At 62.8% G+C, this 56,743-nt stretch carries 54 protein-coding genes and 1 tRNA gene (1 of these 55 only partly in view); 24 read left to right on the forward strand and 31 right to left on the reverse strand.

Annotated elements, in window-relative coordinates; translation table 11 throughout:
• Positions 1-112: 112 nt before the first annotated feature.
• The 10 genes from SB772_RS16280 to SB772_RS16325 all read left to right on the forward strand — a co-directional run bounded on the left by SB772_RS16280 (position 113) and on the right by SB772_RS16325 (position 8,335).
• Positions 113-769, forward strand: a complete 657-nt coding sequence (locus SB772_RS16280) for a UDP-N-acetylmuramate--alanine ligase (protein WP_410834258.1) — start codon at positions 113-115, stop codon at positions 767-769.
• A gap of 11 nt (positions 770-780) precedes the next feature.
• Positions 781-1,329: a TlpA family protein disulfide reductase gene (locus tag SB772_RS16285; RefSeq protein WP_410834259.1), complete on the forward strand. Its 549-nt coding sequence runs from the start codon at positions 781-783 to the stop codon at positions 1,327-1,329.
• A gap of 194 nt (positions 1,330-1,523) precedes the next feature.
• Positions 1,524-1,979: a type II 3-dehydroquinate dehydratase gene (aroQ, locus tag SB772_RS16290; RefSeq protein WP_410834260.1), complete on the forward strand. Its 456-nt coding sequence runs from the start codon at positions 1,524-1,526 to the stop codon at positions 1,977-1,979.
• Between the two features lie 71 nt (positions 1,980-2,050).
• Positions 2,051-2,521 carry an acetyl-CoA carboxylase biotin carboxyl carrier protein gene (gene accB / locus SB772_RS16295; RefSeq protein ID WP_410834261.1) on the forward strand — a complete coding sequence of 157 codons (471 nt, stop codon included), beginning with the start codon at positions 2,051-2,053 and terminating at the stop codon, positions 2,519-2,521.
• Between the two features lie 118 nt (positions 2,522-2,639).
• Entirely contained in the window at positions 2,640-4,007 is a 1,368-nt protein-coding gene (gene accC / locus SB772_RS16300) for an acetyl-CoA carboxylase biotin carboxylase subunit (protein WP_410834262.1), read from the forward strand.
• 3 nt (positions 4,008-4,010) lie between these two features.
• Positions 4,011-4,913 (forward strand): 50S ribosomal protein L11 methyltransferase, encoded by a 903-nt coding sequence (prmA, locus tag SB772_RS16305; protein WP_410834263.1) that lies wholly within the window; start codon positions 4,011-4,013, stop codon positions 4,911-4,913.
• A gap of 48 nt (positions 4,914-4,961) precedes the next feature.
• Entirely contained in the window at positions 4,962-6,224 is a 1,263-nt protein-coding gene (locus SB772_RS16310) for a zinc-ribbon and DUF3426 domain-containing protein (RefSeq protein WP_410834264.1), read from the forward strand.
• Positions 6,225-6,297: 73 nt separating this feature from the next.
• Positions 6,298-6,798: a thiol peroxidase gene (tpx, locus tag SB772_RS16315; RefSeq protein WP_410834265.1), complete on the forward strand. Its 501-nt coding sequence runs from the start codon at positions 6,298-6,300 to the stop codon at positions 6,796-6,798.
• 96 nt (positions 6,799-6,894) lie between these two features.
• The gene (locus SB772_RS16320; protein ID WP_410834266.1) at positions 6,895-7,833 is read left to right on the forward strand and encodes a carbohydrate kinase family protein; all 939 of its coding nucleotides are present in this window, start codon (positions 6,895-6,897) and stop codon (positions 7,831-7,833) included.
• Positions 7,834-7,858: 25 nt separating this feature from the next.
• Entirely contained in the window at positions 7,859-8,335 is a 477-nt protein-coding gene (locus tag SB772_RS16325) for a glycine zipper 2TM domain-containing protein (protein ID WP_410834267.1), read from the forward strand.
• A 253-nt stretch (positions 8,336-8,588) separates the two neighbouring features.
• On the opposite strand, the gene SB772_RS16330 is transcribed toward SB772_RS16325, so the two are convergent.
• From SB772_RS16330 to SB772_RS16365, 8 genes are all read right to left on the reverse strand, one after another.
• The gene (locus SB772_RS16330; RefSeq protein WP_410834326.1) at positions 8,589-9,227 is read right to left on the reverse strand and encodes a histone H1-like DNA-binding protein; all 639 of its coding nucleotides are present in this window, start codon (positions 9,225-9,227) and stop codon (positions 8,589-8,591) included.
• Positions 9,228-9,257: 30 nt separating this feature from the next.
• A complete protein-coding gene (locus SB772_RS16335; protein ID WP_410834268.1) occupies positions 9,258-9,584 on the reverse strand; it encodes a hypothetical protein in 327 nt (108 codons plus the stop codon).
• An 86-nt stretch (positions 9,585-9,670) separates the two neighbouring features.
• Complete coding sequence (locus tag SB772_RS16340; protein ID WP_410834269.1) at positions 9,671-10,906, reverse strand: ribonucleotide-diphosphate reductase subunit beta; 1,236 nt, start codon at positions 10,904-10,906, stop codon at positions 9,671-9,673.
• Positions 10,907-11,530: 624 nt separating this feature from the next.
• A complete protein-coding gene (locus tag SB772_RS16345; RefSeq protein WP_410834270.1) occupies positions 11,531-14,527 on the reverse strand; it encodes a ribonucleoside-diphosphate reductase subunit alpha in 2,997 nt (998 codons plus the stop codon).
• Between the two features lie 45 nt (positions 14,528-14,572).
• Positions 14,573-14,896 (reverse strand): hypothetical protein, encoded by a 324-nt coding sequence (locus SB772_RS16350; RefSeq protein WP_410834271.1) that lies wholly within the window; start codon positions 14,894-14,896, stop codon positions 14,573-14,575.
• Positions 14,897-15,024: 128 nt separating this feature from the next.
• A complete protein-coding gene (gene ampD, locus SB772_RS16355) occupies positions 15,025-15,621 on the reverse strand; it encodes a 1,6-anhydro-N-acetylmuramyl-L-alanine amidase AmpD (protein WP_410834272.1) in 597 nt (198 codons plus the stop codon).
• Positions 15,618-15,941: a PP0621 family protein gene (locus SB772_RS16360; RefSeq protein ID WP_410834273.1), complete on the reverse strand. Its 324-nt coding sequence runs from the start codon at positions 15,939-15,941 to the stop codon at positions 15,618-15,620. Before SB772_RS16360 ends, ampD begins: the two co-directional genes overlap by 4 nt.
• 9 nt (positions 15,942-15,950) lie before the next feature.
• On the reverse strand, positions 15,951-16,886 hold the full coding sequence (locus tag SB772_RS16365) for an inner membrane protein YpjD (RefSeq protein WP_410834274.1): 936 nt from the start codon (positions 16,884-16,886) through the stop codon (positions 15,951-15,953).
• Between the two features lie 81 nt (positions 16,887-16,967).
• Here SB772_RS16365 and ffh point away from each other — a divergent pair, with 81 nt between their 5' ends.
• The gene (gene ffh / locus SB772_RS16370; protein ID WP_410834275.1) at positions 16,968-18,335 is read left to right on the forward strand and encodes a signal recognition particle protein; all 1,368 of its coding nucleotides are present in this window, start codon (positions 16,968-16,970) and stop codon (positions 18,333-18,335) included.
• A gap of 166 nt (positions 18,336-18,501) precedes the next feature.
• Positions 18,502-19,053: a hypoxanthine-guanine phosphoribosyltransferase gene (locus SB772_RS16375; RefSeq protein WP_410834276.1), complete on the forward strand. Its 552-nt coding sequence runs from the start codon at positions 18,502-18,504 to the stop codon at positions 19,051-19,053.
• Positions 19,054-19,147: 94 nt separating this feature from the next.
• Here SB772_RS16375 and SB772_RS16380 read toward each other — a convergent pair whose 3' ends face one another.
• Complete coding sequence (locus SB772_RS16380; protein WP_410834277.1) at positions 19,148-19,747, reverse strand: MarC family protein; 600 nt, start codon at positions 19,745-19,747, stop codon at positions 19,148-19,150.
• A 12-nt stretch (positions 19,748-19,759) separates the two neighbouring features.
• Positions 19,760-21,496, reverse strand: a complete 1,737-nt coding sequence (locus SB772_RS16385; protein WP_410834278.1) for a proline--tRNA ligase — start codon at positions 21,494-21,496, stop codon at positions 19,760-19,762.
• 283 nt (positions 21,497-21,779) lie between these two features.
• Between SB772_RS16385 and SB772_RS16390 the strand changes: the two genes are divergently transcribed.
• Both SB772_RS16390 and SB772_RS16395 read left to right on the forward strand, forming a co-directional pair.
• A complete protein-coding gene (locus SB772_RS16390; protein ID WP_410834327.1) occupies positions 21,780-22,505 on the forward strand; it encodes an RNA pyrophosphohydrolase in 726 nt (241 codons plus the stop codon).
• A 73-nt stretch (positions 22,506-22,578) separates the two neighbouring features.
• On the forward strand, positions 22,579-23,136 hold the full coding sequence (locus tag SB772_RS16395) for a CNP1-like family protein (protein ID WP_410834279.1): 558 nt from the start codon (positions 22,579-22,581) through the stop codon (positions 23,134-23,136).
• Between the two features lie 110 nt (positions 23,137-23,246).
• Here the strand turns inward: SB772_RS16395 and proB are convergent, their stop codons facing one another.
• The 4 genes from proB to rplU all read right to left on the reverse strand — a co-directional run bounded on the left by proB (position 23,247) and on the right by rplU (position 26,380).
• The gene (gene proB, locus SB772_RS16400; protein WP_410834280.1) at positions 23,247-24,365 is read right to left on the reverse strand and encodes a glutamate 5-kinase; all 1,119 of its coding nucleotides are present in this window, start codon (positions 24,363-24,365) and stop codon (positions 23,247-23,249) included.
• A gap of 70 nt (positions 24,366-24,435) precedes the next feature.
• Positions 24,436-25,557 carry an Obg family GTPase CgtA gene (gene cgtA / locus SB772_RS16405; RefSeq protein WP_410834281.1) on the reverse strand — a complete coding sequence of 374 codons (1,122 nt, stop codon included), beginning with the start codon at positions 25,555-25,557 and terminating at the stop codon, positions 24,436-24,438.
• Between the two features lie 222 nt (positions 25,558-25,779).
• Positions 25,780-26,043 (reverse strand): 50S ribosomal protein L27, encoded by a 264-nt coding sequence (gene rpmA / locus SB772_RS16410; RefSeq protein ID WP_007180330.1) that lies wholly within the window; start codon positions 26,041-26,043, stop codon positions 25,780-25,782.
• A gap of 25 nt (positions 26,044-26,068) precedes the next feature.
• The gene (gene rplU / locus SB772_RS16415) at positions 26,069-26,380 is read right to left on the reverse strand and encodes a 50S ribosomal protein L21 (RefSeq protein WP_007180329.1); all 312 of its coding nucleotides are present in this window, start codon (positions 26,378-26,380) and stop codon (positions 26,069-26,071) included.
• Between the two features lie 238 nt (positions 26,381-26,618).
• Between rplU and SB772_RS16420 the strand changes: the two genes are divergently transcribed.
• The 9 genes from SB772_RS16420 to yacG all read left to right on the forward strand — a co-directional run bounded on the left by SB772_RS16420 (position 26,619) and on the right by yacG (position 34,773).
• The gene (locus tag SB772_RS16420; RefSeq protein WP_410834282.1) at positions 26,619-27,611 is read left to right on the forward strand and encodes a polyprenyl synthetase family protein; all 993 of its coding nucleotides are present in this window, start codon (positions 26,619-26,621) and stop codon (positions 27,609-27,611) included.
• 38 nt (positions 27,612-27,649) lie between these two features.
• Positions 27,650-27,726: transfer RNA gene (locus SB772_RS16425), tRNA-Pro, on the forward strand.
• Between the two features lie 232 nt (positions 27,727-27,958).
• Entirely contained in the window at positions 27,959-29,263 is a 1,305-nt protein-coding gene (locus tag SB772_RS16430) for an HlyC/CorC family transporter (RefSeq protein ID WP_410834283.1), read from the forward strand.
• Between the two features lie 130 nt (positions 29,264-29,393).
• Complete coding sequence (locus SB772_RS16435) at positions 29,394-30,686, forward strand: GspE/PulE family protein (protein WP_410834284.1); 1,293 nt, start codon at positions 29,394-29,396, stop codon at positions 30,684-30,686.
• Positions 30,683-31,912, forward strand: a complete 1,230-nt coding sequence (locus tag SB772_RS16440; protein ID WP_410834285.1) for a type II secretion system F family protein — start codon at positions 30,683-30,685, stop codon at positions 31,910-31,912. Before SB772_RS16435 ends, SB772_RS16440 begins: the two co-directional genes overlap by 4 nt.
• A 28-nt stretch (positions 31,913-31,940) precedes the next feature.
• Positions 31,941-32,882 (forward strand): prepilin peptidase, encoded by a 942-nt coding sequence (locus tag SB772_RS16445; RefSeq protein ID WP_410834286.1) that lies wholly within the window; start codon positions 31,941-31,943, stop codon positions 32,880-32,882.
• Positions 32,883-32,885: 3 nt separating this feature from the next.
• The gene (coaE, locus tag SB772_RS16450) at positions 32,886-33,488 is read left to right on the forward strand and encodes a dephospho-CoA kinase (protein WP_410834287.1); all 603 of its coding nucleotides are present in this window, start codon (positions 32,886-32,888) and stop codon (positions 33,486-33,488) included.
• A 229-nt stretch (positions 33,489-33,717) separates the two neighbouring features.
• Positions 33,718-34,473 (forward strand): cell division protein ZapD, encoded by a 756-nt coding sequence (gene zapD / locus SB772_RS16455; RefSeq protein WP_091798841.1) that lies wholly within the window; start codon positions 33,718-33,720, stop codon positions 34,471-34,473.
• Positions 34,474-34,575: 102 nt separating this feature from the next.
• The gene (gene yacG / locus SB772_RS16460) at positions 34,576-34,773 is read left to right on the forward strand and encodes a DNA gyrase inhibitor YacG (RefSeq protein WP_410834288.1); all 198 of its coding nucleotides are present in this window, start codon (positions 34,576-34,578) and stop codon (positions 34,771-34,773) included.
• A gap of 73 nt (positions 34,774-34,846) precedes the next feature.
• Here yacG and SB772_RS16465 read toward each other — a convergent pair whose 3' ends face one another.
• The 4 genes from SB772_RS16465 to secA all read right to left on the reverse strand — a co-directional run bounded on the left by SB772_RS16465 (position 34,847) and on the right by secA (position 40,379).
• On the reverse strand, positions 34,847-35,269 hold the full coding sequence (locus tag SB772_RS16465) for an NUDIX domain-containing protein (protein WP_410834289.1): 423 nt from the start codon (positions 35,267-35,269) through the stop codon (positions 34,847-34,849).
• Positions 35,266-36,135, reverse strand: coding sequence for an ATP-binding protein (locus tag SB772_RS16470; protein ID WP_410834290.1), 870 nt, complete (start codon positions 36,133-36,135; stop codon positions 35,266-35,268). Before SB772_RS16470 ends, SB772_RS16465 begins: the two co-directional genes overlap by 4 nt.
• A 40-nt stretch (positions 36,136-36,175) precedes the next feature.
• A complete protein-coding gene (argJ, locus tag SB772_RS16475) occupies positions 36,176-37,417 on the reverse strand; it encodes a bifunctional glutamate N-acetyltransferase/amino-acid acetyltransferase ArgJ (RefSeq protein ID WP_410834291.1) in 1,242 nt (413 codons plus the stop codon).
• A 151-nt stretch (positions 37,418-37,568) separates the two neighbouring features.
• The gene (secA, locus tag SB772_RS16480; RefSeq protein ID WP_410834292.1) at positions 37,569-40,379 is read right to left on the reverse strand and encodes a preprotein translocase subunit SecA; all 2,811 of its coding nucleotides are present in this window, start codon (positions 40,377-40,379) and stop codon (positions 37,569-37,571) included.
• Positions 40,380-40,669: 290 nt separating this feature from the next.
• Here secA and SB772_RS16485 point away from each other — a divergent pair, with 290 nt between their 5' ends.
• On the forward strand, positions 40,670-41,155 hold the full coding sequence (locus SB772_RS16485; protein WP_410834293.1) for a DciA family protein: 486 nt from the start codon (positions 40,670-40,672) through the stop codon (positions 41,153-41,155).
• An 80-nt stretch (positions 41,156-41,235) separates the two neighbouring features.
• Here SB772_RS16485 and lpxC read toward each other — a convergent pair whose 3' ends face one another.
• The 13 genes from lpxC to SB772_RS16550 all read right to left on the reverse strand — a co-directional run.
• Positions 41,236-42,153 (reverse strand): UDP-3-O-acyl-N-acetylglucosamine deacetylase, encoded by a 918-nt coding sequence (gene lpxC / locus SB772_RS16490; RefSeq protein WP_085487919.1) that lies wholly within the window; start codon positions 42,151-42,153, stop codon positions 41,236-41,238.
• 289 nt (positions 42,154-42,442) lie between these two features.
• Positions 42,443-42,946: a peroxiredoxin gene (locus tag SB772_RS16495; RefSeq protein ID WP_410834294.1), complete on the reverse strand. Its 504-nt coding sequence runs from the start codon at positions 42,944-42,946 to the stop codon at positions 42,443-42,445.
• A 248-nt stretch (positions 42,947-43,194) separates the two neighbouring features.
• Positions 43,195-44,391 (reverse strand): cell division protein FtsZ, encoded by a 1,197-nt coding sequence (gene ftsZ / locus SB772_RS16500; RefSeq protein ID WP_410834295.1) that lies wholly within the window; start codon positions 44,389-44,391, stop codon positions 43,195-43,197.
• A 130-nt stretch (positions 44,392-44,521) separates the two neighbouring features.
• A complete protein-coding gene (gene ftsA, locus SB772_RS16505) occupies positions 44,522-45,754 on the reverse strand; it encodes a cell division protein FtsA (protein WP_410834296.1) in 1,233 nt (410 codons plus the stop codon).
• Between the two features lie 27 nt (positions 45,755-45,781).
• A complete protein-coding gene (locus SB772_RS16510) occupies positions 45,782-46,534 on the reverse strand; it encodes a cell division protein FtsQ/DivIB (RefSeq protein WP_410834297.1) in 753 nt (250 codons plus the stop codon).
• 24 nt (positions 46,535-46,558) lie between these two features.
• A complete protein-coding gene (locus tag SB772_RS16515) occupies positions 46,559-47,500 on the reverse strand; it encodes a D-alanine--D-alanine ligase (protein ID WP_410834298.1) in 942 nt (313 codons plus the stop codon).
• A gap of 1 nt (position 47,501) precedes the next feature.
• Positions 47,502-48,905: a UDP-N-acetylmuramate--L-alanine ligase gene (gene murC / locus SB772_RS16520; RefSeq protein ID WP_410834299.1), complete on the reverse strand. Its 1,404-nt coding sequence runs from the start codon at positions 48,903-48,905 to the stop codon at positions 47,502-47,504.
• Entirely contained in the window at positions 48,902-50,032 is a 1,131-nt protein-coding gene (gene murG, locus SB772_RS16525; protein ID WP_410834300.1) for an undecaprenyldiphospho-muramoylpentapeptide beta-N-acetylglucosaminyltransferase, read from the reverse strand. Before murG ends, murC begins: the two co-directional genes overlap by 4 nt.
• Complete coding sequence (gene ftsW / locus SB772_RS16530; RefSeq protein WP_410834301.1) at positions 50,029-51,309, reverse strand: putative lipid II flippase FtsW; 1,281 nt, start codon at positions 51,307-51,309, stop codon at positions 50,029-50,031. The genes murG and ftsW overlap by 4 nt, the downstream gene beginning before the upstream one ends.
• Positions 51,306-52,820 (reverse strand): UDP-N-acetylmuramoyl-L-alanine--D-glutamate ligase, encoded by a 1,515-nt coding sequence (gene murD, locus SB772_RS16535; RefSeq protein ID WP_410834302.1) that lies wholly within the window; start codon positions 52,818-52,820, stop codon positions 51,306-51,308. Before murD ends, ftsW begins: the two co-directional genes overlap by 4 nt.
• Positions 52,821-52,849: 29 nt before the next feature.
• The gene (gene mraY, locus SB772_RS16540; protein WP_410834303.1) at positions 52,850-54,019 is read right to left on the reverse strand and encodes a phospho-N-acetylmuramoyl-pentapeptide-transferase; all 1,170 of its coding nucleotides are present in this window, start codon (positions 54,017-54,019) and stop codon (positions 52,850-52,852) included.
• Positions 54,020-54,036: 17 nt separating this feature from the next.
• Positions 54,037-55,449, reverse strand: a complete 1,413-nt coding sequence (locus tag SB772_RS16545; RefSeq protein WP_410834304.1) for a UDP-N-acetylmuramoyl-tripeptide--D-alanyl-D-alanine ligase — start codon at positions 55,447-55,449, stop codon at positions 54,037-54,039.
• On the reverse strand, positions 55,446-56,743 hold the 3' portion of the coding sequence (locus tag SB772_RS16550; RefSeq protein WP_410834305.1) for a UDP-N-acetylmuramoyl-L-alanyl-D-glutamate--2,6-diaminopimelate ligase. The gene runs 250 nt beyond the window's last position; 1,298 of the gene's 1,548 nt are visible here — the last part of the coding sequence; its start codon lies beyond the right edge, outside the window — the gene reads right to left on this strand; the stop codon is at positions 55,446-55,448. The genes SB772_RS16545 and SB772_RS16550 overlap by 4 nt, the downstream gene beginning before the upstream one ends.

A 56,743-nucleotide genomic window follows, 5' to 3' on the forward strand; every position in this document is an offset into this window, starting at 1 on the left:
GACCGTCTGCAAAGGACGCTATTGTAACCGACGCCCTCACATCGCCCTAAGCCGGGCAGCCGGTGCGCCCCGCCCAGAAAGGCGTGTCGTCAATCTCTAGTATGATTGGCAGATGGCTCGCAAATCACATTTCGATCCGCAGCGCGTGCGCGAGGAAATCGCCATCGCGGCTGCGCGGCTGATCGCCGAAGACGGTCTGGACTACGCAACGGCCAAGCGTAAAGCGGCGCGGCAGGTGGTCGGCGAGAGCCGTGTCGCGGGCGAATGGCTGCCGGATAACGACCAGATCGAGGAAGAAATCCGCGAATATCAGTCACTCTTTCAGGGCGACAGCCAGCCGATCCTGCTGCGTCGGCTCAGACGGGTCGCAATCGACTGGATGCAGCGGCTCGCGCCGTTCAATCCCTATCTAACGGGTGCCGTGCTCGGCGGCACAGCCGGCGAACATTCGGACATCCATCTGCAAGCGTTCTGCGACAACCCGAAAGAAGTCGCGATCTATTTTCTGAACGCGAACATCCAGTACGACGTTTCGGAGACGCGGCATTTTGCCGGGCGCGGCTACGTCGAGACACTGAGCTTTTTGTGGCGTGACACAGATGAAGGACCCGGCACAGAACCGGTGGGCATCCACGTCGCACTGTATGAGACGGACGATTTGCGCGGCGCGGTACGAGCCGACGCGCGCGGCCGCACTGCCCGCGCGAATCTGCAGGCCGTTCAGGCGCTGCTCGACGACAATAGCGACGTCACTTCTTCCACTAATTAGACAGACCAACAATGAATACGAGACGGATTCTGGCAGGCGCGCTGGTGGCGGCCGTCGCCGCGGGCGGCGGCGTGCTGGCGAATCACTGGCTGAACGGCGACGGCTCGGAGATCGCGCATGCGCAACCTGGCACCCAGCAAAGCGCTGTCGAGCAGTTGTGGGCCGCGCCCGTCACCACGGTGGACGGCAAGCCGCAGTCGTTGAGTCTGCTCAAAGGTCACCCGATCGTCGTCAATTTCTGGGCGTCGTGGTGCGGCCCGTGCGTCGAAGAGATGCCCGCCCTTTCGCAGCTTCAGCGCGAATATGCGAGGAAAGGAATCCAGTTCGTCGGACTTGGCGTAGATTCGGATAAAAATGTCCAGGCCTTCCTGCAAAAGGTGAAGGTGGCCTACCCGATTTATGTGACCGGATTCGGCGGTGCCGACCTGGCGCGGGCGTTCGGCAATAACGCGGGCGGACTGCCTTTTACCGTCGTCATCGACGCAAAAGGCAACATTCGTTCGACAAAATTAGGCCAAATCGATCCGAAAGAGCTGAAACGGACGCTCGACGCGCTCTAAATTTCACATTCCTTTGACGTTCAGATACCGGTGGAACGCGCAATATTGCGCGCAAATCGTGCGAATTTGAGGGAAGATGGACGTCCGGAGCAGCAGCGAAAAGTCGCTGAAATTAATCCGCACGTGCAGGAAACTAGACAAGTTTCTCTAATCAGCGCTAAAGTGCGCCCAATTCCACGGAAAAAGAAGCGACCATGACGCGATTGCTGGTACTGCACGGCCCCAACCTCAACCTTCTCGGCACCCGGGAACCCGAGGTTTACGGCCGCGTGACGTTGCCGCAGATCGATCAGGCGCTGGCGGACCGCGCAGCGGACGCCGGCGTCGAGTTCGCGTCGTTCCAGAGCAATCACGAAGGCGCGCTGGTCGATCGCATCCAATCCGCCCGGACTGAAAAAACCGATTTCATACTGATCAATCCCGCTGCGTACACGCATACCAGCGTGGCCATTCGGGACGCACTGGCGGGGGTCGGCATCCCGTTCGTCGAGATTCACCTGTCGAACGTGCATCGCCGCGAACCGTTCCGGCACCACTCGTATTTCTCCGACCAGGCTGAGGGCGTGATTTGCGGCCTCGGCTGGAAGGGCTATCTGTACGCGCTCGAATTCGCGCTCGACCGGCTGTCCACCGGTTCGTCGCGCGGCTGAATTCCACATACGACTAATTTGAGCCGGCGGCGCACCCCGCCGGCACTTCACGCATTGAAAGGGGCTGCCTGATGGATCTACGTAAACTGAAAACTCTGATCGACCTCGTCTCCGAGTCCGGTATTTCCGAACTCGAAGTGACCGAGGGCGAAGGCAAGGTCCGCATCGTCAAGAATGCACCGCCGGTTTACGTGCAACCGTCCGCTTCGTACGCGCCGCAATACGCACAGCCGATGCCGGCACTGGGCGGCGCCGAAGCGCCCGCAGCAGCAGGCGCCCCGGCTGCACCGGCCGCCGCCGCGCCGCAAGGCCACGTGGTGACCTCGCCGATGGTCGGCACCTTCTACCGCGCGCCGTCCCCGGGCGCCGATCCGTTTGTCCAGGTGGGCGACACGGTCAAGGAAGGCCAGACGATCTGCATCATCGAAGCGATGAAGCTGCTCAACGAAATCGAGTCGGACAAGTCCGGCGTGGTCAAGGAAATCCTCGTCGAAAACGGCCAGGCGGTCGAGTACGGCCAACCGCTGTTCGTGGTCGGCTGACGCGGCACGCTTTGCGTTCGCCGCCCGCGCGCCGGCCCTTCCGAGGCGCGCGACCGATCCTGTGAGGCAGCCGGCGTTGTGATCAACCCGGCGCCCATTGATGAGTCGAAAACCCGCTATGTTTGAAAAAATCCTCATTGCCAATCGTGGCGAGATCGCGCTTCGTATCCAGCGCGCCTGCCGCGAACTCGGCGTCAAGACAGTCGTCGTCTATTCGGAAGCCGACAAGGAAGCCAAGTACGTGAAGCTCGCCGACGAGGCGGTCTGTATCGGCCCGGCGCCTTCGAATCTGAGCTACCTGAACATGCCGGCGCTGATCAGCGCGGCAGAAGTGACGGATGCCGAAGCGATTCACCCCGGCTACGGCTTCCTGTCGGAAAATGCCGACTTTGCCGAACGCGTCGAGCAGTCCGGCTTCACCTTCATCGGCCCGCGCCCGGAAACGATCCGGATGATGGGCGACAAGGTCACCGCGAAGCAAACCATGATCAAGACCGGCGTGCCGTGCGTGCCGGGTTCCGAAGGCGCGTTGCCGGAAGATCCGAAAGAGATCGTGAAAATTGCCCGCCAGGTCGGCTATCCGGTCATCATCAAGGCCGCCGGCGGCGGCGGTGGCCGCGGCATGCGCGTGGTCCACACCGAAGCGGCGCTGGTCAACGCGGTCAACATGACGCGCGAAGAAGCCGGCCGCGCGTTCGGCAATCCGCAGGTCTACATGGAGAAATTCCTGGAGAACCCGCGGCACATCGAAATTCAGGTGCTGTCCGATTCGTTCAAGAATGCCGTGTGGCTTGGCGAGCGTGACTGCTCGATGCAGCGCCGCCACCAGAAAGTGATCGAAGAAGCGCCGGCGCCGGGTATCGCGCGGCGCCTGATCGACCGCATCGGCGATCGTTGTGCGGATGCCTGCAAGAAAATGGGCTACCTTGGCGCCGGTACGTTCGAGTTCCTGTACGAAAACGGCGAGTTCTACTTCATCGAAATGAACACGCGCGTGCAGGTCGAGCATCCGGTGACGGAACTGATCACCGGCGTCGACATCGTGCAGGAACAGATCCGCATCGCCGCCGGTGAAAAGCTCGCGTTCCGTCAGCGCGACATTGTGTTCAAGGGTCATGCGATCGAATGCCGGATCAACGCGGAAGATCCGTTCAAGTTCATCCCGTCGCCGGGACGTTTGACATCGTGGCACATGCCGGGCGGCCCCGGCATCCGCGTCGATTCGCACGCCTACAATGGCTATTTCGTGCCGCCGAACTATGATTCGATGATCGGCAAGCTGATCGCTTACGGCGCCACGCGCGAACAGGCGATCAAGCGGATGCGCATCGCGTTGTCTGAGATGGTGGTCGAAGGCATTCAGACCAACATCCCGCTGCACCGCGAGCTGATGCTGGATGCGAAGTTCGTCGAAGGCGGCACCAGCATTCACTACCTCGAAAACCGGTTGGCCGCGAAGCAGCAGGTCGCGCCGGAAGAAGCGTAAGTCATGAGCTACCGGGAACTGATCGCCGAACTGGCACGCGAGCACGCAGAGGAATTCTCCGACGCGCTGCTCGAGTTGGGTGCGCTGTCCGTATCGGTCGAAGATGCGGACGCGGACACGCCCGACGAGCAGCCGCTGTTCGGCGAGCCCGGTCTCACGCCGGATCGCACGGCCTGGCAGCGTTCGCGCGTGATCGCGCTGCTCGCGCCCGAACACGATCCGGCCGTGCTGCTGACGGCCGCGGCAAACGAACTGGGCCTCGATCCCGCACCTTCTTTCACCGTACGTGAAGTCGAGGAACAGGATTGGGTGCGTCTCACGCAATCGCAATTCGATCCGATTCCGATCGGCGAGCGCATCTGGGTCGTGCCGTCGTGGCACGATGCACCCGACCCCGAAGCACTCGTGCTGGAACTCGATCCGGGTCTCGCATTCGGCACCGGCAGCCATCCGACCACCCGCCTGTGCATGGAGTGGCTCGAGCAATCGGTCAAGCCCGGGCAATCGGTGCTCGACTATGGCTGCGGCTCCGGCATCCTCGCGATTCTCGCGAAGAAGTGCGGCGCGAATCCGGTGTACGGCATCGACATCGATCCGCAAGCGGTCGAATCGGCACGCCATAACAGCGAGCGCAATCGCGCGGACGTCGCGTACGGCTTGCCTGACGAATGCCCCACCGGCGAGTTCGATATCGTAGTCGCCAATATTCTGTCCAATCCGCTCAAGCTGATGGCCTCGATGCTGTCGTCGAAGGTCAAGCCGGGCGGGCGGATCGCCCTGTCGGGCATTCTCGCGCGGCAGGCGGACGAAGTGGCGCAAGTCTATGCGCGATGGATCGACATCGCCGTATGGTGCGAACACGAAGGTTGGGTATGCCTGACGGGAACCCGCCGCGAAAGCCATTAGAATAAGGCGTATTGTCCAACCAACGGCCTCCCGGCTTACCGGCTCAATATGCTCCTGGCGACGCGTTGCCCCTTCTGCGAAACCGTCTTCCGCCTGCAACCGGCGCAGCTCGCGCTGCGCCGCGGCCTCGTGCGCTGCGGGCATTGCAATGAAGTATTCGACGCGTCGAGCAGCCTGTTCGAACTGACCGAGGGCGGCGATTTCTCCACCGCAAGGCCGATCGCCGCAGCAGCGGCAATCGAGGCACTGTCGGGCGTACGCCCCGGCCGGTCCGATTTCAGTGCCGAAGCATGGGACCCGTGGGCGCCGGTGCCCGATGCCGTCATCGACAACCGTCTGCGTCACGACGCCGCCAATGTGCCGCCCGCGCCGGTCTCGACCGGCGCGGGCGGCGCGGCGCCGCGCCACGCTGCGGAGCCCGAATTGCCGTCCAGCGCGCTCAGCGCGCCGATCCATCCCGGCCATGAACCGGTGTTCGCTGAGAGGCCGCCCGGGCCCTCCGCGCACGATGCCGGTCCGCCGGCAGAGGAGGCGCCGAGAGTCTGGCACAAGACCGAACGCCTTTCCGAACATCCCGTGGACGAGCCGGCCACGTTGCACGGCATCCCCGACGGCGAACCGCATTTCGGTGCGGCCGGCACGGGTGCGGCCGGCACGGGTGCGGCCCGCTCAGGTGCAGCCCGCTCAGGTGCGGCCGGCACGGGTGCGGCCGGCACGGGCGCAGTGGGCGCCGCCGCTGCGTCCAGTGGAGAGCCCTTCACGGTCCGTCCGGTGCATGACGGCGTCGATCCTTTCCCGGTGATTCGCGAAACCCGCCCGGCCGAACCGCGTCGGCTGGTCTGGATCATCGGTGGTTCACTGGCGGCGCTGCTGTTGGTCGTCGCGCTGCTCGCGCAACTCGCCTGGTGGCAGCGCGAGACGGTGATGGTCGACTTTCCGCGCTCGCAGACGCTCTATGCGAAGGCCTGCGCGCAAATCGGCTGTCAGATCACGCCGCCTCACGATATCGACGGCTTGCAGGTCGAGCCGTCCGATCTGCGGCAGATCGACGGTCCGCACAAACTCGAACTGAAGATGCCGCTGCACAATCGCTTCAATATTGCGCTGGCCTACCCGGCCATCGAACTCACGCTGCTCGACGACCGGAATAACGTCGCCGTGCGCCGCGTGCTGTGGCCGCAAGACTATGTCGCACCCGGCACGCCGATCGCGGCCGGTTTGCCGGCGCACACGACTCAAACCATGATCGTGCACCTCGACACGGGCAATGCGGTCGCCTCCAATTTCCGCGTTCAGATTTTTTATCCGTAACGCTTACTCATGCGCCCGGCACCGATCGGGCGCGTTCACCGTCACTTCTGACGAATTTTCGGAGCACAACAACATGAGTCAAGTCACGCTGGGTGGTAACCCGATCGAAGTCGCCGGCACGTTCCCGTCGGTGGGCCAGCAAGCGCCCGCCTTCTCGCTGGTCGGCAAGGATCTGAAGCCGGTGACGCTCGCCGAATTCGCCGGCAAGCGCAAGGTGCTGAACATCGTCCCGAGCCTGGACACGCCGACCTGCGCCACGTCGACCCGCAAGTTCAACGAAGCCGCCGCCAAGCTGACCAACACGGCCGTAATCGTCGTGTCGGGCGACCTGCCGTTCGCCGCATCGCGCTTTTGCACAACCGAAGGCATCGAGAACGTCGTAACGGCCTCGACGTTCCGTGGCCACGAGTTCGCTCAAGCGTACGGCGTCGACGTGACGAGCGGCCCGCTGACGGGTCTGACGGCACGCGCCGTGGTGGTGGTCGACGAGAACGACAAGGTCGTGCACGCGGAACTGGTCAGCGAAATCAAGAACGAGCCGAACTACGACGCAGCGCTCGCCGCACTGAAGTAAGACCTTCGCGCACGAGCCCCGGCGCCGCGCTTCATGCGCGGCGCTGTCACATCGTCACGCACTTTCTCTTTACCGATTTTTACAGGAACGCTCGCCTTGGCTACGCTGATTTGCGGCTCGCTCGCCTACGACAACATTATGACTTTCGAGGGCCGCTTCCGGGAGCACATCCTGCCGGAGCAGGTCCACATCCTGAACGTGAGCTTTCTGGTGCCGACAATGCGCCGCGAGTTCGGCGGCTGCGCGGGCAACATCGCTTACTCGCTGCATCTGCTGGGCGGCAATGCGCGCATCATGGGCACGCTCGGTTCGGCCGACGCGCAGCCCTACATGGACCGCTTCGAGCAACTCGGCCTGTCGACGGAAAACGTGCTCGTGGTGCCCGGCACCTACTCGGCCCAGGCGATGATCACCACCGATCTGGAAAACAATCAGATCACTGCCTTCCACCCCGGCGCGATGATGCAGTCCCATCTGACTCGCGCCGACGAAGCAAAGGGCATCACGCTCGGCATCGTCGCGCCTGATGGCTACGACGGCATGATCCAGCATTCGGAACATCTGGCAGCGGCCGGCGTGCCGTTCATCTTCGATCCGGGCCAAGGTTTGCCGTTGTTCGACGGTGCAACGCTGCGGCGCATGATTGAACTTGCTACTTACGTAGCTGTCAACGATTACGAAGCCAAACTGGTGAGCAACAAAACCGGTTGGTCGATCGAAGAGATCGCCAGCAAGGTCGACGCGCTGTTCGTCACGCTCGGCGAACACGGGGCGCACATCCATCACGCCGGCGATATCGAAGAGATTCCGGCGGTCAAAGCGCAACAAGTGCTCGACCCTACAGGCTGCGGCGACGCGTTTCGCGGCGGTTTGCTGTACGGCATCGAGAACAAGCTCGGCTGGGCGACCACCGGCCGTCTCGCGAGCCTGATGGGCGCGCTGAAGATCGAACACCAGGGCCCGCAAAACTACGCGCCCACCCGGGCGGAGATCAACGAACGGTTCAAGCAGGCGTTCGGTTACGACCTGCCGTAATACCGAGAGCTATTGGAGTTAGGGATTGAAAACAATGAATCGCCTGGTAGTGGCCGCCTTGATCGCCGGTTCGCTGGCCATGTCGGGGTGTGCGTATAACAGTAGTTCTGCTGACGTCTACACGGCGTCGCAGGCGCAGCGCGAAGAAACGGTCCGGATGGGCACGGTCGACAGTGTTCGCGCAGTGAAGATCAGCTCGAACAACGGTCAGCCGAGCGGCATCGGCGCGCTCGGCGGCGGTGCCTTGGGTGCGGTGGCCGGCAGCTCGATCGGCGGCGGCCGTGGCTCGATCGTGACGGGCATCATCGGCGGCCTGGCCGGCGCGGTGGCCGGCAACGCGGTCGAGAACGGCGTCGCGGTGCATGACGGTCTCGAGATCACCGTGCGGCTCGATAACGGCGATATACGCGCGATCACGCAAAGCGCAACCGGTGAGATCTTCCGCGCCGGCGAGCGCGTGCGGCTGCTGTCCAGCGGGGGCGTCACGCGCGTCACTCACTAAGTTTTTCCCCTCTGCCGCGGCCGCGCTTCACGTGCCGCTGCGGCAACCTCACACGCATGCGCTCCCCTGTGTATGCGTTTTTTTTGTCCATCCGTTTTGAAAACGTGACGGGCACGCTTTTGCGAGACGAAAAAAATCCCGCCGCCGGAAACCCGGCGACGGGACGCTGACCGAGTAGCGCTCGTCACACAGCTACTTAAGCGCTACTCGATCATCGGACACATCGTGCGACGTGTCGAAGCACTTCTACCGCTTACGGACGGCTACCCGTCGGGAACGGCCATGCCGCTGCCGGGTTCAGCGCGGTCTTCACCGTCGCTGCCGGTGCCGCGCTCGAGACAGCAGTCGCAGCGGGTGCAGGCGCAGCCTTCTTGGCGACAGCCTTCTTCGCGGGAGCAGCCTTCTTCGCAGGCGCAGCGGCCTTCTTCGCGGGAGCCTTCTTGGCAGGCGCAGCCTTTTTAGCAGCAGCCTTTTTCGCGGGCGCAGCCTTCTTGGCAGCAGCCTTTTTAGCCGGTGCAGCCTTCTTGGCAGCAGCCTTCTTGGCAGCAGCCTTTTTAGCCGGCGCTGCCTTCTTTGCTGCGGCCTTCTTGGCCGGTGCTGCCTTCTTTGCTGCAACCTTCTTCACTGCGGCTTTCTTAGCCGGTGCTGCCTTCTTGGCCGGCGCTGCCTTCTTCGCTGCAACCTTCTTCACCGCGACTTTCTTGGCTGCAACCTTCTTAGCCGGAGCAGCTTTCTTCGCTGCAACCTTCTTAGCCGGTGCTGCCTTCTTCGCTGCAACCTTCTTCACAGCGACTTTCTTCGCTGCTACTTTCTTTGCCGGAGCGGCCTTCTTAGCCGGAGCAGCTTTCTTTGCCACAACTTTCTTAGCTGCGGCTTTCTTTGCAGTTGCCATCATTTTCTCCTTCAGGTTTTCAGATGAGAGTCAGTTCAAACTACACCCTTCGTCAAAACCCGCTTCCCGCGGACGCTTCTCAGGGCGCGCGCTACGAAGCGGGCTATTCATCGGCGTACGCAGGTGCTGCGCGCTTACGCTAATGAATGCGGTAAGGCGCGCGGTGCCCTTGGGCACCACGCGCCAGATCTGGTCGGCGCTGAAACCCAGCGCCGGCAATTGCTTGATCGGGCCGCCGACGCTCACGCCGGCGGCTTTTTCCGGGGGGAAGTTTGCCCATCCCACTGAAGGGTTCGCAAAGTGCCTGTCATGTTTGTGGGCCGCGAAGGCACGCGACGCACCGGGCATGCTTTGCATCAGGCGGTTCTGCTCCTAACCAAAATTGCCGTGGCCCTTGCCGACGGCATCCCCATCAATGAATGCATCTGCGACACGAACCCGGATCACTCCCAGGTCAGCGCGCCGCCAGTCTGATATTCGATCACTCGCGTCTCGAAGAAGTTACGTTCCTTCTTCAGGTCGATCATCTCGCTCATCCACGGGAACGGGTTTTCCTCGTTCGGGTACAGCGGATCGAGGCCGATCTGCTGGCAACGGCGGTTGCAGATGAAGCGCAGATAGCTCTTGAACATCGACGCATTGAGGCCGAGCACCCCACGCGGCATCGTGTCTTCTGCATAACGATATTCAAGTTCGACCGCTTGCTGGAAGATCTCGCGGATTTCCGCGCGGAACCCGGCCGTCCAGAGTTGCGGGTTTTCGAGCTTGATCTGGTTGATCAGGTCGATGCCGAAATTGCAGTGCATCGACTCGTCGCGCAGGATGTATTGGTACTGTTCCGCCGCGCCGGTCATCTTGTTCTGGCGACCCAGCGCCAGGATTTGCGTAAAGCCGACGTAGAAGAACAGGCCTTCCATCACACAGGCGAACACGATCAGCGAGCGCAGCAGGGTCTGGTCTGCCTCGAGCGTGCCGGTCTTGAAGGCCGGATCGGTCAGCACGTGGATGTACGGAATCAGGAATTCGTCTTTCGCGCGAATCGAGGCAACCTCGTGATACGCGTTGAAGATTTCGCCCTCGTCGAGGCCCAGCGATTCGACGATGTACTGGTAAGCATGCGTGTGGATCGCCTCTTCGAACGCCTGGCGCAGCAGGAACTGGCGGCATTCGGGCGCCGTGATGTGGCGGTAGGTGCCCAGCACGATGTTGTTGGCGGCCAGCGAATCGGCCGTCACGAAGAAGCCCAGGTTGCGCTTGACGATGCGGCGCTCGTCTTCGGTCAGACCGTTCGGGTCTTTCCAGAGGGCGATGTCGCGCGACATGTTCACTTCTTGCGGCATCCAGTGGTTGGCGCAACCGGCCAGATACTTTTCCCAGGCCCACTTGTATTTGAACGGCACCAACTGATTGACGTCGGTCTGGCCGTTGATGATGCGCTTGTCGGCGACATTGACCCGTGCTTCGGAAACCGCAGCCGTTCCGGCAGCAGCATGGGTAGCATGAGCGACGGGAGCGACAGCGATGTCGTTCGCGAAGATGTCTTGAGCCGAGGGAGCGTGAGGAGCGGAACGCGTTCCGACTTGCGAACCGACAGCCGATCCCGCAGCGTTGCGCAACACATTCTGTTGCGTAGCGCTCGAGGGAGTTACGGCAGTGATCTCGTCATCCCAGTTGAGCATAAATGTCACCATCAATTTAGAACGGTTTGTACCATCTTTTCACGAGCGATAAAAGAGTTCGCTGATGAAAAATCCTGTTTTCGATTCGCGTTGCTACGTTCATACAACACTTTGTTCAACAGACTGTGTGTGACGCCTCATGTGAAGCGTGTTGAACGTGTGTCGTCGAGGTGCTTCGCGAGCTCGAAGAGCAACGTGTCGAAGTGACTTTTCGCTGCTCTATCTATTTGTATTGCGGAGCGTGCTTGCAGCGTCTTGCGGTTACTTCTTGCTGCCTCGCGTTTGCCCCTTGGTCGGCGCTAGCGAGGTGAAGTTCAGTGCAATGTTCAGCGATGCATGTGGCCGGTTGTGCTGATCGAGCCGTCGATCGAACCGTTTGCTGAGCGCCCGGCGTCGAGCGCTGCGTCTGTGCTGCCGACTGCTTATCTACCGCTTCACTACTTCAATCTGTTGCCGCGCTTTCCGGCTTCGCTGCTTCGACGAGCGGCGCGGCTTCGAGATTCGTTGTCACACCGCTCATCTGTTGCGCTGCTTTGCTTCACTGCATGCGGGTCAACACCTACAACACCTACCAACCCGTCAGCAAGCAGCGATCCTGCTGCTTGCCTCGCCGTTGCCTGCCTCTTACTGGCAAGCCTCGCACTCTTCAAAACCAGGATCGCCCGGACGCATCATGCACACCGGACCATCCGCTTCCGGCGCAGCTTCGACTGCGACTGCCGGCGCTGCCGCTGCCGCCTGGATGCCGCCCGAAGCAGCGCCACCGCTCGCGCCGAAACCACCCGCCGCGCCGCCAGCCGCACCGCCGGAGCCTTCGCCGCCACCCGAGCTCACCGCGTTCAGCGCGCCGTGTGCAACCGTCGACTTCTCGACGTGCGTCGCCGCCATCGTGCGGAGGTAGTACGTGGTCTTCAGGCCGCGCACCCATGCGAGCTTGTAGATCTCGTCGAGCTTCTTACCCGACGCGCCGCCCATGTAGATGTTCAGCGACTGCGCCTGGTCGATCCACTTCTGACGACGCGAAGCCGCCTCGACCAGCCACACCGGATCGAGTTCGAACGCGGTCGCGTAGATCGCGCGCAGGTCGGCCGGGATACGGTCGATGCGCGAGAGCGTGCCGTCGAAGTACTTCAGGTCGGCGACCATCACTTCGTCCCACAGGCCGCGCGCCTTCAGGTCGCGCACCAGGTAATCGTTGACCACCGTGAACTCGCCCGACAGATTCGACTTCACATACAGGTTCTGGAAGGTCGGTTCGATGCAGGCCGACACGCCGATGATGTTGGAGATCGTCGCCGTCGGCGCGATCGCCACGCAGTTCGAGTTGCGCATGCCGTAGGTGGCGATGCGCGAACGCAGTTCGGTCCAGTCCATCGATTCGCTCGAATCGACTTCGACATAGCCGCCGCGCGCTTCGGCCAGCAGCTTCACCGAGTCTTGCGGGAGGATGCCGCGATCCCACAGCGAGCCGCGGTAGCTGGAGTAACGGCCGCGCTCTTGCGCGAGTTCGGTCGACGCGTAGTAAGCGTAGTAGCAGACCGCTTCCATCGACGTATCGGCGAAGCTGACCGCCTCTTGCGACGCGTACGGCGTGCGCAGCAGGTGCAGGCAGTCCTGGAAGCCCATGATGCCCAAGCCCACCGGACGGTGCTTCAGGTTCGAGTTACGCGCCTTGGCGACCGCGTAGTAGTTGATGTCGATCACGTTGTCGAGCATGCGCATCGCCACGCCGACGGTGCGCTTGAGCTTGTCGTGGTCGAGCGCCAGCGTGCCGTCGGCCTGTTCCTTCAGGTGGGCGACGAGGTTCACCGAACCCAGGTTGCAGACGGCGATTTCGGCGTCGCTGGTGTTCAGCGTGATTTCCGTGCACAGGTTCGACGAGTGGACGACGCCGACGTGCTGTTGCGGCGAGCGCACATTGCACGGGTCCTTGAACGTGATCCACGGGTGACCGGTTTCGAACAGCATGCCCAGCATCTTGCGCCACAGTTGCGCCGCCGGGATCTTCTTGAACAGCTTGATCTCGCCGCGCGCGACCTTGTCTTCGTAAGCCGTGTAAGCCGTTTCGAACTCGGCGCCGAACTTGTCGTGCAGGTCCGGGCAGGTGGACGGCGAGAACAGCGTCCAGTCGCCGCCTTCGTGCACGCGCTTCATGAACAGGTCGGGAATCCAGTTCGCCGTGTTCATGTCGTGGGTACGGCGACGGTCGTCGCCGGTGTTCTTGCGCAACTCGAGGAATTCCTCGATGTCCAGGTGCCACGTTTCCAGGTACGCGCACACCGCGCCCTTGCGCTTGCCGCCCTGGTTCACGGCCACAGCCGTATCGTTGACCACCTTCAGGAACGGCACCACGCCTTGCGACTTGCCGTTGGTGCCCTTGATGTGCGAGCCGAGCGCACGCACACGCGTCCAGTCGTTGCCCAGACCGCCGGCGAACTTCGACAGCAGCGCGTTTTCCTTCAGCGCTTCGTAGATGCCGTCGAGGTCGTCGTCCACCGTCGTCAGATAGCACGACGACAGTTGCGAGCGGCGGGTGCCCGAGTTGAACAAAGTAGGCGTGGACGACATGAAGTCGAAGCTCGACAGCACGTTGTAAAACTCGATCGCGCGCGCTTCGCGGTCGATCTCGTTCAGCGACAGACCCATCGCGACACGCATAAAGAATGCCTGCGGCATTTCGATGCGCACGCCGTCGTGATGCAGGAAGTAGCGGTCGTACAGCGTCTGCAAACCGAGGTAGCCGAATTGCAGATCACGGTTGTTGTCGAGTGCGGCGCCCAGGCGCTTCAGGTCGAACTGCAGCAGCTTGTCGTCGAGCAGCTCGGCTTGCACGCCGCGCTTGATGAATTGCGGGAAGTACTCGGCGTAGCGCTCGCCCATTTCCGCTTGCGTGACTTCCTCTTCGAGGATCTCGCGGCGGATCGTGTGCAGCAGGATGCGTGCGGTGACCTGGCTATAAGCCGGATCCTTTTCGATCATCGTGCGGGCAGCCAGGATCGCCGAGTCGTAGACCTGGCTCATCGGCACGCCGTCGTACAGGTTCTTCACCGTTTCGGCGATGATCGGATCGGCGCTTACGGCGTCGCCCAGGTTCGCGCAGGCGGATTCGATGATGCCGCGCAGCGCTGCCATGTCGAGCGGACGCGCGACGCCGTTGTCTGTGACGTTCAGACCCGGCGTGTTGGCGACGATTTGCTCGTCGTGACCGCGCGCCTGGGTGCGCTTCTCGCGGTACAGCACGTACGCACGCGCGACGTTGTGCTCGCCGCCGCGCATCAGCGCGAGTTCGACCTGATCCTGGATGTCTTCGATATGGAACGTGCCGCCGTTCGGACGGCTGCGCACGAGCGCGCGCACCACGTTCTGCGTGAGTTGCTCGACCAGTTCGCGCACCCGTGCCGACGCTGCGCCTTGACCACCGTTGACGGCCAGAAATGCCTTTGTCACGGCGATGGCGATCTTCGACGGTTCAAACGACACCACGCTGCCATTACGACGGATCACCTTGTAGTCGGCATACGTCGCTTGCGGCGCGAGCGCTTGTGCGCCTGGTGCCTGGCCGAAGGCCTGGCCAGTGGGTGAGCCCTCGTACCGGGTCGTCACGTTATCGGTGGTTTGCATGTGCAAAGCTCCTGGTCCTGGAAGTGTTGCGGAGAAAGCCGCGGGTTAAAACGAACGCTGCGCCGCCGCGTGCGCAAGCGATGGGGTGCGGAAAAAAGGCCGGCCGAGCCGGGTGGCGGGATACGACTGCGATGAAGCTGAATTTGATTTGAAAACGGTCTTCATCGTGTGTATCGCGATCACTTGTTGTGCCCTTTTTCCGGGATGCTTCTGGACGCTGCCGGTTCTCTCCACCAACCGCGCCGCAGGAATTGTTTTTTCGCCGTCTGGAATGCTTGCGGCGCCATGCTCGGGGAGCGGGGCGCCGCATGACAACACAAGATATAGTGCGAAACTGAATTTCAGGCACCAAGTATAGTGGACTTTCAAGACTGCGCAAATTGATTTATTTGCTTTCAAAGACTTGACTTTTGCATCGCACGGCGCGAAGCCGACTCCCCGGAGAGCAAGGCTGCGCCTTGCTCTCCTCGCATCCCACGGAGTAGCGGAAAGGGCCGTTACGGCGTTCCGGAAAACTTGAGATAGGGGAAGTACTGATCCGCCAGCGCGGTGTCGCACTGCAGACGCTGCCACTCGAAATGAGGCCCGGGATCAGTCTTGCGGCCCGGCGCAATGTCCGAGTGACCTGCAAGCGCCTCGACCGGATAGCGGGCCGCGAGCGCCCTCACCAGCGCACCGAGCGTGCGGTATTGCGCCGCTTCGAAGGCAGTCGTGTCGCTGCCTTCCAGTTCGATGCCGATCGAGAAATCGTTGCAGCGCTCGCGGCCGAAAAAATTCGACGGTCCGGCGTGCCACGCGCGCTCGTTGCACGACACATACTGTTCGAGGGCGCCGTTCCGATGGATTACGAAATGCGCCGACACCCGCACGCCGCGCAGATGCGTGTCGTAGTACGGGTGAGCGTCGCAGTCGAGACGATTCTGGAACAGTTCGGCGATTGCGCTGCCGCCGAACTCGCCGGGCGGCAAGCTGATGTTGTGGACGACGATCAGCGTCGGCACGGCACCGGCGGGCCGCGCCTCGAAATTCGGCGATGGCAGTTTGCGTGCGGCGGCGACCCAACCGTCAGGATCGACGGTGAACTCGACGCTCATCGAGCGTCGCGGCCCGTCGGCCGCGCGCCGTGACGCTGCGCGTGCGCGGCGCTGCAGAACGGCTGCCCCGCCACGACTACCGACTCGCTCTTCGGCGCATGCACGCCGCACTCGACGCAACGAATCATCGGCTCGGCGAGTTGCGGCGCTTCGGACGCACGCGCGCCGCCGTTCGGACCTTTCGCCCCGGCAGCGCCGTTCGCGCCCGAACTTGCACCCGCGCCGGTACGTTGCGCCGTTTGCGCGTCATGACGACGCAGCGCCTTCACCAGCCATTGGCCGACGATGAACAACAGGATCAGCAGAAAAATTTGTCGCATGGGACACGCTCACACTACAGCACGGTGCAACAGCACCTCGAAAACGAAACGGCTGCCGACGTACGCCAGCAGCAGCGCGACGAACGACGCCAACACCCAGCGCAATGCCGCACGGCCGCGCCAGCCGGACACCTTGCGCGCGGTCAGCAGCGCGCCGAACATCACCCAGGAAAGAATCGCGAAGACGGTTTTGTGATCGAGCCGCAACGCACGGTCGACCAGTTGCTCGCTGAACATGATGCCTGACAGCAGCGTCAACGTGAGCAGCACGAAACCGGCGCCGATCAGACGGAACAGCAGCTTTTCGAGCGTCAACAGCGGTGGCAGGGTATCGAGCCAACTGGACAGCCAGCCGTTCCCTGCTGCGGCCGCATGCCGCTGCGCGAGCCCGCCGCGCATTGCGTGCAGGCGGCGCTCGACCAGCAGCATCAGAATCGCGTGCAGCGCCGCAATCGCGAACAGACCGTACGCGACGTTGGCGATCAGGAAGTGCAGCTTGAACATCGGCGCGGCGGAATACGGCAGCACGCGTACGCCGTTGAACGCCAGCGGCAGTAAAGAGGCCACGCAAGCAAGCGGCAACACCAGCAGGCGTAGGCCGTCGAGCGGAAAGAAAAAGCTCTCGATCCAGTAGATGCCGGCGCCAAGCCAGAACATCGCCGACAGCGCGAACGCGAAACCGAACACCATCGCGTTCTGGGGAAAGATGGTGGTATGCAGCAGCACGCCGTGGGCGAGCAGCGCGACACACAGCAGCGCGCGGCCCGACGTGCTCATGCCTGAGGAAGCCGATGGGGCCGATGAGGTCGACATGCCCGCGGCGGCCGGCACCGGCGGCACGCTCCCGAGCATGGGACGCACGGCGGCGTGCCGGTGCGAGCGCCAGCCGGCGACGGCGAGACCGCCGTACAGGAGTGCGGTGAGGGCATACAGTACAATATCCATATTCGAAGTTTACACTAGGCCCCTACTCCGCGACGTCTTCCGCTTCGCGCGCTGCACGGGCCGCACTGTTCATCGCTCCCCATGCTCGACAATCTGACTCAACGGATGGCGCGCGTCGTCAAGACGCTGCGCGGCGAAGCCCGGCTCACCGAGGCGAACACCCAGGAAATGCTGCGCGAAGTGCGCCTCGCGCTCCTCGAGGCGGACGTGGCTTTGCCCGTCGTGCGCGAGTTCATCGCCAAGGTGAAGGAGAAGGCGCTCGGCGAGGAAGTCGTCAGCAGCCTGTCGCCGGGCCAGGCGCTGGTCGGCGTAGTGCAGCGCGAGCTGACCGCGATCATCGGCGGCGACTACGAGGGCAAGGCGGTCGAACTCAATCTCGCCGTCACGCCGCCGGCTGTCATCCTGATGGCGGGTCTGCAAGGCGCCGGTAAGACGACCACCGTCGGCAAGCTCGCCAAGCTGCTGCGCGAGAAATACAGGAAGAAGGTGCTGACCGTCTCGTGCGACGTCTACCGTCCGGCTGCTATCGCGCAGTTGAAGACGGTGACCGAGCAGGTCGGCGCGGACTTCTTCCCGTCGGAACCGGATCAGAAACCGGTCGACATCGCGCGCGCTGCGGTCGACTGGGCCAGGCGCCACTACCATGACGTACTGCTGGTCGACACCGCCGGCCGTCTCGGTATCGACGAAGCGATGATGCAGGAAATCGCCGTGCTGCACAGCACGCTGAAACCGGCGGAAACCCTGTTCGTCGTCGACGCGATGCTGGGTCAGGATGCCGTCAACACGGCCAAGGCGTTTAGCGACGCGTTGCCGCTGACCGGCGTGGTGCTCACCAAGCTCGACGGCGATTCGCGCGGTGGCGCGGCGCTCTCCGTGCGGCACGTGACGGGCAAGCCGATCAAGTTCGTCGGCGTCGCCGAAAAGCTCGACGGCCTCGAAATCTTCTATCCGGACCGCATGGCGAACCGGATTCTCGGCATGGGCGACATTCTCGCCCTCGTCGAAGAAGCGCAACGCGGCGTCGACGTGCAAGCCGCGCAGAAGCTCGCCGACAAGGTCAAGAAAGGCGGCGACTTCGACCTCAACGATTTCCGCGCGCAACTTTCGCAGATGAAAAACATGGGCGGCCTGTCCACGCTGATGGACAAACTGCCCGCGCAGTTCCAGCAAGCCGCTGCCGGCGCCAACATGGGCCAGGCCGAAAAGCAGATGCGTCGCATGGAAGGCATCATCAATTCGATGACACCTTTGGAACGCGCCAAGCCCGAACTCATCAAGGCCACCCGCAAACGCCGCATCGCGGCGGGCGCGGGCGTGCAGGTGCAGGAGGTCAACCGGATGCTGAATCAGTACGACCAGATGCGCACGATGATGAAGAAGCTCAAGGGCGGCAATCTGCAGAAGATGATGCGCGGCATGAAGGGGATGTTGCCCGGCATGCGCTAAGCTTGACCCGGACGGCGACGCGCGTGGCTCTGTGCATAAAGGGCATGCGCGACTGACTTCGGGTTTGTGCGGGTTTATTCTGTACCGTACGCCGCCGTCCCCCAAGGGGACTTCCTTCGGGGCGTCCCACCCATACTATGTATACAGTTACCGCCCGTCAGACGTCATGAACCGCGAAGAAGCTCTCCACATTTTTAGCCACTCCGAAGAAATCGTTTCGGCCAAGGACGTCAACGCGTCGATCAGCGGCATGGCGGCCGCCATCCGCGACGAAATGAGCGAGGATTTCCCGCTCGTGCTGTCGGTGATGGGCGGCGCGGCGGTGTTCACCGGCATGCTGCTGCCGCGCCTCGATTTCCCGCTCGAGTTCGACTACATCCACCTGACCCGCTACCGCAACACCACCAAGGGCGGCAACGAGATGCAGTGGCGTGTGGCGCCGGCCGAGTCGGTGAAAGATCGCGTGGTGCTGGTGCTCGACGACATCCTCGACGAAGGCGAGACGATGGCCGCGATCCGCGACCGCATTCTCGCAATGGGCGCGAAGCGCTTCCTGAGCGCGGTGCTGTGCGAGAAAATCATCCCGAAGGCCAAGCCGCTGCGTCCCGATTACTGCGGCTTCGAAGTGCCGGACCGCTATGTGTTCGGTTGCGGGATGGACGCCAAAGGCTATTGGCGCAACCTGCCCACCATTCGGGCGTTGACCGAAGGGGCGTGAGTTTCCAACGCGCTCTTCGTTGCAGTTGATGCTGCAGCGATAAAAAAAGCGGCCTTTGCAGGCCGCTTTTTTGTTTGCCGAGAGCGGCAATCGCTCATAGCTGATGCACGAAGGCGCGAATCCCGCCTAGTATCATCTCGACCGAAATCGCCACTAGCACGAGTCCCATCAGCCGCTCGAAGGCCATCATCGTACGCTCGCCGAGCCACGACTGAATGCGCTCCGCCAGCATCAGCACGATCGCGCAGACGATCATCGTGACGGTCAACGCACCGATCCACTCGAACATCTTGCCGGGCGCCTGCGACGTCAGCAGCATCACCGTCGCCAGCGCCGACGGGCCCGCCAGCGCCGGAATGGCGAGCGGCACGATCAGCGGTTCGCCGCCGCGCGTATCGCCGCCGAACGGACCGTCCGGGTGCGGGAACACCATCCTGAGCGCGATCAGAAACAGCACGATCCCGCCACCGATCCGCAACGACTGGTCGGTCAGACTCATCATGCGCAGAAAGCGGTCGCCGACCACCATGAAGACGAGCAGGATCGTGAAGGCTATCGCCACCTCACGGAGAATGACGATCGTGCGCCGCTGCGGCGCCACCCCGCGCAAGCAACTGATAAAGAGCGGGATGTTGCCGAGCGGGTCGGTGATGAGCAGCAGCAGGACAGTCGCGGACAGGAAGGTGTACTCCACCGTCCGCTCCGCTTAGCGCGCCAGGGCGGCGCGAATCTTCCCGATCACCGTTTGGGCGGCGTCTTCGACAGGCAGCAGCGTCGCTTCAGCGTCGCGGCGGCCCTGGTATTCGAGCTTGCCTTCCTTCAGGCCACGATCGCCGATCACCAGACGATGCGGCACGCCGATCAGCTCCCAGTCGGCGAACATCACGCCCGGGCGCTCGCCGCGGTCGTCGAGGATCACGTCGATGCCCGCTTCGACCAAAGCCGCGTACAGCTTGTCGGCCTCTTCGCGCACCGCTTCGCTGCGGTCGTAACCCATCGGGCACAGCACGACTTCGAACGGCGCAATCGACTCCGGCCAGATGATGCCCTTGTCGTCGAAATTCTGTTCGATTGCCGCGCCCAGAATACGCGTGACACCGATGCCGTAGCAGCCCATTTCCATCGGCTGTGGCTTGCCGGTTTCATCGAGGCACGTGGCGTTCATCGCTTCCGAATACTTCGTGCCGAGCTGGAACACGTGGCCGACTTCGATACCGCGGCAGATGTCGATGACGCCCTTGCCGTCCGGTGACGGATCGCCCTTCTGCACGTTGCGGATATCGGCGACGACCGGTTCCGGCAGATCGCGGCCCCAGTTCACGCCAGTAGTGTGGTAATCGACCTCGTTCGCGCCGACCACGAAGTCGCTCATGTTCGCCACCGTGCGATCCGCGACGACCTTGACCGGCTTCTTCGTGTCGATCGGGCCGAGGTAACCCGGCGGCGTGCCGAAGGTCTCGACGATCTCAGCTTCAGTCGCCATGCGGAATTCGGCCAGACCCGGCAGCTTGCTCGCCTTGATCTCGTTCAGATCGTGATCGCCACGCAGCATCAGCAGCCAGATGGTCGGCTCGGCGCCTTCGTTTTCCGTTGCGAGGACGATCGACTTGATCGTGCGTTCGAGCGGAATGTTCAGCAGTTCAGCCACCGCTTCGCACTTCGCCTTGCCCGGCGTTGCGGTCTTCTTCATGTCCTCGGCCGGCGCCGCGCGTTGCGCATACAGCGGCAGGGCTTCGGCCGCTTCGACGTTCGCGGCGAACTCGGAAGTCGGGCAATAGGCGATCGCGTCTTCGCCGGTCTCGGCGATCACGTGAAACTCATGCGAGCCGCTGCCGCCGATCGAACCGTTGTCCGCCGCCACCGCGCGAAAGTCCAGACCGAGGCGCGTGAAGATGCGCACGTACGCGTCGTACATCTTGCGATACGACTCGCGCAGGCCTTCCGCGTCCTTGTCGAACGAGTACGCGTCTTTCATGATGAACTCGCGGCCGCGCATCACGCCGAAACGCGGGCGGATCTCGTCGCGGAACTTCGTCTGGATCTGATAGAAGTTCACCGGCAATTGGCGGTAGCTCTTGATCTGGTTGCGCGCGATGTCCGTCACCACTTCTTCGTGGGTCGGTCCGATCACGAAATCGGATTGTTTGCGATCCTTGAAGCGCAGCAGTTCGGGGCCGTACTTTTCCCAGCGGCCCGATTCCTGCCACAGCTCGGCTGGCTGCACCGCCGGCATCAACAGCTCGATCGCGCCTGCCCGGTTCATTTCTTCGCGCACGATGGCTTCCACCTTGCGGATCGAACGCAGGCCGATCGGCAGATAGTTATAGATACCGCCGGCGACGCGGCGGATCATGCCGGCACGCACCATGAGCTTGTGACTGACGATCTCGGCGTCGGCGGGAGCTTCTTTCAGGGTGCCGATAAAGAAACGGGAAGCTTTCATTCAGATTTTCCAAAAGCGGCGGCTCCGGAGGGACCGCCCGAAAGGTGAAAACGGTGGGGAATCGACGCAGACCCAACGCAGACCTGGCGCAGGCCCGCCAGACCGCGGCGCCGACGCTGCCGCGCAAAGCCTTTGCAGCAAGGGGTAAGGCGCAGAAACACTGACAGGCTACCGCAAACACGGCCCTTTTGCGGCGAATCGTTCCATTCTGGTGCGAATCGGTGCGTCGGGTCCGTTATCTGTTTATAATCAAAGCAATTTTAAAGGATTCGAAGGTGATTGTATGCTGGATCGTGAAGGCTTTCGCCCGAACGTCGGCATCATCCTCTTGAACGCGCACAACGAGGTGTTTTGGGGCAAACGGCTCCGTGAACATTCCTGGCAGTTTCCGCAAGGGGGCATCAAGTACGGCGAGACCCCCGTGCAAGCTATGTATCGGGAGTTACACGAAGAAACCGGGCTGCTTCCTGAGCACGTCAAGGTGATCGGTCGCACGCGCGACTGGTTGCGTTACGAGGTGCCTGACAAGTTCATCAAGCGCGAAGTACGCGGTCATTACCGCGGCCAGAAACAAATCTGGTTTTTACTCCGGATGGTTGGACGCGATTGCGACATCTGCTTGCGCGCCACCGACCACCCTGAGTTCGATGCGTGGCGCTGGAACGAGTATTGGGTGCCGCTCGACTGTGTGATCGAGTTCAAGCGGGATGTGTATCAGTTGGCGCTGACGGAACTCTCCCGTTTCATGCGCCGGGCTGCGCCGCGTGCGGAAAAACCTGGCGGGCACCATGGGCCGCGTTATCCCCGGATAGCGTCGTCGATGGAAAGTCCGCCGGATTCGACGGCAATGACGGTGACCACCGTTAGTATCGAAACATCGATTCACACGACGTCGATTGTGTCCGATTGCGGGTCGGGAACCGCGGTTGACGCCGCATCGGAACAGGAAAACGAGCCGGATCGCGGAACCACCGGCTTGCTCTTGCGTAGCGGCGTGCGCAGTCAATAACTCTATGCGGCTGTCCATGCCGCCTCTGCCGGCGCGGCTCCATGAGCCACGCCGGCGTTTCGAGGAAATCATATTGAAAGCACTTGCTCTCGTTGTGGCGTGCGTCGCCACCGGCGCCCTGCTGGCCGGCTGTTCGAGCGCCGGCAAACCTACCAATCAGGACGACAGCGCGTTCCACTACCTGCTGGACAAGCCGACCAACTGGGTTGAAAACAAGGTGGACACCTTGCCGCCGCTGCCGCAAGACTCGAATCTGTTGCCTTTCGAGGTTTCCGGTAATACGCCGCTCCAGTTTTCGATCGATAGAAACTCCGTCAGCGTCGGCTCCGACGGCGTGGTGCGCTATACGGTGGTCGTGACGAGCTCGAGCGGCGCGCGCAACGTGAACTACGAAGGGATCCGTTGCGACACATATGAATGGCGCCTCTATGCTGGCCTGAACGCCGATCATGACGGCTGGGACCGGACAGTTGAGAACGGCTTCACGCGCATTGAGAACGGCGCGCTGAACGCCTATCAGGCAACGCTGTACCAGGACTATATGTGCGCGAACAAGATACCGACGGGCAAGGCGAGCCAGATTGTCGAGAATATCCGCTACAAACGCACGGCGACCTCGTTGATTCGCTAAGGCGCTTTGTCAGCGTTCTTCGAATCTGAAGGCGTCGCGGACGGAAAAAAGCCGTTCCAGTTCACGCTGGAACGGCTTTTTTGTATGCTGCGCGTGCCTTTGTCGGTAGATCAGACCAGTACGAGGTTGTCGCGATGGATCAGTTCCGGCTCCAGCATGTAGCCGAGCACCGATTCAATATCGCCGCTCGGACGCCGCTGGATCAACTTGGTTTCCGCGCTGCTGTAGTTCGTCAGACCGCGCGCGACTTCCCGCCCCGCGACGCTCAGACACGCAATCACTTCGCCGCGTGCAAACGCGCCCTGCACGCCGACGATGCCGATCGGCAGCAAGCTCTTGCCGCCTTCTGTCAGTTTCTCGACCGCGCCGTCGTCGATCACGACATGGCCGCGCACCTGCAGGTGATCCGCCATCCATTGCTTGCGCGCCGCCATCCGCGCGGTGCGCGCAATCAACTGCGTGCCGATCGCTTCGCCCGAGGCGAGCCGCGACAACACATCCGCTTCGCGACCGCTCGCGATCACCGTATTGGCGCCGCTGTGCGCCGCGCGCTTGGCCGCGAGAATCTTGGTCAGCATACCGCCGCGGCCGAGGCTCGAGCCCGCGCCGCCTGCCATCGCTTCGAGTTCCTGCGCACCGGCATCGGCTTGCTGGACCAGCGTTGCGTTCGGATCCTTGCGCGGATCGGCGGTGAAAAGCCCTTGCTGATCGGTGAGGATGACGAGCGCATCCCCTTCGATCAGGTTCGCGACCAGCGCACCCAGCGTGTCGTTGTCGCCGAACTTGATCTCGTCGGTAACGACTGTGTCGTTCTCGTTGATGATCGGCACGACGCCCAAACGTAACAGCGTAAGCAACGTGGAGCGCGCGTTCAGATAGCGTTCGCGATCAGCCAGATCGGCGTGAGTCAGCAGAATCTGCGCGGTTTGAATCGAATGCTCGGCAAAGCGGCTTTCGTAGACCTGCGCAAGACCCATTTGACCGACGGCCGCGGCCGCCTGCAACTCGTCGATTTCGCGCGGCCGCCTGGTCCAGCCGAGCCGCTGCATCCCTTCGGCAACGGCTCCTGAACTGACCAGCACCACTTCCTTGCCCTGCGCGCGCAGTGCGGCAATCTGCGCGGCCCAGCGGCCGATCGCAGCATGATCGAGGCCGCGCCCGTCATTCGTGACGAGGCTCGATCCGACTTTCACTACCAATCGCCGTGAATCTGCGATGACGGAACGCATTGTGCGCGGTCTCCCAAGATGACGCGTGATGTCTGCCGGCTGCCCTCACAGGTGCCGGCGCTCAGGCTTGTTATTCCTGCGGGTCGGCGCTGTCCGATGCCGCAGCGGCCGGCGCTTCCGGTTTTTCGCGGAAACGCACGTCCGCGGCGAGGTCTTCAGCTTCGGCCGCACGCTGCGCGTCCGAATGCGCGGCGATGTGGTCGAACACCGCGTAGCAAAGATTCTCACAACCCTGGCCGGTCAGCGCCGAGATTTCGAACACTGGACCGTCCCAGCCGAAGCCTTTGAGGAACGCAGCGACGCGCGCTTCACGCTCGTCTTCCGGCACCATGTCGAGCTTGTTCAGCACCAGCCAGCGCGTCTTTTCATACAGCAGTTCGTCATACTTGCGCAGCTCGTTGACGATGGCCTTGGCTTCCGCGACCGGATCGACCGCGTCGTCGAATGGCGCGAGGTCGACGATGTGCAGCAACAGGCCCGTACGCTGCAAGTGGCGCAGGAACTGGTGACCGAGGCCGGCGCCTTCCGCCGCGCCTTCGATCAGGCCAGGAATATCGGCGATCACAAAGCTACGGCTCGGCCCAACGCGCACCACGCCGAGATTCGGCGCGAGCGTCGTGAACGGGTAATCGGCGATCTTCGGCCGCGCGTTCGACACCGAGGAGATAAAGGTGGACTTGCCGGCGTTCGGCATGCCGAGCAAACCGACATCGGCCAGCACCTTCAATTCGAGGCGCACCATGCGGCGCTCGCCCGGCTTGCCGTCCGTCTTCTGGCGCGGCGCACGGTTCGTACTGGATTTGAAATGCAGATTGCCAAGACCGCCCGCACCGCCTTGGGCGATCTGCACGCTCTGGTTGTGCTCGGTCAAATCGGCGATCAGCTCGCCGGTTTCCATATCGGTGATGGTGGTACCGACCGGCATGCGCAGTGTGATGTCGTCGCCGCCCTTGCCGTAGCAGTCCGCGCCGCGGCCGTTTTCGCCGTTGCGCGCCAAATGTTTCTTCGCGTAACGGTAGTCGATCAGCGTGTTGATGTTGCGGTCCGCGACCGCGATCACACTGCCGCCCCGCCCGCCGTCGCCGCCATCCGGGCCGCCAAACGGAACGAATTTCTCGCGGCGCATCGACGCGCTGCCATCCCCTCCGTCGCCGGCGATGACTTCAATCCTCGCTTCGTCAATGAACTTCATGCGTAACTCCGTCCCGTGGTGTACTGCCAGATGGTGCTGCTAGATTTAAAGCTATCGGATGCCGCTATTTTGCCGCGCCCGCCGCGCGACGATCAATCGACCGAACGGCATAGGTGCGCCGGAATGCGGCAATTGAATTGGGCAACAATACGCTGCAATAAAAAAGGCCCCGCGAACTTCGCGGGGCCTTTTTCCGGTCCTGAAGCCCGTGCCTGACTAATCTCAGACTGCTGCCGGGACGACGTTGACCATGTGCTTCTTCGCTGCGCCCTTCGTCGAGAAATTGACGTGGCCGTCCGTCAGCGCGAACAAGGTGTGATCCTTGCCGATACCGACGTTTTCGCCCGGATGCATACGCGTGCCACGTTGACGCACGATGATGCCGCCAGCGTTGATCGCTTGACCGCCGTAAACCTTCACGCCGAGACGCTTCGATTCAGAGTCGCGGCCGTTCCGGGACGATCCGCCTGCCTTTTTGTGTGCCATTTGATTTGCTCCTTAACCGTTGCGCTTACGCGTTGATCGCGTCGATGCGCAGTTCGGTATAGTTCTGGCGGTGGCCGCCATGCTTCTGGTAGTGCTTCCGGCGACGCATCTTGAAGATGGTCACTTTTGCGTGACGACCTTGCGACACGACGGTAGCCTTGACGGAAGCCCCACTGACCAGCGGCGTACCGAACTTAATCGATTCACCTTCGCCCACTGCGAGAACCTGGTCGAGCGTGATTTCAGCGTCAATGTCTGCCGGTATCTGTTCTACTTTAAGTTTTTCGCCGACAGCAACTTTATACTGCTTGCCACCGGTTTTTATGACCGCGTACATTGAGAACCTCACTCTGTATTCATTTTTTCCACGCACCGCGCGCGGAAACCCGTGATTATACATAGAGTTAGCTGCGCGGTCAAAACTCGTTGAGAGGTGCCGCGAGCGCACCCCGGCAACTCGCCGTCAGTCCCGGCGCGCGGCCTTGCCACAACCCGCATCGCACCGCGCCGTAGCCGGCGACCCGGAACTGCTGCGATTCGCCTTATAATTCGCGGCACTACCCAATTCAGCCATCATGTCGTCGACTGCCACCCCCTCCTCCAACGCCGCCAGCCTGCTAGCTCCGATTGCCGAAGACATGCAGCAGGTCAATCGCGTCATCCGGCACCGTCTGGCGTCCGACGTGATGCTGATCAATCAGATCTCCGAGTACATCATCAGCGCCGGCGGCAAACGGCTGCGGCCCGCGCTGCTGCTGCTGGTAGCGGGCGCGCTGGGCGAAACCACCGGGCATCGGCATGAACTGGCCGCGGTGGTCGAATTCATTCATACGGCCACACTGCTGCACGACGACGTGGTCGACGAATCCGATCTCCGGCGCGGCCGGCAGACCGCCAACGCGCTGTTCGGCAACGCGGCAAGCGTGCTGGTCGGCGACTTCCTGTACTCGCGCTCGTTCCAGATGATGGTCGGCGTGGGCAAGATGCGCGTGATGGAGATTCTGTCGGAAGCGACCAACATCATCTCCGAAGGCGAAGTCCTGCAACTGCTTAATATGCACGACGCCGACGTGGACGAAGCGCGCTACATGCAGGTGATCCGCTACAAGACCGCCAAGTTGTTCGAAGCCGCCGCCCAGCTCGGCGCGGTACTGGCCGGCTCGGACGCGAAGACCGAAGCCGCCGCGGCGGAATTCGGCCGGCGCATCGGCACCGCGTTCCAGATCATGGACGACTGGCTCGACTACACAGGCACGGCGGAATCGATGGGCAAGAATGCCGGCGACGATCTGCGCGAAGGCAAACCCACGCTTCCGCTGATCTATCTGATCGAACGCGGCACACCGGAGCAATCGGCGCTCGCACGCGAGGCGATCGAACAAGGCGGCACGGATCGTTTCGATACGATTTTCGAAGCCATCACGCGTTCTGGCGCGCTGGATCACACGCTCGAATGCGCGAAACAGGAAGCCCAGGCAGCTGCCGCCGCAATTTCTTCGTTTCCCGATTCCAATTTCAAAGATAGCCTGCTAGAATTATGCTCTTACTCGACGGCAAGACAGTCTTGAACGAGACTGAAACACCGTAGGAGTCCAGCAGTACAAATCGGGGTGTAGCTTAGCCTGGTAGAGCGCTACGTTCGGGACGTAGAGGCCGGAGGTTCGAATCCTCTCACCCCGACCAGATTTGCCTTGTTAGCTCAAGGCTTGAAAAACCAAAAACCGCCCAGCTTGCTCGGCGGTTTTTTGTTTTTGGGTCGCGATTTTGCGCGTCTCGCGCAGCTTATTGAAAACTGAAAACGCCGCGAAACCGCACGCAAGCGCGCTACCCGCGGCCTCAAGCCTTCCCGGCCAGGCGGCTGGCGCCGCCCCCTCTGCTATATTCTCTCCATCCTGTCCCCTATCGTTCACGACGCGTGGAACAACTTCCCTTATGGGCGCAGATTGGCGCCGTCTTTCTGCTGCTCGTCTGCTCCAGTTTCTTTTCGATTTCCGAAACGGCGATGATGGCAATCAACCGCCATCGCCTGAAACATCTTGCCAATCAGAACGCGCTCGGCGCGAAGACCACTCAGGGTCTGCTCGCGCACACCGACCAGCTGTTAAGCGTGGTCCTGATCGGCAACAATCTGTTCAACACGATCATCCCGGTGCTCACCACCTCGATCGCGCTGCACACGTTCGGCCGTAACAACCTGGTGCTGTCGATCGCGACGGGCATCGTCGCGTTTCTGATTATCGTGTTCGCGGAAATCACGCCGAAAATCGTCGGCGCGACGTTCCCGGAAAAAATCGCGCTGCCCGCCAGTCTGCTGATCGCGCCGATGATGCGCGTCGCCAGGCCGCTCGTCTGGTTCGTCAATCTGTTCGCGAACACCATCTTGCGGGTGCTGCACATCAATACCAAGGGCGCGTACGATCAACGGCTTTCCACCGAAGAGCTTCGCACCATCGTGCTCGAATCGGGCAGCTTCATGCCCACCAAGCACCGCAGCATTCTGCTGAACCTGTTCGACCTCGAAAATATTTCCGTCGACGACGTGATGATTCCGCGCCGCCGGATCGAAGCGCTCGACTTCGACGCGCCGTTCGAGCAGATCCTGCATCAACTCGAAACCTGCTATCACAACAAACTGATCGTCTATCAAGGCGATATCGACCGTGTGCTCGGCGTGCTGCACGTACGCAAGACCCTCGCAGCGCTGCACAACCAGGAGCTCGAGCGCGAGACGCTGCGCGAACTGCTGGCCGAGCCGTATTTCGTGCCGTCCGGTACGCCGGTGTTCCAGCAATTGCAGTACTTCCAGGAGAGCCGTCATCGCACGGCGCTGGTCGTCAACGAATACGGTGAGCTGCAAGGGCTGATCACGCCGGAAGACATCATCGAAGAACTGATCGGTGAATTCACCACGTCGATTCCCCGGGGCGCGAATTCGCGTGGCGGCTGGAACGAGAATGGCGAATGTATCGTCGCTGGCAGCATGCCGTTGCGTGAACTGAACCGCTGGCTTCAACTCACGCTGCCCACCGACGGACCGAAAACACTCAACGGCCTGATCCTCGAAATTCTCGAAGACATTCCCGATGGCGACGTGTGCGTGCAGATCGGCGAGGTGAAACTCGAAGTGATGCGCAGCGACGATCAGGCGATCCGCACGGTCAAGCTGTTCAAGCCACCGACGCGCTCAGGTGCGAAGGCCGGCAAAGCAGCGCGCGGTTGATGCCTGCACGCGGCAGCATCGCATACGAGCGCAGCGCGCGCCATTAGCCGCTCGGCTGAATGGTGGCGAGCGCCGCCTTACCGGATGATGGAGTCGTTGTGTACTACAGGCGGCTCATCGCCGATCCCCCATGCAAACATCTTTTCAGCCGGCGGCTTCGGCGCTGCGGCCCATCGCTTTCGATAACGAAGGCGCGGCCAAACCGAAACCCAACGCGCTAGCGACCAACGCCGGTGCAAGCCTCGCCGATCCTGACAACGCCCCTGCCGTTCGGCTGCTGACCGACACGCTGCAGGAAGCAACTCGCCGCAGCGCTTCTGACCTGCACATCGAACCGGCGGAGCATGGCTGGCGCGTGCGTTTGCGGATCGACGGCGTGCTGCACGAGATCCCTGCGCCACCGGCACATCTGCGCGACGCGTTCATCACGCGCGTGAAGGTGCTGGCGCGGATGGACATCGCCGAGCGGCGGGTCCCGCAGGACGGGCGGCTGCGTATCGCCACGTCGCCCGGCCGGACCGAAGACTATCGCGTCAACTCACTGCCTACGCTGTTCGGCGAAAAGCTGGTGTTACGCAGGCTCGACGCGCTGCCCACCGATCTTTCGCTCGACTCGCTCGGCCTCGACCCGCAACAGCGCGAAGCCGCGGAAGCGGCGATCCGCGCGCCGCACGGCCTCGTGCTCGTCACCGGCCCGACCGGCAGCGGCAAAACGCTGTCCCTGTATTGCTTTCTGCAACTGCTCAATGACGAGGCGCGCAATCTGTGTTCGGTCGAGGACCCGGCCGAAATCCAGCTGGCCGGCATCAATCAGGTCAGCGTGCGCGAAAAGGCCGGGCTGACCTTCGCGGTGGCGTTGCGCGCGTTTCTGCGTCAGGACCCGGACGTGATCATGGTCGGCGAGATACGCGACTACGAAACCGCCGACGTCGCCGTGAAGGCCGCGCAAACCGGCCATCTGGTGCTGTCCACCTTGCATACGAACGACGCCCCGGCTGCTGTCGCGCGTCTGATCGACATCGGCGTCGAGCCGTACAACCTCGCCGCCGCGCTGCGGATGGTGACGGCGCAACGGCTGGTGCGGCGGCTTTGCACGGCGTGCCGCGCACCGGCGCCGCAATCGGCTGCGGCGCTGCGAGCAGCGGGCTTTGCCGACGACCAACTCGACGGCTGGCAACCGTATGCCTCCACCGGATGCGCGGCCTGCCACGGCATCGGCTACCGGGGCCGCGTCGGGGTTCACCAGGTGATGCCCGTCTCCGATGCGATGCGTGAGCTGATGGTGGCGAGCGCGGGCACGCACGAACTTGCACGTCTCGCCCAAACCGAACGGGTGGCCACGTTGCGCGACGCGGCGCTGGCCCGGGTGCGCGACGGCACCACGAGTCTCGCGGAAGCACTTGCCGCTACCGAGGTCGCATGAGCACGGTCACATCTCCTCAGCCCGCGGCAGTCGATTTGCGCTTCAGATGGCGCGGCGTCGACGCCGACGGCGTACAAAAAAACGGCGCGCTCATTGCACCGGATGTCGGCGCCGCGCGAGCGATGCTCAAGCGCGACAATCTGTTCATCGTCGAACTGACGGCACGCGGGCCGGCGCCGCGTCCCACAGCGCGCGCCGCCGACGTCACGACATTCACCCGCCAGCTTGCCAGTCTGCTACGCGCCGGTTTGCCCCTCGCGCCTGCGCTCGACCTTCTTGCCCAAACGCAGCGTTCGCGCCAGCCTGGCATGCCGCGGATCGTCGGCGCGCTGGCGCGTGATATCGCCGGCGGCCTGCGGTTCTCGGCGGCGTTGCAGCGGCATCCGGCACAGTTCAATGCACTGTATTGCCAGCTCGTCGAGGTCGGCGAAGCAGCCGGCGCATTGGCAACGGTTCTCGCCCGGCTCGCCGACGATCGCGAACGGGCCGCCGCGCAGCGTGCCAAGGTACGGGCGGCGCTAACCTATCCGGTCGCTATCCTGTTGCTTGCGATTGCGATTACCGCGGCGTTGCTGATATGGGTTGTCCCGACTTTCAAACAGATCTTCGACGGCTTCGGCGCGAAACTGCCGGCACCCACGCAGTTCGTGCTGGCACTGTCGTCCGCCGCCGCACGCTGGAGCGTGCCCGTATTCGTCATGATCTTCGCCGCGGCTTGGGCTATGACGTTTCTGCTACGACGTTCCGAAGCGGCGCGCATCTCCTTCGCCCGTCTATCGCTGACAATGCCGGTCGCCGGTCCGCTGCTCGGCACGTTGTGCGCAGCCCGCTGGAGCCGCGCGTTGGGCACACTGCTGTCGGCCGGCACGCCGCTCGCCGACGCATTCGACTCTTTGACACACGCCACCGGCAATGCATCCTTCGACCGCGCCACCGTGGAAATCGCCGCGCGGCTGCGCCGCGGCGAACGACTCGCCGCGGCGATGCGCGCCGCGCACTGCTTTCCACCGGAAGTGGTCCAGCCGGTGGCGGTTGCCGAGGAGTCCGGCGCGCTCGATACGATGCTGATCGACGTGGCTTCGCTCGCCGATCGTCAGGTAGACGAAAAGATCGGCACGCTGTCAAGCTTATGCGAGCCGCTCGTCATCATCGTGCTGGGTACGCTGGTCGGTGGCCTTGTGATCGCGATGTATCTTCCCATTATTCAACTCGGCAACGTGGTGTAGCATCGCAGCCGAATCCAACTCTTTCGTTATGCAGGCGACCCTTCCGCTCGTGTCAGAAACTTCTTCCAGCGTGCTGTCGGGCTTGCTGCCCGGCCACTTCGCCACAGGTCTCGGCCTCGCGTTCGGCAGCTTGCCTGCCGGCCTGCAGATCGCGTTCGCGATCGTGTTCGGCCTCGTGATCGGCAGCTTCCTCAACGTGGTCGTGCATCGCGTGCCGATCATGCTCGAGCGTGCATGGCGCGAGGAAGTCAGCGAGGCCACCGAGAAACCACTCGAAGACGACGGCCTGCCCGCGCGCTACAACTTGTGGGTACCGCGTAGCGCGTGCCCGCACTGCGGCCATGTGCTGAGCGCCTGGGAGAACCTGCCGGTGCTGAGCTATCTGCTGCTGCGCGGGCGCTGCTCCGCATGCAAGACGCGCGTGAGCCTGCGCTACCCGTTGCTCGAAATCGCCAGCGCAGCCTGTGCGGCAGGCGCGCTTGCGCTGTACGGACCGACCGGCACGGCGCTCGCCGCCTTCGGCCTGTGCGCCGCGCTGCTGGCGATGAGCGCGATCGACATCGACACCCACCTGTTGCCGGACTCAATGACACTGCCGCTCTTGTGGGCAGGCCTGATCGTCAATTTCAACGGCATGTTCGCGAGCCTGCACGATGCCGTGCTGGGCGCGATCTTCGGCTATCTGGTGCTCTGGGTGGTGCACTGGCTGTTCCGGCTGGTGCGCGGTGTCGAGGGCATGGGTTACGGTGATTTCAAACTGCTGGCCGCGCTCGGTGCATGGCTCGGCTGGGCCGCGCTGCCGCAAATCGTACTGATCGCGGCAGTCACCGGCGCGGTGGTCGGTCTCGCGGCGACGTGGCGCGGACGCATGCGCTTCGAAGAACCACTGCCGTTCGGGCCGTTTCTGGCGGCGGGCGGTGCTATTACGCTGTTTCTCGGCACGCCGCTTTATCCGGCTTTAGGAGGCTGAAGCATGTTTGCTGTGGGATTGACCGGCGGCATCGGCAGCGGCAAATCGACCGTGGCGGATCTGTTCGCCGCGCACGGCGTGCCGCTCGTCGACACGGACCTGATCGCACATCGCATCACCGCGCCGCAAGGCATCGCGATGCCGCAGATCGCCGCCGAGTTCGGCAACGCCTTCGTTGCGGCAGACGGCTCGCTCGACCGCGCCCGCATGCGCACCCTGGTGTTCGGCGACGACGGCGCGCGCAAGCGCCTCGAAGGCATCACGCATCCGTTGATTCGCGCGGAGACCGAGCGCGAGCAGCGCGAGGCGCGCGGACCGTATGTCATCGTGGTCGTCCCGCTGCTGGTCGAGTCGGGTAGCTGGAAGACCCGTATGAACCGCGTGCTGACAGTCGATTGCAGTGTCGAAACGCAAATCTCGCGCGTGATGCGCCGCAACGCGTTCAGCCGTGAACAGGTACTGGCGATCATCGCCCGGCAGGCCACGCGCGAAGCGCGCCTCGCCGCAGCCGACGACGTGATCGACAACGACGACGTGCCGCTCGATGCGCTCACGGCGCAGGTCGACGCGCAGCATCGGATGTATTTGTCGCTCGCAGGCGCATGAGCGGCCATGCGCGCGTGTGAGCGGCACGTGACGAGAACGTGACGGAAACGTATCCGCGCGAACCATGGAACTTTGCAGCGACGAGAGAGCCGAAGCACGCCGAAAACCACCTGAAACACGCAAAAAAAGTTGCAAAAGCGCACTGAAAAAGTGCGTGATTGCTAGGGTAGTCTCACGGCATTAGAATGTTCTGCATTCCCGTCACCGACCACGCCCGAGGCGAGCCCGCTTGATCCTTTACGAGTACCCCTTCAACGAGCGAATCCGGACGCTTTTGCGCCTCGAAGATCTGTTCGAGCGCTTCACGTTCTTTCTGACTCAGGAAGATGCCAGGGAACATCACGTCGCACTGACCACGTTGTTCGAAATCTCTGAAGTCGCGGGTCGCGCGGATCTGAAGTCGGATCTGATGAAGGAACTCGAGCGGCAACGGCAGACGCTGGCGCCGTTCCGTGGCAATCCTGGCATCGAGCAGAACGCGCTCGAAGCTGTTCTCGGCGAAATCGAACAAACTCTGGCGGGGCTGTCGCAGATGCAGGGTAAAACCGGCCAGCATCTTGCAGATAACGAATGGCTCGCCAGCATCCGCAGCCGCGCGATCATCCCGGGCGGCACCTGCAAGTTCGATTTGCCGTCCTACTATGCCTGGCAGCAGATCCATCCCGATCAGCGCCGCCAGGACATCGCCAAGTGGGTGACGCCCCTGCTGCCGCTGCGCGATGCAGCCACGATCGTCTTGCGTCTCGCGCGCGAATCCGGTCAGGCGTCCAAGGTGATGGCGATGCAGGGCAGCTATCAGCAAATGCTGTCAGGCCGTTCTTATCAATTGATGCAGGTACGGGTGGCACCCGAATTGCGTGTGATCCCCGAGGCAAGCGCCAACAAGTACATGCTATGGGTACGCTTTACCGTGCAGGACGGCGATTTGCGCCCGCGTGCGGTGGATGTCGACGTGCCGTTCCAGCTCACCTTGTGCAGCTTGTAACGTTCGCCGTGTAAAACCGCACTGAGGGGCCGTGCCTTTAAGGCGGCGGGAAACGCCCCTATATTCGAGACATGTTCCGTTTGCGATTAACTGCCTGACCGTATGCCTACTGTCGTCAAATGCCCCACCTGCGGAAAGGATGTCCGCTGGACCCCTGAAAACCGCTTCCGCCCGTTCTGCTCCGACCGTTGCAAGCAGATCGACCTCGGCGCCTGGGCCGCCGAGAAATACAAGATCGGCGGCACAGACGAAGAAGCGCCGCCGGATGATTCGCCGGGTGGCGATTACAACCCGCATTAGACGCACCGGCCGCATGTATGAACGCGCGAGCCGACGCTGCTAGCGCAGCGCCCGCCACCGCGCGCCATTCTTCCTAGTTTTTCTCAGCCGCGAGCCATTCCAGCACCGGAATCGTCGCCGGCAACAGCGGCGAAACATCCGCGGGCAAGGCCTGCCAGACAAACGCCTGCCCCTCACGCCCATGCGGCTCGCCGACCCAGTCCGTCACCTTGCAGAAAAACAGCCGCACATAGGCATGCGGGTAATCGTGTTCAAGCGTGTGCCACAGGTGGCTCGCCTTGACGTCGATCCCCAATTCCTCGTGCAACTCGCGAGCGAGTGCCGCCTCGACCGACTCACCCGTTTCCAGCTTGCCTCCCGGAAACTCCCAATAGCCCTCGTACGGCTTGCCAGCCGGGCGCTGGGCCAACAAATAGCGCCCGTCCGGCTGAATCAGCACGCCGACGGCGACTTCCGTCACTGGCCGCCCGGCGGCATTCTTCTGCGCGTCGCTCATGCCTGGCTCTTCCGGCCCGACCAGTCGCGGGCGAACTGCCACGCGACGCGCCCCGAGCGCGAACCGCGTTCCAGCGCCCACACCAGCGCATCGCCGCGCGCGGCTTCGACTTCCGCGTCATCGCAGCCGAAATGCCGCAGCCAGTGGCCGATGATCGACAGGTAGTCGTCCTGCTTGAACGGATAGAAGCTGACCCACAGCCCGAAACGCTCGGACAACGAGATCTTTTCTTCGACCAGTTCGCCCGGATGGATTTCGCCGTCGGCCATGTGCTTGTACGTTTCGTTGTCGCTCATGTACTCGGGCAGCAGATGGCGGCGGTTCGACGTTGCATAGATCAGCACGTTGTCCGACTGCGCCGCGATCGAGCCGTCGAGCGCAACTTTGAGCGCCTTGTAGCCCGACTCGCCGTCTTCGAACGACAAGTCGTCGCAGAACACCACGAAGCGCTCCGGCCGTTGCGCGATCAGGTCGACGATGTCGCCGAGATCGTGCAGGTCGTCTTTATCCACTTCGATCAGACGTAAGCCGTCTTTCGCGTACGCGTTCAGGCAAGCCTTGATCAGCGACGACTTGCCGGTGCCGCGCGCGCCCGTCAACAACACGTTATTGGCCGGTTGCCTGTGCACGAATTGACGCGTGTTCTGCTCGATCAGACCTTTCTGGCGATCGATGTTTTGCAGGTCGTCGAGCGTGATCGCCGAGATGGCGGGCACCGGCTGCAGGTAGCCGCGCCCCTGGCGTTTGCGCCAGCGAAAAGCGACCGCGGCCGACCAGTCGATATCCGGCTCGGCGGGCGGAAGCATCGCTTCCAGACGGCCGAGCACGGCTTCGGCGCGCGTCAGAAACTGTTCGAGTTTGTCCATGGCTGTGAGTAAGCGGCAAGGCGCCGCGTGATGAACCTGATTACGAACGATAGTCGGCGTTGATACTCACGTAGTCGTGCGACAGGTCGCAAGTCCAGATCGTGGCTTGCGCATTTCCGCGACCGAGCACGACGCGAATGCCGATCTCGCTCTTTTTCATGACGCGCTGGCCGTCTTCTTCACGATAGGCCGGATTGCGGCCACCGGCCGTCGCGACCAGCACGTCGTCCAGATACAGATCGATCTTGCCGACGTCGAGATCGTCCACGCCGGCATAGCCGATGGCCGCGAGAATGCGGCCGAGATTCGGGTCCGATGCATAGAAGGCCGTTTTCACGAGCGGCGAATGGCCGATCGCGTACGCGATCTGGCGGCATTCACCGACGCTCGACCCGCCTTCCACGTGCACCGTCATGAATTTGGTCGCACCTTCGCCGTCGCGCACGATCAGTTGTGCGAGGGTCTGGGCGACTTCGGTCACCGCGTCGCGCAGCGCTGCATAAGCGGGCGAATCGGTTGACGTGATCGCCGGCAGGCTCGATTTTCCCGACGCGATCAGGATGAAAGAATCGTTGGTCGACGTATCGCCGTCGATTGTGATGCAGTTGAACGAGCGATCCGCGACGTGCCTGACCAGCGCGTCGAGCACGGGTTGCGCCACGGCGGCGTCGAACGCGAGGAAGCCGAGCATGGTCGCCATGTTCGGCTTGATCATGCCGGCGCCCTTGCTGATGCCGGTCAGCGTCACCGTGTAGCCGTCGATCGTGACTTGGCGCGAAGTGGCTTTAGGCAGCGTATCCGTGGTCATGATCGCCTGCGCGGCGTCGTGCCAGTGAGCAGCCTTGCGGTTGGCCAGCGCGGCCGGCAGACCCGCTTTCAGACGATCGACCGGCAGCGGTTCCAGAATCACGCCTGTCGAAAACGGCAGCACCTGTTCCGGTGCGATATCGGCCAGACGCGCAAGTTCCGCGCAGGTTTCGCGTGCATGCGCGAGCCCCGGTTCGCCCGTACCCGCGTTCGCGTTGCCGGTGTTGATTACCAGCGCGCGAATCGGCTTGCCGCCCGCGCGCACACGCTCAAGACTCTCGCGGCACACCGTGACGGGCGCGGCGCAAAAGCGGTTCTGTGTGAACACGCCGCCTACCGTCGCACCTTCGTCGACGGAAATGACCAGCACGTCCTTGCGGTTCGGCTTGCGGATGTTCGCCTCCGCCCAGCCTAGCGTAACGCCGGCGACGGGATGGAGTTGAGCGGGATCGATCGAGGGGAAATTGACAGCCATGGTCGCGACCTGTCGAAGAAAATGCCGGCAGAGCGCCGGCATCGAGGGATCGGAAACTGATGGCTCGGGCGTGCTGCCGAACCACCGCGAAATCACCAGCAAAGCACCGCGAAAAACGACGCGGCGCGCATAGAGCGCGCCGCCTTCGCGTTTACGCGATCTTACCGTGGCACTGCTTGTACTTCTTGCCGCTACCGCACGGGCACGGGTCGTTGCGGCCGACCTTCGGCACGTTCTCCGTGCCGATATCCGACGCGGCCGCATGCGACGAGCCGTGGATCATCGCGTCGCTAATCATCGCGGCGGTGGCCGCTTCCACAGCGGCAGGCGCTGCTGCTCCCGCTTCGGCAAATTCGGCGTGACGGAACTCGACGTTTTCGAGGTGGCTGCCCTGCTCTTCGTACTGCTCGGCAGCCTGCTCCAGCTGTTCCGGCGACTGGATCTGCACGTTCATCACCACGCGGGTGACTTCGAGCTTCACGGCATCGAGCATCGCGGCGAACAGTTCGAACGCCTCGCGCTTGTATTCCTGCTTCGGATTCTTCTGCGCATAACCGCGCAGATGGATGCCCTGCCGCAGATGATCGAGCGCCGCCAGATGCTCGCGCCAGCTACGGTCCAGCGTTTGCAGCATGATCGAGCGCTCGAACGCGCTGAACGATTCGCGGCCGACCTGCTCGACCTTCGATTCGTATGCTTCGTCCGCGGCGGCCTGCACCGCCTCGCGAATTTCGTCCGCGCTGATTGAGTTCGACTCGTTGATCATTTCCTGAATCGCAAGGTCGAGCTGCCATTCGTTACGCAGCACTTCCTCCAGCTCAGGCACGTCCCACTGCTCTTCGATGCTGCCGGCCGGCACGAACTGGTGAACGACATCGCTGATCACGCCATGACGCATTGCGCCGATAGTTTCGGTGATGTCATTCGCTTCGAGCAATTCGTTGCGCTGCTGGTAGATCACCTTGCGCTGATCGTTCGACACATCGTCGTATTCGAGCAATTGTTTGCGAATATCGAAGTTGCGCGCTTCAACCTTACGCTGCGCCGATTCGATCGAGCGCGACACGATGCCTGCTTCGATCGCTTCGCCTTCCGGCATCTTCAGGCGATCCATGATCGCGCGCACACGGTCGCCGGCGAAGATGCGCAGCAACGGATCTTCCAGCGACAGATAGAAGCGTGATGAACCCGGGTCGCCCTGACGGCCTGCACGGCCGCGCAACTGGTTGTCGATCCGGCGCGATTCGTGGCGCTCGGTGCCGACGATGTGCAGACCGCCCGCGGCCTTCACCTGATCGTGCAGCGCTTGCCATTCGTCATGCAGCTTCTGGATACGACGCTGTTTCTCGTCGGCAGGAATCGTTTCGTCGAGTTCGATGAAGGACGCCTGCTTTTCCGCGTTGCCGCCCAGCACGATGTCGGTACCGCGACCGGCCATGTTGGTGGCGATCGTGACGCGCTTCGGACGACCCGCTTCGGCGACGATCTCAGCTTCACGCGCGTGCTGCTTGGCGTTCAGCACTTCATGCGGCAAACCGGTCTGCTTCAACAGATGCGACAGCAACTCGGAGTTTTCGATCGACGTCGTGCCGACCAGCACCGGCTGACCGCGCTCGTAACAATCGCGGATGTCACGGATCACCGCGTCGTAGCGTTCCTTCGCGGTCTTGTAGATCTGGTCCTGCTTGTCGATCCGTTTCGGCGGACGGTTGGTCGGGATCACGACCGTTTCGAGACCGTAGATCTCGTTGAATTCGTATGCTTCGGTATCGGCCGTGCCGGTCATGCCGGACAGCTTTGCGTACATACGGAAGTAGTTCTGGAACGTGATCGACGCGAGCGTCTGGTTCTCGCTCTGAATCTTGACGTGTTCCTTCGCCTCGACAGCCTGGTGCAAACCGTCCGACCAGCGGCGGCCCGACATCAGGCGGCCGGTAAATTCGTCGACGATGATCACTTCGCCGTTTTGCACGACGTAGTGCTGATCCTTGAAGAACAGCGTGTGCGCGCGCAGCGCGGCGTACACGTGGTGCATCAGCGTGATGTTCTGCGGCGCGTACAGGCTCTCGCCCTCGCCGATCAGGCCCCACTCGGCGAGCAATCTCTCAGCCTTTTCGTGGCCAGATTCCGTGAGGAACACCTGCCGGCCTTTCTCGTCCAGCGTGTAGTCGCCCGGTTTTTCGACGCCGGTGCCGTCGGCCTTCTCTTCACCGATCTGGCGTTCGAGCAGCGGCGGCAGCGCATTCATGCGCACGTAGAGTTCGGTGTGATCTTCGGCCTGGCCGGAGATGATCAACGGCGTACGTGCTTCGTCGATCAGGATCGAGTCGACCTCGTCGACCACCGCGAAATTCAGCGCCCGCTGCACGCGCGCGTCGGTCTCGTAGACCATGTTGTCGCGCAGGTAGTCGAAGCCGAATTCGTTGTTGGTGCCGTACGTGATATCGGCGGCGTACGCTGCCTGTTTCGCGGCGTGATCCATCTGCGACAAATTGATGCCGACCGACAGACCGAGGAAGTTGTACAGACGCGCCATCCATTCGGCGTCGCGCTGCGCGAGGTAATCGTTGACCGTCACGACGTGCACGCCGCGGCCGGACAGTGCATTCAGGTAGACCGGCAGCGTAGCGACGAGCGTCTTGCCTTCGCCGGTGCGCATTTCGCCGATCTTGCCGTAGTGCAAAACCATGCCGCCGATCAGTTGCACATCGAAGTGGCGCATTTTCAGCGTCCGCTTGCTGGCCTCGCGGCAGACCGCAAAGGCTTCCGGCAGGAGCTTGTCGAGCGACTCGCCGCTCGCGATGCGCTGGCGGAATTCACCCGTTTTCGCGCGCAGTTGATCGTCCGTCAATTGCTCGATCTGCGGCTCGAGCGCATTGATCGCCGCGACGGTCTTTTGATATTGCTTGACTAGCCGCTGGTTGCGGCTGCCAAAAATCTTCTGTAGAAAACCGGTGGTCATCGGATCGGTGTCTGCGTCGCGGCTTCGGCTGGGTTCGCGGCGTGCAGTTCGTGCACGTGCGCTCCGGGGTCGGAAATGCCTCGGCGGCTTAGTCCAAGAGTGAATTCGAATCGGGCATTTTAGCACGCGCCCCCGCCCGCGCCTGTGACAGCAGCGCGACGGCGGCAACGCATCCGAAGCCCGCCGCAGCGCCCTCTGACGGTACACATTGGGCAGACCCGCGTGCAACCTGCGCGGTACAATCGCGGCGTGAACGCGCATTGGGCGCGAACCCGCCGTCATCGTCGAACATGAGCCGTTTTCCGTCCTTTTCAAGGCCGCCGTCCAAGCAGTTCAACGCGCGCCGCCCGCAGCCCGTCGCCGAAGTGCTCAATCGCACCGACGCGTTCGCGGCCCTGCGCGCGGGCGTCGAACAGATTGCCGCGCTCGAAAAGGATCTGCGGGAGTTGCTCCCCGATTATCTGGCAACCAGCGTCGAACCGAGCTTCATCAAGGAAGGCGTGCTGGCCCTGTTTGCCGGACACAACGCGCTGGCGGCGCGCCTGCGGCATATGGAACCGCGGCTGTTGGCGGATCTGCAGCAGCGCGGCTGGCCGGTCAATGCGCTGAGAATTCGCGTGCGGCCGCAGCCTGCCAGGGAACCGCCGCCAGTCAAGCAGGCGCGCATGACGCCGGCTGGCGCGGACGCCTTGCACGCGCTTTCAGAATCGCTCGCGCCGTCGCCGTTGCAGGAGGCGCTGGCGAAAATGGCCGCGCGGCATCGGAGAAATCGCTGATCAAAAAATAAGCGGCCCATCTGGGCCGCTTATTTTTTGATCGATTCGCTTCGGAATATTCATCCGAAGCTGTGACGACGTCACGCAAATGCCGTCTGCGTTTCGTATGCAAAACCGCGAGGCGCCTTTTGCGTGTCGTCGAAGGTGACGATTTCGTACGCATCTTCATGGGCCAGCAGTTCGCGCAGCAGCGCGTTGTTCAGGCCGTGGCCCGACTTGTACGCCGTGTACGACGCCAGCAACGGATGGCCTACCACGTACAGATCGCCGATCGCGTCGAGCATCTTGTGCTTGACGAATTCGTCGTCATAACGCAGGCCGTCGTTATTCAGAATGCGGTACTCGTCCAGCACGATCGCGTTATCCATGCTGCCGCCGCGTGCCAAACCCAGTTCACGCATCATTTCTACTTCATGCGCGAAGCCGAACGTGCGCGCACGGGCAATTTCCCGCACGTACGACGTATTGGCAAAGTCCACTTCCAGCGCCTGACCGGTTTTATCGACAGCCGGGTGACGGAAATCGATCGTGAATTTCAGCTTGAAACCGAAATACGGGTCGAGCCGCGCGAACTTGTCGCCGTCGCGAATTTCGACCGGCTTGGTGACCTTAATGAATTTCTTGGCCGCGTTCTGCTCTTCAATACCGGCCGATTGAATCAGAAACACGAAGGACCCTGCGCTACCGTCCATGATCGGGATTTCTTCGGCGGTGACATCGACATACAGATTGTCGATGCCGAGACCCGCGCACGCGGACATCAAATGCTCGACCGTCGACACCCGCGCGCCGTCTTTCTGCAACACAGAAGCCAGACGCGTGTCGCCAATCGCCATTGCCGACGCGGGAATATCCACCGGTGTGGGCAAATCCACGCGCGAAAACACGATGCCCGTGTCCGGCGCCGCCGGGCGGAGCGTCAGGTCGACTTTGCGGCCGGAGTGCAAGCCGATGCCGACTGTCTTGACGATTGATTTGATAGTGCGCTGCTTCAACATGGTGATCTTCTATTCGATTGAAAATCCCAATCGGGACTTTTTATTCCATAGCACGAATTATACTCCAATACCCTAAGGGGCGTATTTGCGCGGAACGTATCAATCTGTTTCGCTGCATTACTCGATGGGCACTCGTCAGGGAAAGCGTGACGGGCCGATGTCCGGAACGGAGGCGTTCCCGGTCATCGGCCCGCGTAACGGTCTGTCACAAAAGCGTCTTATTGTCCGTTGCCCTGCTACAACGCGCTTACCGTGCAAACTCAGGGCAAAGGCTGCAGACGCATAGCAACTAGCTCAACGTAGCGAGGATACTCCCTGCATCGCTGACTTCGAATTTGCCGGCAGCCTCGACGTTCAACGTCTTGACCACGCCGTCGTCGACCACCATCGCGTAGCGCTGGGAACGGATCCCCATGCCGCGCGCCGACAAATCCTGCTCAAGACCGAGCGCCTTCGTGAAAGCCGCACTGCCGTCCGCCATCATGCGCACCTTGCCCGAGGCGTGCTGATCGCGTCCCCACGCGCCCATTACGAACGCGTCGTTGACGGACACGCACCAGATCTCGTCGACGCCAAGAGCGCGCAACTGCTCGGCGTGCTCGACGTAACCCGGCACATGTTTGGCCGAACAGGTCGGCGTGAACGCGCCCGGCAATCCGAAGATCACCACGCGCTTGCCCGCCGTCTGCTCGCGCACGTCGAAGCTGTTAGGCCCGATCGTGCAGCCCGCCCGCGCGTCTTCGACGAACTCGAAGAGCGTCGCGTCGGGTAGCCTTTCACCTGTCTGAATCATGCTCAGTCCTTTGCATCGATGCAAACCACGCTCGCCCGTTGTCGTGTCGCAGTGAAATGCAGCGTTGTCCGATTGAAGACCCCGCCATCCGGCGACAGTCGCCCATTCCGCTTCGCGACTCCGAAGAGGGCACCTGTCCTTGCCGCGAATCTGACGATACGCGGCCTGTTCGCCGTTCACCCGCCACGCTCGTGCATTCGTCTGCCGGCGCTGAAACGCAGCGCCGCAGCGAAAGCCTGCTCGTGCGCTCAGTCCGCCTGCTTGCGCAGGAACGCCGGAATGTCGTACGTATCGACGCCCTTTTCCTGCAGCGCCTGCACGTGCGAAGCCGCCGTATCGCGCGACGTGCGCCACACAGCCGGCGTATCCAGCGCGCCGTAATCGGCCGTGCTGGCGTGCGACGGTGTGTACGCTGCGTGTTGCATCGTGCTGATCGGCTGGTTGTCCGTGCCGGTGCGCAGCAGCGTCATCGGTGCCGATTGCTGCTTCTTCGCCGCACGGCCCAGACCCGTTGCCACGACCGTCACGCGCAGCGCGTCGCCCATTGCATCGTCGTACACCGCGCCGAAGATCACCGTAGCGTCTTCCGCAGCGTAGCTCTTGATGGTGTTCATCACTTCGCGCGTTTCCGACAGACGCAGCGAACGGCTCGACGTGATGTTGACCAGCACGCCACGCGCGCCCGACAGATCCACACCTTCCAGCAGCGGGCTGGCCACAGCCTGCTCAGCGGCCAGACGCGCGCGATCGACGCCGGCAACCGTCGCCGTGCCCATCATCGCCTTACCTTGCTCGCCCATCACCGTCTTCACGTCTTCGAAGTCGACGTTCACCAGACCGTCGACGTTGATGATTTCTGCGATGCCCGCAACTGCGTTGTTCAGAACGTCGTCGGCGCACTGGAAGCACTTGTCCATCTCGGCGTCATCGCCCATCACCTCGAACAGCTTGTCGTTCAGAACGACGATCAGCGAGTCGACGTGATCCTCCAGTTGCTGCGAACCAGCTTCTGCAACGCGCATCCGCTTGCCGCCTTCGAATTCGAACGGCTTGCTGACCACGCCAACGGTCAAGATACCCATTTCCTTGGCGATCTGCGCGACCACGGGCGCGGCGCCCGTGCCCGTGCCGCCGCCCATGCCGGCGGTGATGAACACCATGTGCGCGCCGAGCAGTGCGTCGGCAATGCGCTCACGTGCTTCTTCTGCTGCCGCGCGGCCCATTTCCGGCTTGGCACCCGCGCCAAGACCCGTATTGCCGAGCTGGATCACCGCAGTTGCGCGCGAACGCGACAGTGCCTGGGCGTCCGTGTTCATCACGATGAAATCGACGCCTTGCACGCCTTTGTTGATCATGTGCTGAACGGCATTGCCGCCAGCGCCACCTACTCCGACCACCTTGATGATGGTGCCGTTCGTTTCGGTTTCCAGCATCTGGAATTCCATGTTGCCTCCGTCAAGATAAAAAATTGCAGCCACTCGGCCGTTATTCGGCAGGAGATCGGGCAACCCCCTGTCGCGCGCCAGCCGCCGGCACCGGCGCGTGTTTACGTGAAACCGTTCAAAAGCGAATTCGTTAGAAGTTGCCGAGGAACCAGTCTTTCATTCGCGTGAAGACCTGACCCATCGACCCCGACTGCACCGCGACCTTGCGGCCGCGCATCCGTTGCGAGCGCCCTTCGACGAGCAGGCCCATCGCCGTCGAGTAACGCGGGTTACGCACCACGTCCGCGAGACCGCCCGCGTATTCCGGCACGCCGATGCGCACCGGCTTCAGGAAAATGTCCTCGCCGAGTTCGACCATGCCGAGCATCATCGACGCGCCGCCGGTCAGCACCACGCCGGAGCTCAGCAGTTCCTCGTAACCCGACTCGCGCACCACTTGGTGCACGAGTGAAAACAGTTCTTCGACACGCGGCTCGACCACCGCCGCCAGCGCCTGGCGCGACAGCGTGCGCGGACCGCGCTCGCCCAGCCCCGGCACTTCGATCATCTCGTCCGGATCGGCCAGCGCCTGCTTGGCAATGCCGTAATCGACCTTGATGTCTTCCGCATCCGGCGTCGGCGTACGCAAGGCCATCGCGATGTCGCTGGTGATCTGGTCGCCGGCGATCGGAATCACTGCCGTGTGGCGAATCGCGCCTTCGCTGAAAATCGCGATGTCCGTCGTGCCGCCGCCGATATCGACCAGCACCACGCCCAGTTCCTTTTCGTCTTCCGTCAGCACCGCCAGCGACGACGCCAGCGGCTGCAAGATCAGATCGTTCACTTCGAGCCCGCAACGGCGCACGCACTTGACGATGTTCTGCGCCGCACTCACCGCGCCGGTCACGATGTGCACCTTCACTTCCAGCCGGATGCCGCTCATGCCGATCGGCTCGCGCACGTCTTCCTGACCGTCGATAATGAATTCCTGCGTCAGGATATGCAGCACCTGCTGATCGGTCGGGATGTTGATCGCCTTGGCCGTTTCAATCACGCGCGCCACATCCGTCTGCGTGACTTCTTTCTCCTTGATCGCCACCATGCCGCTCGAATTGAAGCTGCGGATATGGCTGCCGGCGATCCCGGTAAATACGTTGGTAATCTTGCAGTCGGCCATCAGCTCGGCTTCTTCGAGCGCACGCTGAATGGACTGCACGGTGGCCTCGATGTTCACCACGACGCCTTTCTTGAGCCCCTTCGATTCGCTCTGGCCGAGTCCGATCACCTCGTAGTGACCTTCGCCTTTCAGTTCGGCGACAATGGCCACTACCTTCGACGTCCCAATGTCGAGGGCGACCAGCAGATCTTTATAGTCTTTACTCATAGCGTGCTCATTGCGTGTGATGTCCGTTTACTTCTTGCCCTTGTCGGGTTCGCTGATAAAGCGCATGCCTGCGGCACGAATCGCGAAACCGTTCGGATAGCGCAAGTCCGCATACTCGATGTCCTTTCCCCAACGTTGCGTCACCGCGTTCCACGCCGCGGTCAGGCGCTTGCTGCGATCGAGCAGCGTGTCCTGATTGCGTTCGCGCCCAAGTTCCACCTGCATGCCGTTCGACAGCTTCACCGTCCATGCGTAGCGCGGCGACAGTGTCACTTCGTCCGGCGTCGCGCCCAGCGGCGCAAACCACTTCCTGAAGTCGCGATAACGCGCGACAACTTCTTTTGCCGTGCCGTCCGGGCCGTCGAACGCGGGCAACTCTTCTTCGAGCTCGCCCTGGTTCGCGGTGAACAGCTCGCCGTCGACGCTGACCAGCTGATCGCTGCCCCACGTTCCCAGCGGTTTGTACTCTTCAAGCGTGACAGCTAGTGCATTCGGCCAGACGCGCCGCACGCTCGCGTGACGCACCCACGGCATCTGCTCGAACGCCTGCCGTGCGACGTCGAGATCCACCGTAAAAAAGTTACCCTTCAACCGCCCTACTACACCGGCGCGCACCGTCGGCGAATTGATGTGCTCGGTGTCGCCATCGATCTGGATTTCGCGCAGCGCGAAACTCGGGCGCTGGATCAGCCAGTAACCGCCCGCCGCCAGCAGCACGAGAACCAGCAACGCATGCAATGCATTGGAGGTGAGATTGAGCTGGCGAACGTTGTTCCACATGGTGTTGCTTTCGGGTTGTCCCGGTTAGTCCTTCAGCGTCAGCGCCAACACGCCGACAATCAGTTCCTGGTAGCTGATGCCCACCGCACGCGCCGCCTTCGGCGGCAGCGAGTGATCGGTCATCCCAGGCGCTGTGTTCACTTCGAGAAAATACGGGTTGCCCTGTGCATCGAGCATGAAATCCGCGCGGCCCCAATCGGTGCAGCCGAGGACGTCGAATGCGCGGCGCGCCAGCACTTTCAGACGCGCTTCCTCGTCTGATTCCAGGCCGCACGGAATCAGGTACTGCGTGTCGTTGGCGATGTACTTCGCGTGGTAGTCGTAGAACTCGCCGGCCGGCACGATGCGGATCACCGGCAGATCCAGATCGCCGGCGATGCACGCGGTGTATTCGCCACCGCCTTCAATACTCTTTTCGACCACGACAATCTTGTCGTACTTCACCGCTTCGATCAGCGCCGCCGGCAATGCGTCGGCATTTTTCACCTTGATCACGGCGACGCTCGAACCTTCGCTGGCCGGCTTCACGAACAGCGGCAAGCCGAGCTTCGCGACGATGTCTTTCGCGCGTGATTCGTAGTCGTCACCACGCAACACGGCTTCGAACGACGGTGTCGGAATACCGAGTTGCTGCCACACGAGCTTGGTGCGGAATTTGTCGAGACCGAGTGCCGAACCGAGCACGCCGCTCCCTGTGTAACGGATACCGTAGAAATCGAGCGCGCCCTGAATCTGGCCGTTTTCGCCGTAGCCGCCGTGCAGCGCGTTGAACGCGCGTACGAAGCCTTCATCCTTCAACGCGGAAAGCGGACGCTCGGCCGGATCGAACGGATGCGCGTCGATGCCGGCGTCGCGCAGACCTTGCAGCACGAGGCGGCCGGAATTGAGCGACACCTCGCGCTCGGCGGAATCGCCACCGAGCAGCACTGCCACTTTGCCGAATTGTTTTGGATCGATGCCGCTCATCTCATACCTTCGTTTCTTGCGCGAGGCGTCCCGGCACACCGCCGATCGAACCCGCGCCCATCGTGATCACCACATCGCCGTCGCGCACCACTGCTGAGAGCGCATCCGGCACTTCATCCACCGTATCGACGAACACCGGCTCAACCTTGCCCGCGACGCGCAGCGCGCGCGCCAAGGCACGGCCGTCAGCGGCGACGATCGGCGCTTCACCCGCTGAATAGACCTCGGTCAGCACAAGCGCGTCGACCGTCGACAGCACCTTCACAAAATCTTCGAAGCAATCGCGCGTGCGCGTGAAGCGGTGCGGCTGGAATGCCAGCACCAGACGCCGCCCCGGAAACGCACCGCGCGCCGCCGCCACCGTCGCCGCCATTTCGACCGGGTGATGGCCGTAGTCGTCGACCAGCGTGTACGCGCCGGCGGCCTTGCCTTCCGACACGACCGGCACTTCGCCATAGCGCTGAAAGCGCCGGCCCACGCCGTGGAAATCCGCCAGCGCTCGCTGGATATCGGCATCTTTCACTTCAAGTTCAGTCGCAATTGCGATCGCGGCCAAGGCATTCTGCACGTTGTGCTCGCCGGGCAGGTTCAGCACGATGTCGATCGGCGGCGCGTCTTCGCGCATTGCCGTGAAATGCATCTTGCCGCCGCGTGCTTCGACGTTGACCGCGCGCACCTGCGCATCCGGCGCGAAGCCGTAGCGGATGATCGGCTTCGACACGAACGGCAGGATCTCCTTCACGTTCGGATCGTCGACGCACAGCACCGCGATGCCGTAGAACGGCAAACGGTGCGTGAATTCAATGAACGCCTGCTTGAGCCGCGCGAAGTCGTGGCCATAGGTGTCCATGTGATCGGCGTCGATGTTCGTGATGACTTCGATTACCGGGAACAGATTCAGGAACGACGCATCCGACTCGTCCGCTTCGGCGACGATGAAGTCGCCCGTGCCCAGACGCGCATTCGCGCCCGCACTGATCAAGCGGCCGCCGATCACGAAAGTCGGATCGAGGCCGCCAGCCGCCAGCACGCTCGCCACCAGCGAGGTGGTGGTGGTCTTACCGTGCGTGCCGGCAATCGCGATGCCCTGCTTCAGGCGCATCAGTTCCGCGAGCATCACCGCGCGCGGCACGATCGGAATCCGGCGATGACGTGCCGCCAGCACTTCCGGGTTGTCGCTGCGCACTGCCGTCGAGACGACCACCGCATTCGCACCCTCGATGTTCTCCGCCGCGTGGCCGATAGCGATGCGCGCGCCGAGCGCGGCGAGGCGATCGGTGACCGGATTGCTCGTGAGATCCGAGCCGCTCACCTGATAGCCGAGATTGACCAGCACCTCTGCGATGCCGCTCATGCCGACACCGCCGATGCCGACAAAATGAATGTGTTTGACGATGTGTTTCATTGCTTTCCTTCCAGGCTCGGGCTCGGGGTCCAACCCGCCACGGTCGCGCAAATCTGTGCGACCTGTTCGGTGGCGTCGGGTTTCGCGAGCGAGCGCGAACGCTCCGCCATCTCCGCGAGAGTCTCTCGCGTCTGGCTGCGCAACCAGCTGGCGAGCTTATCCGCCGACAGATCGCGTTGCTGCACGACCAGCGCCCCGCCGCTGTCGGCGAGAAACGCTGCATTAGTTGTTTGGTGATCGTCTACTGCAAATGGGAACGGCACGAAAAACGCCGCCACTCCCACCGCTGAAATCTCCGACACCGTCATCGCGCCCGAACGGCAGATCACCAGATCGGCTTTCGCGTAGGCGCTCGTCATGTCGTCGATGAACGGCACGAGTTCCACGTCGGGATGCTCACCGTCAGCGGTTTGCAAACCCGCTGCCGCGTAGTTCTCACGCAGCGCTTCAATATGCTTCGCGCCCGCCTGATGCACGATGTGCGGACGTTCGTTCGGCGAGAGCAGCGCGACCGCGCGCGGCACCACTTCATTCAACGCCGCCGCGCCCAGACTGCCGCCTAAGACCAGTACATTCAGCGGACCGCTGCGCTGCGCGTAGCGTGCTTTGGGTGCAATTGCGCGTGCAAGTTCCGCGCGAATCGGGTTTCCGGTCCATTCGCCGTGCGGCAGCGCGTTCGGGAACGCAACCAGCACGCGTTTGGCGACTTTCGCGAGCACCTTGTTCGCCAGACCCGCAATCGAATTCTGTTCATGCAGCACCAGCGGCCGGCCGCTCAGCGCGGTCATCAGACCTGCGGGGAACGTGATGTAGCCGCCCATGCCGAGCACGACGTCCGGCTTCACGCGATGCAGCACGCTCAAGCTTTGCATGCAGGCGCGCAGCAGATTCAACGGCAGCATCAGCCTGGTTTTCATGCCTTTGCCGCGCAAACCGCCGAAGCGCACGTATTCCATCGGAATACCGTGCTTCGGCACCAGCGTCGCTTCCATGCCGGCCGGGTTGCCGAGCCAGACGACCTTCCAGCCCCACGCCTGCATCAGGTGCGCGACCGCGAGCCCCGGGAACACGTGCCCCCCGGTGCCGCCGGCCATCACCATCAGCGTGCGTTGCGGCAGAGCGGTCATACTTTGCCTCCGCGCATCAACACCCGATTCTCATAATCGACACGCATCAAAACGGCCACCGCGACGCAGTTCAGCACGATGCCCGAACCGCCGTAGCTGACGAGCGGCAACGTGAGACCTTTGGTCGGCAGCAAGCCGAGGTTCACGCCCATGTTGATGAAGGTCTGCGCGCCGAACCAGATGCCGACGCCCTTCGCCACCAATCCCGCAAACGTGCGGTCGAGCGCGAGCGCCTGACGGCCGATCTCGAACGAACGGCGCACGATCCAGTAGAACATCAGGATCACGACCAGCACGCCGACAAAACCGAGTTCCTCGCCGATCACCGCGAGGATGAAATCGGTATGCGCTTCCGGCAGATAGTTGAGCTTCTCGACACTGCCGCCGAGACCCACGCCGAACCACTCGCCGCGCCCGAAAGCGATCAGCGAGTGCGTCAATTGATAAGCCTTGCCCTGCGCGTAACGGTCGTCCCACGGATCGAGGTAAGCGAAGATCCGCTCGCGACGCCACGGCGACGCCCACACCAGCAAGCTGAACGTGCCCACCGCGGTCGCCACGAGACCACCGAACAGCTTGCCGTTCACGCCGCCGAGGAACAGCACGCCCATCGCGATTGCGGCGATCACCATGAACGCGCCCATGTCCGGCTCGAGCAGCAGCAACGCGCCGACGAGCCCCACCGCGACCGCCATCGGCAGAAAGCCCTTGGCGAAGCTGTGCATGTATTCCTGTTTGCGCACCGTGTAGTTCGCCGCGTAGATCGTCACGGCAAGCTTCATGATTTCCGACGGCTGCATGTTCGTGATGCCGAGCGGAATCCAGCGGCGCGCGCCGTTCACACCCTTGCCGACGTGCGGGATCAGCACGATCACCAGCGCGACCAGCGAAATCAGGAAGAGCTTCGGCGCGTACTTGTCCCACGTCGAGATCGGAATGCGGAACGACGCGACGCCAATCACCGAGCCCATCACCACGAAGACGATCTGGCGCACGAGGAACGCGTAGTCGCGATACGACGCGTACTTCGGCGAATCGGGCATCGCGATCGATGCCGAATACACCATCACGACACCAAGACCCAGCAACGCGACGACCACCCATACCAGCGAGTGATCGTAGTCGAGCATCCGCGAACGCAGCGGACGCACGCCGTTGACGGCGCTCGATAGACCGCTGCCGCCGGTGCGGCCAGACGCGCGGCCGGTGCTGCCTGCGTCGCCTTGACCGGCACGGGAGCCGGCGAGGCGCGAACCGAAACGTTCCGACCAGCTCATATCATCGTCCCCCGTTCGGCAGCGATGTCTTCCACCGTGCTGCGGAACACCGCCGCACGATGCGCGTAATCCTTGAACATGTCGAAGCTCGCGCAGGCCGGCGACAGCAGCACGGCGTCGCCCGGTTGCGCCAGCGCTGTAGCCGCACGCGTGGCTTCTTCGAGCGTCGCGTGATCGGTCAGCGCGATGCCGGTGTGTTCCAGCGCGGCGCGAATCTGCGGCGCATCCCGGCCGATCAGCATCACGGCGCGGCACCAGCGCATCACCGGCTCGGCGAGAGGATCGAAATCCTGACCCTTGCCGTCGCCGCCGGCGATCAGCACCGCGCGCTGCGCGAGGCCGTCGAGCGCGGCAACGGTCGCGCCGACGTTGGTGCCCTTGCTGTCGTCGACGTAATCGATGCCTTCGATCGATGCGATCAATTCGACCCGATGCGGCTCGCCGCGGTATTCGCGCAAGCCGTGCAGGAGCGGCGCGCCAGGCAGACCGATCGCGCGCGCCAACGCATACGCGGCCAGCGCGTTAGCGGCATTGTGCAGACCGCGAATACGTAAGGCGTCGGCGGGCATCAGGCGCTTGAGCGCGATGTCCGGCGCTGCGCTCACTTCATGCTTGCGTCGGCGCGTCGGCGCGGGCTCCTCGCTTGTGTCGCGATCGTGCGCCTCGACCAGCCAGACGATGCCGTTATCGCGCAGCAAACCGTAGTCGCCGTCGTTCTTCGGCTCGGTCACGCCAAACGTGATCATCGCCGCGTCGCCGCCCCCGGACGGCGCGAACGCCATCACGCGCGCGTCGTCGCGGTTCAGCACACGCACGGTTTGTGTACCGAAGATGCGGCCCTTCGCAGCAGCGTACGCATCGAGGCCGCCGTGCCAATCCAGGTGATCTTGCGTGATGTTCAGAACGACCGCTGCGTCCGGAGTAAACGTGTGCGCAGTTTCCAGCTGGAAGCTGGACAGTTCCAGAACCCACACGTCGGGCAATGCGGTGTTGTCGATCGCTTCGGTCAGCTTGTCCAGCGCGGCCGGACTGATGTTGCCCGCCACCGCGACCTTCTTGCCGGCGCGTTCGCACAGCAGGCCGGTCAGGCTCGTCGTCGTCGTCTTGCCGTTGGTGCCGGTGATCGCAATCACCTTCGGCGCGTAACCGCTTTCGCGGAGCGTCTTCAGTGCTTGCGAGAAGAACTCGAGTTCGCCCCACACGGGGATGTCCTGCTCACGTGCAGCGCTGATCAGCGGCAGCAGATCGGCGGCGAGCGGCGACAAACCCGGGCTGATCGCAACCAGTTCGACGCCGTCGAGCAGTACCGGCGAAAACGGGCCGCCGATGAACTCGGCATCGACGCCGCGCGCTTCCAGCGCGGACAGGTTCGGCGGCACCTCGCGCGTATCGGCCACACGAAGCCGACAGCCGTGCCGCGCACACCAGCGCGCCATCGCGAGACCGGATTCACCGAGTCCCAGCACGAGCACCATCGGCTTTTGCCGATCCCGAAACTTCTCGCCAAACATCGCTTGCTTCCCTTTAATCCTGCAACTTCTTAACGCAACTTGAGCGTGGACAAACCGAACAGACACAACATCAGCGTGATGATCCAGAAACGCACGACCACCTGCGTTTCCTTCCAGCCCGACAATTCAAAATGGTGATGCAGCGGCGCCATCTTGAAGAGCCGCCGCCCTTCGCCGAAGCGGCGCTTGGTGAACTTGAACCACGTAACCTGCAACATCACGGAGAGCGTCTCCGCGACGAAAATGCCGCCCATGATGAACAGCACGATTTCCTGACGCACGATCACCGCGACGGTGCCGAGCGCGCCGCCCAGCGCCAGCGCGCCGACGTCGCCCATGAACATCTGCGCAGGGTGCGTGTTGAACCACAGAAACGCGAGCCCCGCCCCGCCCATCGCCGAACAGAAAATCAGCAGTTCGCCGGCGCCGGCGATATGCGGAAACAGCAGGTACTTCGAGTAGACCGAGCTGCCCATCACATACGCGAACACCCCGAGCGACGCGCCGACCAGCACGACCGGCATGATCACGAGGCCGTCGAGACCGTCGGTGAGATTGACCGCGTTGCTTGCGCCGACGATCACCAGATACGTCAGGACGATGAAGCCCCACACGCCGAGCGGATAGCTGATCGATTTGACGAACGGCAGCATCAGGTCGGCACTCGCCGGCAAGCCCATCGACAAGCCGCTGCGCACCCATGCCATGAACAGGTCGAACACGCGCACATTGCTGGCTTCGGACACGCTGAACGCCAGATAAACCGCGGCGAACAAGCCGATCACCGATTGCCAGAAGTACTTTTCGCGCGACGACATACCACGCGGGTCCTTGTAGACCACCTTGCGGTAATCGTCGACCCAGCCGATCACGCCGAAGCCGAATGTGACAAGCATCACGATCCAGATGAAACGGTTGGTCAGATCGGCCCACAGCAGCGTCGCCACTGCGATACCCAGCAAAATCAGCACGCCGCCCATCGTCGGCGTACCGGATTTGACGAGGTGCGTTTGCGGACCGTCTTTGCGAACGGCCTGGCCGACCTTCATCGCGGTCAGCTTGCGGATCACCCACGGGCCGCAGACGAGCCCGATCAGCAGCGCGGTGATGGTTGCCATCACCGCACGGAAAGTCAGATAACTGAACACGCGCAAGAAGCTTGCGTCATTCTGCAGCCATTGCGCCAGCGCCAGTAGCATGCTTCGGTCCTTCTATTTCAATGTGCAGCGGGCGCATTGCCCGCTGCGTTGGGTTGTGGACTCGTTACGGCGTCCACCACGCGCTCCATTTGCATGAAGCGCGAGCCTTTCACGAGAAGCGTTGCAGCGGGACCGAAACCGGCCTGCTGCAATTGCGCGACCAGCGTGCCGACATCGGCGACGTGATGCGCGCCCGCGCCATACGCGGCGCAGGCGTCGCGCGAGGCGTCGCCCAGTGCGTACAGCGCGTCGATACCGCGTTCTTTCGCGTATGCACCGATTTCGCGGTGAAACGCCGGACCGTTGTCGCCAACCTCGCCCATGTCGCCCATCACCAGCACGCGCGGCGACGCTTGCGACGCGAGCACGTCGATCGCGGCGCGCATCGAGTCGGGATTCGCGTTGTAGGTGTCGTCGATCACGGTTGCGCCGGCGAGCGTGCCGAGCGCCGCGCGCTTGACCTGCAAACGGCCTTTCACCGCGCCGAACGATTCGAGGCCGCGTTTGATCGCGTCGAGCGAAACGCCTGCGGCGAGCGCGGCTGCGGTCGCGGCCAACGCGTTGTGGGCGTTGTGGTTGCCGAGCACTTGCAGCGTGAGAACGAGGTGGCCTTCCGGCGTGTCGATGCTCAGAACGTTGCCTGCGAACGTGCCTGTTACGGCAGCTTCGGTGACGCGCTCATCGGAATTCAAAGCGAAGTCGACGATCCGGTTGCCGGTCGCCGCAACGCGCCAGATGCTTGCGTATGCGTCGTCAGCCGGGAACACGGCGACGCCTTCAGGGGACAGCGCGTGAATCACGCTCGCATGTTCGAGCGCGACCGCTTCGACGGTCGCCATGAATTCCTGATGCTCGCGCTGCGCGTTGTTCACTACCGCGACGGTGGGCTCGGCGATCTTCGCCAGCAACGACGTTTCACCCGGATGGTTCATACCGAGTTCGACCACCGCCAGGCGATGCGCGGCGTGCAGACGGAACAGCGTCAGCGGCAAGCCAATGTCGTTGTTGAAATTGCCCGCGGTCGCGAGGCGAGCATCCGCGCCCACCGCAGCAGCGAAGATCGACGCGATCATTTCCTTGACCGTGGTCTTGCCGTTGCTGCCCGTCACCGCGACGAGCGGCATGCTGACCTTGCGACGCCAGCCGCGTGCAAGGGCGCCCAATGCGACGCGCGTATCGGCCACACGCAAGGCGGGCACGCGCCAGTCGTCGGGAACCCGCGTGACCAACGCGGCCGTGACGTTGCGCAAGGCCACTTCCGGCAGGAAGTCGTGCGCGTCGAAACGCTCACCCTTGATCGCGACGAACAGATCGCCCGGACCGGCGCTGCGGCTATCGGTCGAGACGCGCTCGAATGTGACGGCGTCGTCACCGAGTACGGTAGCGCCAGGGATCAGCGCGGCGGCTTCGCGCAGCGAGAACATCGTCATTCGCCACCTCCGCGTGCGTGCGTAGCCCGCGCGGCGAGCGCGAGGCGCGCGTGGTCCTGATCGGAGAAAGCGCGTTTCTTACCCATGATTTCCTGTGTTGCTTCGTGCCCCTTGCCGGCCAGCACGATGACGTCTTCGCGCGCGGCGCCGCGGATCGCCTGCAGGATCGCGCTCGCGCGGTCCTCGATGCAGCGCGCCTTCGACGCGTCTTTCATGCCGGCGGCAATCTGTTCGATGATCGCGTGCGGATCTTCGCTGCGCGGGTTGTCGCTGGTCACGACGACGCCGTCAGCGAGCTTCTCGGCAATCGCGCCCATCAGCGGACGCTTGGTCGCGTCGCGGTCGCCGCCGCAGCCGAACATGCAGATGAGTTCGCCGCCCCGTGCTGCCGCCATCGGGCGCAATGCTTCGAGAGTCTTTTCCAGCGCGTCTGGCGTGTGCGCGTAATCGATCACGACGAGCGGTTCGTCGTTCTGCAAGCGGCCGCCCAGACGCTGCATGCGGCCGTTCACCGGCTCGAGCTTCGCCAGCTCGGCGAGCGCTGCTTCGAACGGCACCTCGGCGGCGAGCAGCGCGCCGAGCACGCCGAGCAGATTGCTGACGTTGAACGCGCCGAGCGTTTGCACTTCGACTTCGGCGTTGCCCCAATCGGATGTAGTCAGATGAAACGCCGTGCCGGTGGCCGTGGCGCGGACGTTCGATGCGAGCAGCAACGCGTCGGCGTGCGGCACGTCCTGCAGCGTGTCGTCGAGCCCGTACGCGATCGTGCGCGCATGGCCTTGCGTGCTGGCGAGCAGGCGCCGGCCGGCTGCATCGTCGCGGTTGATCACCGCGGCACGCAGCTCCGGCCACGCGAACAGGTGCGCCTTTGCGGCTTCGTAGGCGTCGAACGTGCCGTGATAGTCGAGGTGGTCTTGCGTGAGATTCGTGAACACGGCGATGTCGAACGCGGTGCCGTTCGCACGGCCTTGATGCAACGCATGCGACGACACTTCCATCGCTACTGCCTGAGCACCCGTGTCGCGCAACTGCGCGAGACTGCGCTGAAGTTGCGGCGCGTCGGGCGTCGTGAAGCCGGTGTGGACGAGTTGGCCCGGCAGACCGGTGCCGAGCGTGCCGATGATCGCGCAACGCGTGCCGAGCGCGGTCAGCGCCGCGGAGATCCATTGACTGCACGAGGTCTTGCCGTTGGTGCCGGTGACGCCGACGACCAGCATCGCGTCGCTCGGATCGTTATACCAGGCGCTCGCGATCGAGCCTGCCAGCTCGTTCAGCACCGGTACGGCCAATGTCG

It is taken from the genome of Paraburkholderia sp. SIMBA_030 (genome assembly GCF_046535245.1).
Taxonomy (GTDB): Bacteria; Pseudomonadota; Gammaproteobacteria; order Burkholderiales; family Burkholderiaceae; genus Paraburkholderia.

What these genes read in the sequence shown, in the direction of transcription:
- prmA (WP_410834263.1), top strand. Translation starts at nt 4,011, where the DNA reads ATGAGCTACCGGGAACTGATCGCCGAACTGGCACGCGAGCACGCAGAG.
- secA (WP_410834292.1), bottom strand. Translation starts at nt 40,379, where the DNA reads ATGACCACCGGTTTTCTACAGAAGATTTTTGGCAGCCGCAACCAGCGG.
- SB772_RS16375 (WP_410834276.1), top strand. Translation starts at nt 18,502, where the DNA reads ATGAACCGCGAAGAAGCTCTCCACATTTTTAGCCACTCCGAAGAAATC.
- proB (WP_410834280.1), bottom strand. Translation starts at nt 24,365, where the DNA reads ATGCGTTCCGTCATCGCAGATTCACGGCGATTGGTAGTGAAAGTCGGA.
- SB772_RS16515 (WP_410834298.1), bottom strand. Translation starts at nt 47,500, where the DNA reads ATGAGCGGCATCGATCCAAAACAATTCGGCAAAGTGGCAGTGCTGCTC.
- ftsA (WP_410834296.1), bottom strand. Translation starts at nt 45,754, where the DNA reads ATGAGTAAAGACTATAAAGATCTGCTGGTCGCCCTCGACATTGGGACG.
- SB772_RS16345 (WP_410834270.1), bottom strand. Translation starts at nt 14,527, where the DNA reads ATGCAAACCACCGATAACGTGACGACCCGGTACGAGGGCTCACCCACT.
- SB772_RS16340 (WP_410834269.1), bottom strand. Translation starts at nt 10,906, where the DNA reads ATGCTCAACTGGGATGACGAGATCACTGCCGTAACTCCCTCGAGCGCT.
- ffh (WP_410834275.1), top strand. Translation starts at nt 16,968, where the DNA reads ATGCTCGACAATCTGACTCAACGGATGGCGCGCGTCGTCAAGACGCTG.
- SB772_RS16310 (WP_410834264.1), top strand. Translation starts at nt 4,962, where the DNA reads ATGCTCCTGGCGACGCGTTGCCCCTTCTGCGAAACCGTCTTCCGCCTG.
- ampD (WP_410834272.1), bottom strand. Translation starts at nt 15,621, where the DNA reads ATGAGCGTCGAGTTCACCGTCGATCCTGACGGTTGGGTCGCCGCCGCA.
- SB772_RS16495 (WP_410834294.1), bottom strand. Translation starts at nt 42,946, where the DNA reads ATGATTCAGACAGGTGAAAGGCTACCCGACGCGACGCTCTTCGAGTTC.
- SB772_RS16465 (WP_410834289.1), bottom strand. Translation starts at nt 35,269, where the DNA reads ATGAGCGACGCGCAGAAGAATGCCGCCGGGCGGCCAGTGACGGAAGTC.
- tpx (WP_410834265.1), top strand. Translation starts at nt 6,298, where the DNA reads ATGAGTCAAGTCACGCTGGGTGGTAACCCGATCGAAGTCGCCGGCACG.
- rplU (WP_007180329.1), bottom strand. Translation starts at nt 26,380, where the DNA reads ATGTACGCGGTCATAAAAACCGGTGGCAAGCAGTATAAAGTTGCTGTC.
- coaE (WP_410834287.1), top strand. Translation starts at nt 32,886, where the DNA reads ATGTTTGCTGTGGGATTGACCGGCGGCATCGGCAGCGGCAAATCGACC.
- rpmA (WP_007180330.1), bottom strand. Translation starts at nt 26,043, where the DNA reads ATGGCACACAAAAAGGCAGGCGGATCGTCCCGGAACGGCCGCGACTCT.
- SB772_RS16440 (WP_410834285.1), top strand. Translation starts at nt 30,683, where the DNA reads ATGAGCACGGTCACATCTCCTCAGCCCGCGGCAGTCGATTTGCGCTTC.
- SB772_RS16545 (WP_410834304.1), bottom strand. Translation starts at nt 55,449, where the DNA reads ATGACGATGTTCTCGCTGCGCGAAGCCGCCGCGCTGATCCCTGGCGCT.
- SB772_RS16470 (WP_410834290.1), bottom strand. Translation starts at nt 36,135, where the DNA reads ATGGACAAACTCGAACAGTTTCTGACGCGCGCCGAAGCCGTGCTCGGC.
- yacG (WP_410834288.1), top strand. Translation starts at nt 34,576, where the DNA reads ATGCCTACTGTCGTCAAATGCCCCACCTGCGGAAAGGATGTCCGCTGG.
- accB (WP_410834261.1), top strand. Translation starts at nt 2,051, where the DNA reads ATGGATCTACGTAAACTGAAAACTCTGATCGACCTCGTCTCCGAGTCC.
- ftsZ (WP_410834295.1), bottom strand. Translation starts at nt 44,391, where the DNA reads ATGGAATTCCAGATGCTGGAAACCGAAACGAACGGCACCATCATCAAG.
- SB772_RS16485 (WP_410834293.1), top strand. Translation starts at nt 40,670, where the DNA reads ATGAGCCGTTTTCCGTCCTTTTCAAGGCCGCCGTCCAAGCAGTTCAAC.
- SB772_RS16280 (WP_410834258.1), top strand. Translation starts at nt 113, where the DNA reads ATGGCTCGCAAATCACATTTCGATCCGCAGCGCGTGCGCGAGGAAATC.
- murD (WP_410834302.1), bottom strand. Translation starts at nt 52,820, where the DNA reads ATGTTTGGCGAGAAGTTTCGGGATCGGCAAAAGCCGATGGTGCTCGTG.
- SB772_RS16445 (WP_410834286.1), top strand. Translation starts at nt 31,941, where the DNA reads ATGCAGGCGACCCTTCCGCTCGTGTCAGAAACTTCTTCCAGCGTGCTG.
- SB772_RS16510 (WP_410834297.1), bottom strand. Translation starts at nt 46,534, where the DNA reads ATGTGGAACAACGTTCGCCAGCTCAATCTCACCTCCAATGCATTGCAT.
- SB772_RS16385 (WP_410834278.1), bottom strand. Translation starts at nt 21,496, where the DNA reads ATGAAAGCTTCCCGTTTCTTTATCGGCACCCTGAAAGAAGCTCCCGCC.
- murG (WP_410834300.1), bottom strand. Translation starts at nt 50,032, where the DNA reads ATGACCGCTCTGCCGCAACGCACGCTGATGGTGATGGCCGGCGGCACC.
- lpxC (WP_085487919.1), bottom strand. Translation starts at nt 42,153, where the DNA reads ATGTTGAAGCAGCGCACTATCAAATCAATCGTCAAGACAGTCGGCATC.
- accC (WP_410834262.1), top strand. Translation starts at nt 2,640, where the DNA reads ATGTTTGAAAAAATCCTCATTGCCAATCGTGGCGAGATCGCGCTTCGT.
- SB772_RS16360 (WP_410834273.1), bottom strand. Translation starts at nt 15,941, where the DNA reads ATGCGACAAATTTTTCTGCTGATCCTGTTGTTCATCGTCGGCCAATGG.
- mraY (WP_410834303.1), bottom strand. Translation starts at nt 54,019, where the DNA reads ATGCTACTGGCGCTGGCGCAATGGCTGCAGAATGACGCAAGCTTCTTG.
- SB772_RS16435 (WP_410834284.1), top strand. Translation starts at nt 29,394, where the DNA reads ATGCAAACATCTTTTCAGCCGGCGGCTTCGGCGCTGCGGCCCATCGCT.
- SB772_RS16285 (WP_410834259.1), top strand. Translation starts at nt 781, where the DNA reads ATGAATACGAGACGGATTCTGGCAGGCGCGCTGGTGGCGGCCGTCGCC.
- SB772_RS16365 (WP_410834274.1), bottom strand. Translation starts at nt 16,886, where the DNA reads ATGGATATTGTACTGTATGCCCTCACCGCACTCCTGTACGGCGGTCTC.
- SB772_RS16330 (WP_410834326.1), bottom strand. Translation starts at nt 9,227, where the DNA reads ATGGCAACTGCAAAGAAAGCCGCAGCTAAGAAAGTTGTGGCAAAGAAA.
- SB772_RS16335 (WP_410834268.1), bottom strand. Translation starts at nt 9,584, where the DNA reads ATGCAAAGCATGCCCGGTGCGTCGCGTGCCTTCGCGGCCCACAAACAT.
- SB772_RS16420 (WP_410834282.1), top strand. Translation starts at nt 26,619, where the DNA reads ATGTCGTCGACTGCCACCCCCTCCTCCAACGCCGCCAGCCTGCTAGCT.
- SB772_RS16390 (WP_410834327.1), top strand. Translation starts at nt 21,780, where the DNA reads ATGCTGGATCGTGAAGGCTTTCGCCCGAACGTCGGCATCATCCTCTTG.
- murC (WP_410834299.1), bottom strand. Translation starts at nt 48,905, where the DNA reads ATGAAACACATCGTCAAACACATTCATTTTGTCGGCATCGGCGGTGTC.
- ftsW (WP_410834301.1), bottom strand. Translation starts at nt 51,309, where the DNA reads ATGAGCTGGTCGGAACGTTTCGGTTCGCGCCTCGCCGGCTCCCGTGCC.
- aroQ (WP_410834260.1), top strand. Translation starts at nt 1,524, where the DNA reads ATGACGCGATTGCTGGTACTGCACGGCCCCAACCTCAACCTTCTCGGC.
- argJ (WP_410834291.1), bottom strand. Translation starts at nt 37,417, where the DNA reads ATGGCTGTCAATTTCCCCTCGATCGATCCCGCTCAACTCCATCCCGTC.
- cgtA (WP_410834281.1), bottom strand. Translation starts at nt 25,557, where the DNA reads ATGAAGTTCATTGACGAAGCGAGGATTGAAGTCATCGCCGGCGACGGA.